The 57,253-nt window shown below is 61.7% G+C and carries 54 protein-coding genes, 1 tRNA gene and 1 pseudogene (2 of these 56 cut by a window edge); 31 read left to right on the top strand and 25 right to left on the bottom strand.

The genetic code is table 11. The features are described from left to right. From ASD83_RS18215 to ASD83_RS18235, 5 genes are all read right to left on the bottom strand, one after another. On the bottom strand, window positions 1-649 hold the 5' portion of the coding sequence (locus ASD83_RS18215) for a LysR family transcriptional regulator (protein ID WP_162249191.1). The gene continues 329 nt to the left of window position 1, outside the view; 649 of the gene's 978 nt are visible here — the first part of the coding sequence; it begins with the start codon at window positions 647-649; its stop codon lies off the left edge, out of view. A 213-nt stretch (window positions 650-862) separates the two neighbouring features. Then, window positions 863-2,362, bottom strand: a complete 1,500-nt coding sequence (locus ASD83_RS18220) for a tripartite tricarboxylate transporter permease (protein WP_056313632.1) — start codon at window positions 2,360-2,362, stop codon at window positions 863-865. Window positions 2,363-2,374: 12 nt separating this feature from the next. Continuing rightward, the gene (locus ASD83_RS18225; RefSeq protein WP_056313634.1) at window positions 2,375-2,848 is read right to left on the bottom strand and encodes a tripartite tricarboxylate transporter TctB family protein; all 474 of its coding nucleotides are present in this window, start codon (window positions 2,846-2,848) and stop codon (window positions 2,375-2,377) included. 50 nt (window positions 2,849-2,898) lie between these two features. Then, window positions 2,899-3,870: a Bug family tripartite tricarboxylate transporter substrate binding protein gene (locus tag ASD83_RS18230; RefSeq protein WP_056313636.1), complete on the bottom strand. Its 972-nt coding sequence runs from the start codon at window positions 3,868-3,870 to the stop codon at window positions 2,899-2,901. Between the two features lie 8 nt (window positions 3,871-3,878). Further along, the gene (locus tag ASD83_RS18235; RefSeq protein ID WP_056313638.1) at window positions 3,879-4,919 is read right to left on the bottom strand and encodes a glutamate cyclase domain-containing protein; all 1,041 of its coding nucleotides are present in this window, start codon (window positions 4,917-4,919) and stop codon (window positions 3,879-3,881) included. A gap of 122 nt (window positions 4,920-5,041) precedes the next feature. Between ASD83_RS18235 and ASD83_RS18240 the strand changes: the two genes are divergently transcribed. After that, complete coding sequence (locus ASD83_RS18240) at window positions 5,042-5,980, top strand: LysR substrate-binding domain-containing protein (RefSeq protein ID WP_056313639.1); 939 nt, start codon at window positions 5,042-5,044, stop codon at window positions 5,978-5,980. Window positions 5,981-6,246: 266 nt separating this feature from the next. Here the strand turns inward: ASD83_RS18240 and ASD83_RS18245 are convergent, their stop codons facing one another. After that, window positions 6,247-6,834 (bottom strand): nucleoside hydrolase, encoded by a 588-nt coding sequence (locus ASD83_RS18245; RefSeq protein WP_056313641.1) that lies wholly within the window; start codon window positions 6,832-6,834, stop codon window positions 6,247-6,249. 419 nt (window positions 6,835-7,253) lie between these two features. Then, window positions 7,254-8,069, bottom strand: a complete 816-nt coding sequence (locus ASD83_RS18250; protein WP_162249192.1) for a hypothetical protein — start codon at window positions 8,067-8,069, stop codon at window positions 7,254-7,256. Window positions 8,070-8,228: 159 nt separating this feature from the next. On the opposite strand from ASD83_RS18250, the gene ASD83_RS18255 reads away from it, so the two are divergent. Further along, a complete protein-coding gene (locus tag ASD83_RS18255) occupies window positions 8,229-11,288 on the top strand; it encodes a putative Ig domain-containing protein (protein WP_162249193.1) in 3,060 nt (1,019 codons plus the stop codon). Window positions 11,289-11,494: 206 nt separating this feature from the next. Next, the gene (locus tag ASD83_RS18260; protein ID WP_056313648.1) at window positions 11,495-12,169 is read left to right on the top strand and encodes an AprI/Inh family metalloprotease inhibitor; all 675 of its coding nucleotides are present in this window, start codon (window positions 11,495-11,497) and stop codon (window positions 12,167-12,169) included. Window positions 12,170-12,407: 238 nt separating this feature from the next. Here the strand turns inward: ASD83_RS18260 and ASD83_RS18265 are convergent, their stop codons facing one another. Further along, window positions 12,408-13,379, bottom strand: a complete 972-nt coding sequence (locus tag ASD83_RS18265) for an aldo/keto reductase (protein WP_056313650.1) — start codon at window positions 13,377-13,379, stop codon at window positions 12,408-12,410. Window positions 13,380-13,512: 133 nt separating this feature from the next. Here ASD83_RS18265 and ASD83_RS18270 point away from each other — a divergent pair, with 133 nt between their 5' ends. Next, the gene (locus ASD83_RS18270) at window positions 13,513-14,394 is read left to right on the top strand and encodes an AraC family transcriptional regulator (protein WP_056313652.1); all 882 of its coding nucleotides are present in this window, start codon (window positions 13,513-13,515) and stop codon (window positions 14,392-14,394) included. A gap of 58 nt (window positions 14,395-14,452) precedes the next feature. Then, a pseudogene (locus tag ASD83_RS21060) lies at window positions 14,453-14,973 on the top strand (ABC transporter permease); the annotation flags it as partial. Between the two features lie 792 nt (window positions 14,974-15,765). Here ASD83_RS21060 and ASD83_RS18285 read toward each other — a convergent pair. After that, window positions 15,766-15,855: transfer RNA gene (locus ASD83_RS18285), tRNA-Ser, on the bottom strand. 220 nt (window positions 15,856-16,075) lie between these two features. Here ASD83_RS18285 and ASD83_RS18290 point away from each other — a divergent pair. The 17 genes from ASD83_RS18290 to ASD83_RS18370 all read left to right on the top strand — a co-directional run bounded on the left by ASD83_RS18290 (window position 16,076) and on the right by ASD83_RS18370 (window position 30,402). Continuing rightward, entirely contained in the window at window positions 16,076-16,849 is a 774-nt protein-coding gene (locus tag ASD83_RS18290) for an MBL fold metallo-hydrolase (RefSeq protein ID WP_056313658.1), read from the top strand. 245 nt (window positions 16,850-17,094) lie between these two features. Next, a complete protein-coding gene (gene rplU / locus ASD83_RS18295; RefSeq protein WP_056313659.1) occupies window positions 17,095-17,628 on the top strand; it encodes a 50S ribosomal protein L21 in 534 nt (177 codons plus the stop codon). A 14-nt stretch (window positions 17,629-17,642) separates the two neighbouring features. After that, window positions 17,643-17,909: a 50S ribosomal protein L27 gene (gene rpmA / locus ASD83_RS18300; protein ID WP_056313661.1), complete on the top strand. Its 267-nt coding sequence runs from the start codon at window positions 17,643-17,645 to the stop codon at window positions 17,907-17,909. A gap of 119 nt (window positions 17,910-18,028) precedes the next feature. After that, the gene (locus ASD83_RS18305; protein ID WP_162249194.1) at window positions 18,029-18,562 is read left to right on the top strand and encodes a GNAT family N-acetyltransferase; all 534 of its coding nucleotides are present in this window, start codon (window positions 18,029-18,031) and stop codon (window positions 18,560-18,562) included. Then, the gene (locus ASD83_RS18310; RefSeq protein WP_056313665.1) at window positions 18,559-19,086 is read left to right on the top strand and encodes a GNAT family N-acetyltransferase; all 528 of its coding nucleotides are present in this window, start codon (window positions 18,559-18,561) and stop codon (window positions 19,084-19,086) included. Before ASD83_RS18305 ends, ASD83_RS18310 begins: the two co-directional genes overlap by 4 nt. Further along, complete coding sequence (locus ASD83_RS18315; RefSeq protein WP_210168352.1) at window positions 19,079-19,642, top strand: GNAT family N-acetyltransferase; 564 nt, start codon at window positions 19,079-19,081, stop codon at window positions 19,640-19,642. Before ASD83_RS18310 ends, ASD83_RS18315 begins: the two co-directional genes overlap by 8 nt. Then, window positions 19,639-20,682, top strand: a complete 1,044-nt coding sequence (obgE, locus tag ASD83_RS18320) for a GTPase ObgE (protein WP_056313669.1) — start codon at window positions 19,639-19,641, stop codon at window positions 20,680-20,682. Before ASD83_RS18315 ends, obgE begins: the two co-directional genes overlap by 4 nt. After that, window positions 20,682-21,821 (top strand): glutamate 5-kinase, encoded by a 1,140-nt coding sequence (gene proB, locus ASD83_RS18325; RefSeq protein WP_056313671.1) that lies wholly within the window; start codon window positions 20,682-20,684, stop codon window positions 21,819-21,821. Before obgE ends, proB begins: the two co-directional genes overlap by 1 nt. After that, window positions 21,818-23,101 carry a glutamate-5-semialdehyde dehydrogenase gene (locus ASD83_RS18330; RefSeq protein ID WP_056313673.1) on the top strand — a complete coding sequence of 428 codons (1,284 nt, stop codon included), beginning with the start codon at window positions 21,818-21,820 and terminating at the stop codon, window positions 23,099-23,101. Before proB ends, ASD83_RS18330 begins: the two co-directional genes overlap by 4 nt. Before the next feature lie 61 nt (window positions 23,102-23,162). After that, on the top strand, window positions 23,163-23,798 hold the full coding sequence (locus ASD83_RS18335) for a nicotinate-nucleotide adenylyltransferase (RefSeq protein ID WP_274532589.1): 636 nt from the start codon (window positions 23,163-23,165) through the stop codon (window positions 23,796-23,798). Between the two features lie 183 nt (window positions 23,799-23,981). Then, window positions 23,982-24,371, top strand: a complete 390-nt coding sequence (gene rsfS / locus ASD83_RS18340; RefSeq protein WP_056313675.1) for a ribosome silencing factor — start codon at window positions 23,982-23,984, stop codon at window positions 24,369-24,371. A 60-nt stretch (window positions 24,372-24,431) separates the two neighbouring features. Continuing rightward, window positions 24,432-24,914 carry a 23S rRNA (pseudouridine(1915)-N(3))-methyltransferase RlmH gene (gene rlmH, locus ASD83_RS18345; protein ID WP_056314060.1) on the top strand — a complete coding sequence of 161 codons (483 nt, stop codon included), beginning with the start codon at window positions 24,432-24,434 and terminating at the stop codon, window positions 24,912-24,914. 201 nt (window positions 24,915-25,115) lie between these two features. Next, window positions 25,116-26,501 carry a murein hydrolase activator EnvC family protein gene (locus ASD83_RS18350; protein WP_056313678.1) on the top strand — a complete coding sequence of 462 codons (1,386 nt, stop codon included), beginning with the start codon at window positions 25,116-25,118 and terminating at the stop codon, window positions 26,499-26,501. Window positions 26,502-26,507: 6 nt separating this feature from the next. After that, a complete protein-coding gene (locus ASD83_RS18355; protein ID WP_056313680.1) occupies window positions 26,508-27,899 on the top strand; it encodes a S41 family peptidase in 1,392 nt (463 codons plus the stop codon). Window positions 27,900-27,988: 89 nt separating this feature from the next. Next, entirely contained in the window at window positions 27,989-29,113 is a 1,125-nt protein-coding gene (locus ASD83_RS18360) for a divergent polysaccharide deacetylase family protein (protein ID WP_056313681.1), read from the top strand. A gap of 60 nt (window positions 29,114-29,173) precedes the next feature. Further along, on the top strand, window positions 29,174-29,710 hold the full coding sequence (locus tag ASD83_RS18365) for an RNA pyrophosphohydrolase (RefSeq protein WP_056313683.1): 537 nt from the start codon (window positions 29,174-29,176) through the stop codon (window positions 29,708-29,710). A 5-nt stretch (window positions 29,711-29,715) separates the two neighbouring features. Further along, complete coding sequence (locus ASD83_RS18370; RefSeq protein WP_056313684.1) at window positions 29,716-30,402, top strand: aspartate/glutamate racemase family protein; 687 nt, start codon at window positions 29,716-29,718, stop codon at window positions 30,400-30,402. Between the two features lies 1 nt (window position 30,403). Here ASD83_RS18370 and ASD83_RS18375 read toward each other — a convergent pair whose 3' ends face one another. The 7 genes from ASD83_RS18375 to ASD83_RS18405 form a co-directional block, all read right to left on the bottom strand. After that, the gene (locus ASD83_RS18375) at window positions 30,404-32,557 is read right to left on the bottom strand and encodes a methyl-accepting chemotaxis protein (RefSeq protein WP_056313686.1); all 2,154 of its coding nucleotides are present in this window, start codon (window positions 32,555-32,557) and stop codon (window positions 30,404-30,406) included. A gap of 204 nt (window positions 32,558-32,761) precedes the next feature. Then, on the bottom strand, window positions 32,762-33,184 hold the full coding sequence (locus ASD83_RS18380; protein ID WP_056313688.1) for a F0F1 ATP synthase subunit epsilon: 423 nt from the start codon (window positions 33,182-33,184) through the stop codon (window positions 32,762-32,764). Window positions 33,185-33,272: 88 nt separating this feature from the next. After that, window positions 33,273-34,712: a F0F1 ATP synthase subunit beta gene (gene atpD, locus ASD83_RS18385; protein WP_056313690.1), complete on the bottom strand. Its 1,440-nt coding sequence runs from the start codon at window positions 34,710-34,712 to the stop codon at window positions 33,273-33,275. A 21-nt stretch (window positions 34,713-34,733) separates the two neighbouring features. Next, the gene (locus ASD83_RS18390) at window positions 34,734-35,621 is read right to left on the bottom strand and encodes a F0F1 ATP synthase subunit gamma (protein ID WP_056313693.1); all 888 of its coding nucleotides are present in this window, start codon (window positions 35,619-35,621) and stop codon (window positions 34,734-34,736) included. Between the two features lie 22 nt (window positions 35,622-35,643). Then, complete coding sequence (gene atpA, locus ASD83_RS18395; RefSeq protein WP_056313695.1) at window positions 35,644-37,179, bottom strand: F0F1 ATP synthase subunit alpha; 1,536 nt, start codon at window positions 37,177-37,179, stop codon at window positions 35,644-35,646. After that, the gene (locus tag ASD83_RS18400; RefSeq protein ID WP_056313697.1) at window positions 37,179-37,739 is read right to left on the bottom strand and encodes a F0F1 ATP synthase subunit delta; all 561 of its coding nucleotides are present in this window, start codon (window positions 37,737-37,739) and stop codon (window positions 37,179-37,181) included. Before ASD83_RS18400 ends, atpA begins: the two co-directional genes overlap by 1 nt. A 237-nt stretch (window positions 37,740-37,976) precedes the next feature. Further along, window positions 37,977-40,145 carry a primosomal protein N' gene (locus ASD83_RS18405; RefSeq protein ID WP_056313698.1) on the bottom strand — a complete coding sequence of 723 codons (2,169 nt, stop codon included), beginning with the start codon at window positions 40,143-40,145 and terminating at the stop codon, window positions 37,977-37,979. 124 nt (window positions 40,146-40,269) lie between these two features. Here ASD83_RS18405 and ASD83_RS18410 point away from each other — a divergent pair, with 124 nt between their 5' ends. The 4 genes from ASD83_RS18410 to ASD83_RS18425 all read left to right on the top strand — a co-directional run bounded on the left by ASD83_RS18410 (window position 40,270) and on the right by ASD83_RS18425 (window position 44,028). After that, the gene (locus ASD83_RS18410; protein ID WP_156386043.1) at window positions 40,270-40,452 is read left to right on the top strand and encodes a hypothetical protein; all 183 of its coding nucleotides are present in this window, start codon (window positions 40,270-40,272) and stop codon (window positions 40,450-40,452) included. 93 nt (window positions 40,453-40,545) lie between these two features. After that, complete coding sequence (locus ASD83_RS18415) at window positions 40,546-41,475, top strand: tyrosine recombinase XerC (RefSeq protein ID WP_056313702.1); 930 nt, start codon at window positions 40,546-40,548, stop codon at window positions 41,473-41,475. 222 nt (window positions 41,476-41,697) lie between these two features. Further along, complete coding sequence (locus ASD83_RS18420) at window positions 41,698-42,660, top strand: DMT family transporter (protein WP_082561339.1); 963 nt, start codon at window positions 41,698-41,700, stop codon at window positions 42,658-42,660. Between the two features lie 84 nt (window positions 42,661-42,744). After that, the gene (locus ASD83_RS18425; protein ID WP_156386044.1) at window positions 42,745-44,028 is read left to right on the top strand and encodes a hypothetical protein; all 1,284 of its coding nucleotides are present in this window, start codon (window positions 42,745-42,747) and stop codon (window positions 44,026-44,028) included. 257 nt (window positions 44,029-44,285) lie between these two features. On the opposite strand, the gene ASD83_RS18430 is transcribed toward ASD83_RS18425, so the two are convergent. The 9 genes from ASD83_RS18430 to ASD83_RS18465 form a co-directional block, all read right to left on the bottom strand. Then, window positions 44,286-45,068 carry a succinate dehydrogenase iron-sulfur subunit gene (locus ASD83_RS18430; RefSeq protein WP_056313708.1) on the bottom strand — a complete coding sequence of 261 codons (783 nt, stop codon included), beginning with the start codon at window positions 45,066-45,068 and terminating at the stop codon, window positions 44,286-44,288. 63 nt (window positions 45,069-45,131) lie between these two features. Next, window positions 45,132-45,419, bottom strand: coding sequence for a hypothetical protein (locus ASD83_RS18435; protein WP_056313710.1), 288 nt, complete (start codon window positions 45,417-45,419; stop codon window positions 45,132-45,134). Then, complete coding sequence (locus ASD83_RS18440; RefSeq protein WP_056313712.1) at window positions 45,416-45,847, bottom strand: DUF3052 family protein; 432 nt, start codon at window positions 45,845-45,847, stop codon at window positions 45,416-45,418. Before ASD83_RS18440 ends, ASD83_RS18435 begins: the two co-directional genes overlap by 4 nt. A 3-nt stretch (window positions 45,848-45,850) precedes the next feature. Then, window positions 45,851-46,393 carry an AprI/Inh family metalloprotease inhibitor gene (locus tag ASD83_RS18445; RefSeq protein ID WP_082561340.1) on the bottom strand — a complete coding sequence of 181 codons (543 nt, stop codon included), beginning with the start codon at window positions 46,391-46,393 and terminating at the stop codon, window positions 45,851-45,853. Window positions 46,394-46,534: 141 nt separating this feature from the next. After that, on the bottom strand, window positions 46,535-46,705 hold the full coding sequence (locus tag ASD83_RS21070; RefSeq protein WP_156386045.1) for a hypothetical protein: 171 nt from the start codon (window positions 46,703-46,705) through the stop codon (window positions 46,535-46,537). Window positions 46,706-46,716: 11 nt separating this feature from the next. Continuing rightward, window positions 46,717-48,528, bottom strand: coding sequence for a succinate dehydrogenase flavoprotein subunit (sdhA, locus tag ASD83_RS18450; protein WP_056314061.1), 1,812 nt, complete (start codon window positions 48,526-48,528; stop codon window positions 46,717-46,719). A 5-nt stretch (window positions 48,529-48,533) separates the two neighbouring features. Then, a complete protein-coding gene (gene sdhD / locus ASD83_RS18455) occupies window positions 48,534-48,926 on the bottom strand; it encodes a succinate dehydrogenase, hydrophobic membrane anchor protein (RefSeq protein WP_056313717.1) in 393 nt (130 codons plus the stop codon). Window positions 48,927-48,928: 2 nt separating this feature from the next. Further along, complete coding sequence (gene sdhC / locus ASD83_RS18460) at window positions 48,929-49,315, bottom strand: succinate dehydrogenase, cytochrome b556 subunit (RefSeq protein ID WP_056313718.1); 387 nt, start codon at window positions 49,313-49,315, stop codon at window positions 48,929-48,931. 919 nt (window positions 49,316-50,234) lie between these two features. Continuing rightward, window positions 50,235-50,447, bottom strand: a complete 213-nt coding sequence (locus ASD83_RS18465; protein WP_056313720.1) for a DUF1674 domain-containing protein — start codon at window positions 50,445-50,447, stop codon at window positions 50,235-50,237. Between the two features lie 92 nt (window positions 50,448-50,539). Between ASD83_RS18465 and htpX the strand changes: the two genes are divergently transcribed. From htpX to ASD83_RS18490, 5 genes are all read left to right on the top strand, one after another. Continuing rightward, window positions 50,540-51,523, top strand: coding sequence for a zinc metalloprotease HtpX (gene htpX, locus ASD83_RS18470; protein WP_056313722.1), 984 nt, complete (start codon window positions 50,540-50,542; stop codon window positions 51,521-51,523). Between the two features lie 49 nt (window positions 51,524-51,572). Beyond that, window positions 51,573-52,874, top strand: coding sequence for an RsmB/NOP family class I SAM-dependent RNA methyltransferase (locus tag ASD83_RS18475; protein WP_056313723.1), 1,302 nt, complete (start codon window positions 51,573-51,575; stop codon window positions 52,872-52,874). 225 nt (window positions 52,875-53,099) lie between these two features. Then, a complete protein-coding gene (locus ASD83_RS18480; protein WP_156386046.1) occupies window positions 53,100-54,725 on the top strand; it encodes a heparinase II/III family protein in 1,626 nt (541 codons plus the stop codon). Window positions 54,726-54,792: 67 nt separating this feature from the next. After that, entirely contained in the window at window positions 54,793-56,376 is a 1,584-nt protein-coding gene (purH, locus tag ASD83_RS18485; RefSeq protein WP_056313727.1) for a bifunctional phosphoribosylaminoimidazolecarboxamide formyltransferase/IMP cyclohydrolase, read from the top strand. 109 nt (window positions 56,377-56,485) lie between these two features. Continuing rightward, window positions 56,486-57,253, top strand: the 5' portion of a protein-coding gene (locus ASD83_RS18490; RefSeq protein ID WP_082561341.1) for a lipopolysaccharide biosynthesis protein. 588 nt of this gene lie beyond the right edge of the window; only the first 768 of its 1,356 coding nucleotides appear in the window; it begins with the start codon at window positions 56,486-56,488; its stop codon lies beyond the right edge, outside the window.

The raw sequence follows: 57,253 nt of genomic DNA on the forward strand, positions 1-57,253 counted from the left end.
GACTGATGGAGAGATCTTGTGGCGGCGATGGCGAGATATGACTGAGGCGCACATAGTCGTCGAGCGAAAGGCGGGTGCCGGCGGGCAAGGGATGAGACGCGGACACCAGGCAGGCCAGTTCGGAAGTAGCGAGCGGCATGTGCTTGAGATGGGACGGTGGTACCGGCCAGTTGCCGACAATGGCGTCGAGACCACCGGTTTCACGCTCGGTATCGAGCCCACTCTGCAGGGTTGGCACGAACAGCTCGAGCCTACAACGCGGTGCCTGCCGATGCAGCTCGGCCACCAGGTGCGGTACAAGAAAGAATTCAAAGGAGGTGGCCGCCGCGATACGAATGGTGCGCTCAGAAGTCGAGGGATCAAAATCCTCGTCGGATTCGAGCAACTCGACAACGCCATCGAGTAGCGCGTCGACCTGGGTGGAAATGGCCATACCCTTGTCGGTCAGCACCATGCGCTGGCCGGACCGGACAAGGAGTGGGTCCTGAAATATGTCGCGCAACCGACGCAACGTGGCGCTGATGGAGGGCTGGCTCTGGTTTAACTGAGTAGCAACGCCGGAAACGCTTCGTTCGGCGAGCAAACGACGCAGGATATCGAGATCCCGAATGCTTAGCCCAAAAAAATTGGCGCGATGGGTTGAACTCACTCCATATCCAGCAGATTTGCTGCCTAATTTCTCTACACTATACGCTACCGCATAACTTTTAGGCGTACATTTTACCCTATGCAATACCAAACCTGCCCGGCGCTGCGCCAATCGGCTCTAGTTAAGATGACGATGAAGCGCCCCATTCCAGCCGTAGCCAGCTGGCTGCGAGCTCCCAAAAGCGGTCATGTGGTAATCATTTGCTTGAGCTGTCTATTCAGTAAAAACTTTCTGGCGTTGATTGCGGACGGCAGGAAGGATCATCAGGATCAACGCAATTGCGGCGACGGCAAGCAGGCCGGCGCTCAGGGGACTGGCGAAGAAAGTCGCGGGATTGCCGCGCGAGAACATCATGGCGCGGCGCAGATTTTCTTCCAGCAATGGGCCGAGAATGAAGCCCATCAGGAAGGGCGCCGGTTCGCAATCGAGCTTGATCAGCACATAGCCGAGCAGGCCGAACATCGCGACGAGGCCCAAGTCCAGTCCATTCATGTTGGTCGAGAAAATCCCGATCGCGCTGAAGAGGATGATAGCGGGGAACATGAAGTTGTAGGGGGTCGACAGCAGCTTCACCCAGATGCCGACCAATGGCAAATTGAGCAGCAGCAGCATGACATTGCCGATCCACATCGAGGCGATAAGCCCCCAAAACAGCGCGGGATTGGTGGTCATGACGCTCGGCCCGGGCTGGATGCCCTGGATCATCAGCGCGCCGATCATGATGGCCATGACGCCGTTGCCGGGGATGCCAAGGGTCAGCATGGGAATGAATGAGGTCTGGGCGCCGGCATTGTTAGCCGATTCAGGCCCCGCCACGCCTTCGATCGCGCCCTCGCCAAACTCTTCTGGATGCTTTGAGAGCTTCTTTTCCAAGGTGTAGGCGGCAAAGGACGACAGTGTCGCGCCACCACCGGGCAAGACTCCCATCACCGAACCGAGACCGGTGCCACGCAGTATCGGTCCGATGGAACGCTTCATTTCCGGCCACGTCGGCAGGAGGCCCTTAGGCTTGCTGACTTTGCTCTTGCGGCTCGGGTCCTGTTCGAGATTGGAGAGGATTTCGGAAATACCGTAGAGGCCCGTAGCAAAGGCGACGAAGTTGATGCCATCCATCAGCGAGGGTTCGCCGAAGGTGAAGCGTGGGATGCCGGTATAGATATCGGCGCCGACGAGACCGAAAAGCAGCCCCAGGATGATCATGGCCAGCGCCTTGAGCACGGAACCATTGGCCAGCGTGACCGACAAGATCAGGCCCAGGACGATCAGCGAAAAGTATTCCGGTGGACCAAAGCGCAGTGCCAGTTCGCTCAGCGGCGGCGAGAACACAACCACGACGACGGTCGCAATCGTGCCGGCAATGAACGAACCGATGGCCGCGATCGCAAGGGCCGAGCCGGCCTTGCCCTTCTGGGCCATTTTGTAGCCGTCGATCGCCGTCACCGCCGAGGAGGCCTCGCCAGGCAGATTGACGAGGATAGCCGTGGTCGAGCCACCATATTGGGCGCCGTAATAGATGCCCGCGAGCATGATCAGCGATGTCGATGGATCGAGCCCGAAGGTGATGGGTAGGAGGAGCGCGATAGTCGTGGTCGGGCCGACACCGGGCAATACGCCAATCAGCGTACCGAGCAGGCAGCCGACGAGACAATAGAAGAGGTTCTGCAGCGTCATGGCCGTTTCCAGGCCAAGCAGGACGTTGTCGAGCAATTCCATGATGCGTCCCTCCTAAAAGCGCAGCATTGAGCCGAGCAGCGGCAGGGGAATGCCGAGAGCCCAGATAAAAATGGCGGTGCAGCCAAGCGCCAGTCCGAGAGCGGTGAGGATGCGGGCGATCCAGCTCATCCTCGGCGCGGCAACGGTCGCAAGCAGTGATGTGAGAATCACCGCGGCAACAAAGCCCAGGGGCCGCAGTGTCAAGGCGAACAGCAAGGGCGCCGCGAGGACGCACAAGAGGGCCACTGGCCGCACGACGACCATCTGTGCAGCCGGCTTGCGCCAGCCGGCAAAGGCGATGAATAGCCCCAGAAGACCCAGCACGCCGGACAGCAGCAGCGGGTAATAGCCCGGTCCCATCTGGGCGGCACTGCCCATGGGGTAGGCCGTCGAAACAAGGCCGAAGCCGATGGCAAAGGCGAGAAAGATGGCGCCGGCGACGACGTCCTTGTTGACCGGGATGGTCAGAGGGTTCTGCGTATCCATGGGCTCCGCCGGTAAAGCGGCCGCGCTCGGAAGCGCGGCCCGTTTCGAAGTTACTGCGCGAGGCCGAGACGCTCGATCAGATCGGTATAGCGTTGAACCTCGGTTTCCACCGTGGCCTTCGCCTCTGCAGGCGAGCTGGCAACAACCGTGGCACCGAGCGAAGCGAGCCGCTCCTTCACATCGTCACGCGAAAGGATGGCGACGACCTCCTTATTGAGGCGATCGACGATGGCCTCCGGCGTGCCGGCGGGTGCAAGAAGCATGGTCCAGGACGATGCGTCATAGTCGGGATAACCACTTTCGGCTATCGTCGGCACGTCCAGGAATTCCGGATGCCGTTCGGCACCCGCAACCGCCAGAAGTTTTAGGCGTCCGTCGGCAACAAGCCCCTGCACCGACGCCAGCGTATCGAACGCCATGGTGGCGACGCCGCTGATAAGATCGGGATGCGCCGCGGCGCTACCGGCATAGGGCACGTGGATCATGTCGAGATCGGCGGTGTCGAGGAACCACTCTGTAAAGACATGAGCGTTGCTGCCATGGCCGGCCGAGGCGAAGGCAAGCTCGCCGGGGTGCGCTTTAATATAGGCCACTAACTCTTCGAGCGTGTTGACCGGCAGGCTGGCGGGCACGACGACGCCGAGCTGAGTGCGAGACATCAGCGAGATTGGCTCGAAGTCGCCGACCGGATCATAGGTCAGGCTCGGCATCAGGGCCTTGCCCAGAACGTGGGACTGGACGACGACCTCCAACGTGTAGCCATCGGGCGCGGCCTTGGCGACGAAATCGCTGCCGATCGAGCCATTGGCGCCGGGGCGGTTTTCGACGACGACGGGCTGGCCGAGGGCGGGGCTAAGATGCTCGACGATCAGGCGGGCGGTGATGTCGCCCGAGCCGCCCGGTGCATAGGGCACGATCAGCTGGATCGTGCTCGTGGGATAATCCTGCGCCATTGCCGGGATGCCGGCAACAAGGACGACACCAGCCAGGGCAAGGCCGGAAAGAAGGGATTTCAGGTTCATTTGCGTTCTCACTTCTGCTTCATCTTGCCATGCGACAAGCCACGGTCGGACTCCGCGATATTCACGCGCACCATGTCCCGGAGCAGCTGGACTATCGCCATGCCGCTCTCGCCTTCCGCGCCATCGACGATGAAACGATTGGTGCAGTAGCGCATTTCCCAGCCGCCAGCATCCAGGCAGGCAGTCACAATGCGTTTCTCGAGTTCCGGGGTCTGAACCAACTCCTTGTCCTTGAGCAGGAAGGCCAGCATCGCCGCGATGCCATAGGCACCCCAATTCGAAATCGAAGCTGGCAGGAAAATATCGGTCGGCGTCACGGTAATAGCGCCACCCGGCTTGTCCGTCTGGGTCTCGCGGCCATAGGGGTGGAAATCTTGCATGAAGCTATGGATACGGCCGAAGCCGATTTCATTGCCATTGTCACCGACGCCGATCGAGAGCACGCCGCGTTTGGCCGCTTGATCGAAGAGCGGGGCGACATTGATGCAGCCCTTGGGTGCAACACCCGTCGAATAGTGCACGATGCCGCTCTCGTTGGGGCCCAGGCGCTCGATCGAAATGATCGCCTTGGGCTGCATCTGGTCGAGCAAGGCGTTGGCCCAACTCTCCACGTCATCCTGAACCTCAGGCGCCGTCACGAGCGCCGCGCCCATGCGGCGATTCTTGGCCAGATCGAAATCGCGGATCATCAGATGCGCCGCCTCGCTCGACGCCTTCATCGGCGGCGCGTGGCAAACCTCGGTCACAAAGACCGGCACAGCCTTGAGACCCCAGTAAAGCGCGCGCGCCAGGGCGGCAGCGCCCGGAGGACCATCGCTCTCGCCCCATGGCGCTTCGGGGGCATAGCCTGCGCCGGTTACGATCAGCACGACATCGCCCGGGCCAACCTTCTCAACCAGCGCTTCAGCAGCACGGGCGGTGATCGGGCGGCCACCGCCCTCACGACGGGCTTCAGTGTAAATCGGCGCGATAATGTTGTGGTTCATCCCCCGGTTGCGCATTTCGACGGTAACCAGGCGATCGATATATTCGCCGATGATATCAGGCATGTTCAACTGACCTCGCAAAGATGAAGGCTAAATTGCGGCGGTTGGCGCATGCCACGCCAATCGAATCTTGTCATGATCCATAACGGTTTGTTATGGACAGATGTCATTCGTCTGGAGTGGGCATGAATCCCGATCATCCCTCGTCGATCAATCCAAGGCAGCTCGCCGCATTCCGTGCCGTCATCGTCACCGGCAGCGTCACCGGCGCAGGAAAGATCCTTCATGTCACCCAGCCGGCCGTCACCCGTCTCGTCAAAGATCTGGAACTGCAGCTCGGCCTGACGCTCTTTGCGAGACGCGCGGGACGCATGACCCCGACCAGCCATGCGCAAAGTTTATATCGCGATGTAGAGCGCTATTTTTTCGGCCTGGAGCGGGTTTTGGAGGCGGCACGGACCCTGCGCAACAATCGCGGCGGGCAGTTGCGCATCGCCGCCATGCCGACCCTGTCTTCTCGCACCCTGCCCAAGGCGATTGGTCGTTTCCGTCAGCGCTATCCCGACATCGACATCGCCATCGAGTCCGAAGTGTCCATCCGCATTCTGGATGCCGTCATGAACGACGAGGTGGACCTGGGCATAGGGCGTGTACCGAAAGAGCGCGATGAGCTGGCGCGGCTCGACATGCCTAGTTCCGAGGCAATCTGCATTCTGCCTAAGCATCACCGCCTAACAGAAAAAGCGGAGATTCTTGCCAGCGACCTCAATGGCGAGGCGATGGTGACACTCGGAGCAAGCAGTCTGCTCCGTCTCCAGGTCGATTCCGCGCTGCGACTGGCCGGCGTCGTGCCGGGCAGCACCATCCAGACGCTCTTCTCCAACACGGCCAGCACATATGTCTCGAACGGCCTGGGGGTTGCCGTCGTTGACCTGTTCTCCGTTCTCGGCGCCGATCTGAGCCAGATTGAGATACGCCGTTTTAACCCCCGCATTACTTTCGACTTTGCCGCTATCTACCCGGCCGGCGATAGATCGCCCCTGGCTATCGCCTTTGCACGCGAACTCCGAGATGTGGTTTCCGACGAGATCGCGGACATGAATATCCGGTTGTCGGCTGAGTAGTACATGGCGTCGATGCGTCCCATCTCAGCCGGTCGGTCTACCGTAACAAACTCTCACAAGAGGCAGCTCTGCTCATGGAACCTTAGGAGCGAGTCGACAGCCACCGGACGCGCGTCGTTGATTGCGGGGGACTTTCTGTCCTGACGATGAAACAAATGGTTGCGATCTCCGTTCATGGATACTGCAGCTCCTGCAGACTTGGAGCCGCATACGAGGATGCCGACCTTGGAGTGAGCGTGATTCATCCTCGCCTGCGCTTAGGTCAACTACTCTGCCGCCTGCACGGCCTCGAGGAACATCGCCCGGAACCGCTCGGCATCGAGTTCAAGCGCGATCTCGACCTTGCCCGATCCAATTCCGGGTTCGACGCCATCCTTGAACGCCAGCATCTGCCCATAAGAGCGACCAAAATTGGTGTCGACCGCCGCGGTGATGCTCGCGCTGCGTTTTATGAGGCTAGGATCGATGGCCACGGCAGCAATCACCTCATCCCACAGCGGCAAGTCCAGCCAGGCATTGTCGACCAGGTAGGCGCTGAGTTCGGAATCCTCTTTCGTCATTGCTTCGACCAGCGCGCTATCAACCGCCACGGTGGTATTGATGAGGCCCGTCACGACAATAGAGTCAAAGCCCGCCGTCAGCACAATCTGCGCCGCTTCCGGGTCAAAGACGGTGTTGAAGGCATCGACCGATTTCACGTCGCCGGTCGCGGCATCAAAGTCAGATTTTGGTCCGTTGGAAATAACGACGCTTTTGACAAGACCGGCAAATTCCGGGTCCTGACGTACCGCAAGGGCAATATTGGTCAGGGGACCACCGGCCACGATCGTCACTTCGCCGGGATATTTGTGCACCTTCCTGGTAGCTGAGCTCCTGGTCAGAAAGTTTCATAAACTGCGGCAGTCAGTTTGATGGGAGCCACCTTCCTGACTTCTGACTTGCGGCGCGTACCATTAGGCCGCAACGCGCTCCACTCCGGCCGTTAATCGCACGATGGTGCCGACTGCAAAACAGACATGGGACCGAACCAGACGCGCTTGCGTATCAGCCTGATTTTGGTCGGCAGGTTGCGCGTGCGCAATTCGTGACTAACCCCGCTGTAAAGGCAGAAGGTCGGTTTTTAATCATACGCTCGATCAGTGGCGCGGTGAAAAGGCCGGTTCCGTCCCGTCAAGCTAAGCCCCGTGCTGATGTTTTGGCCGAAAGGATCGATGAGCGAAACGGAGAATCAAAACTCCATCAGGCCCGCCGGCAAAATGCTTGGCGGATTGTATCACGCAAGCGGAGCCCGCTGCGGCAAGCAAACGCGGGCCAGATCGGCATAGTGCGCCATCTCCGCGGCACACCAGCGCTCAAACTCGTCAACAAGGTCTTCTACGACAATTCCATCCTCGGGTCCGCGCCGTGGCACCAGGGCGCCAGCCTGGCGCAAGTGGCCAAGCACATTTCCGATATGCGACTCCGAAACCTGGAAGCGTTCCGCCAGGGCACCGTGGGTCAGCGCAAACATCACTTTGCCTGACCGGCGTCGGTAATGCGCCAGGATCAGGGTCACCAGCATGGGATATCCGCAGTCGTAGCCCGACAGCGCCAGGACCCTCGGATACAGGGCGATCACGGTTCCAGACCCGCGCACGCGTGTCGCCGAGAAGTGGATCATCTCACCCAATAGACCCGCATCTCGCTCGATCGGCGGCGCCAAAGCGCTTCCGGCAATGACGTCGTAGGCCTCAACGAATGCGGCGCACGACCGGCCCACCTCACGGATCAGGCTATCCGCGGGCCGGAGGACTTTCTGCCGCCTGTCGCTCGCCAGAGTGTCGCTGAAGACAAGATTGCGTGCCTCCAGCGTTGCACAAAAGCTGGCGGTCTGCCGTGGGCTTTGCCCGGATATAGCCTGCAGCCGTGAGAGGTTCGGCACTGAAGCGCCATGGTTGCGCCAACCATAGTACTGCCCGATCAGCATATAAGCCGAGTAGTATCGCTCCAGCTGATTGAGCAGCTTTCGCACGGGCCAACCTGCGGGTGCAGGCTCGACCATCTTCTCGCAATAGTCGACCACGACCTGCCGAAAGCGATTATCGGCCATAAGCGCCGGAGCGTCCATGCCATCCGCGGTACCGCTTACGGGCATAATCTCATCGATAAAACAGGCAAAGTTTGGGGTGGCTGCACTTTAGCCTTCCGGCCAGAACAATCAACCAGGGAGAGACAAGCCCTCATCGCCGTTACCAGATCAGGCAAGCGATTGACGACCTCAGCAAACCACAGGGCCCAAGCCGAGGCATCGGGCCATCGGAAATCGGGCGAGCGGGCAGCGCCTTCCGGATTTTCGCGGTTGGCCGGCGGCAAATATGCCCTCGCGCGAGGCGTCCTTGTCCGTCTCGCCAACCTATTCTTTGCCGCATTGCTCCTGGTCGCTCCCGCCTGGGCACAGATCACGCTGGCGCCCGTTAGCCTCCCCGATGCGACTGTTGGCGCCCCCTATTCTCAGTCATTTTTCATCCTGGGCGGAACCGCGCCCTATCACGTCTCTCTTGCCGGCCGCCTCCCAGCAGGAATGACCTTTGCCAACGAGATGATCGCCGGGACGCCCACCGAAAGCGGTACCTTCAGTTTCAGCGTATTTGCCGACGACTCGGTGGGCGCCTCGGACACGCGAGGCTACACGCTGAGCGTTAGGCCACCCACCATTTCCGTTTCCCCTGGCAGCCTTCCGGGTGGCACCGTGGCCTCGGCCTATTCGCAGAGCCTTTCGGCCTTCGGTGGCACCGCGCCCTACAGCTTTTCAGTTTCCGGCACCTTACCGCCCGGCATCACCATGGGGCCGACCGGATTGCTGTCGGGAACACCTTCGTCCCCTGGGTCCTACACGTTCTCGGCAATCGTCGCGGATTCGACGACCGGTGATGGTCCCTACTTGGCGTCATTCCCCTATACACTGGTGATCGCCCCGCCCAGCCTGAGCCTCTCGCCATCCTTGCCGAATGCAACGGTCGGGCAAGCCTACGCAGAAACGATATCGGCGACCGGCGGTTCTGCCCCCTACACATTCAGCCTTGCCTCCGGCGCGCTACCCGCCGGACTCTCACTTGGGGCAGATGGATCGATCTCGGGAACGGCGCAGGAGGACGGCACTTTCAACTTCACCGTTTCTGCCCAGGATTCCAGCCCGGGCGCTCCCATCACCGGCTCCCAGGCCTATAGCTTTTCCGTCGCCCCGCCTATAATTACGCTGTCACCGGCAAACCTGCCGAATGGGCGGGCCGGCGCCCCCTATTCCGCGTCCATCACCGCCAGCGGCGGAACCGCCCCCTATACCTATGCCCTCACAGGCTCGCTCCCGGCCGGCATGATGCTTTCCTCCTCCGGCCTCCTCTCCGGCGCGCCAACCGAAACCGGCTCATTTTCCTTTAGTGTCACGGCCACGGATGCAAGCGGCGGAACGGGTCCTCACGCGGGTGCGCAGACCCATAGCCTCGACATCTACAGCCCCAATTTTACCTTGCAGCCCGCCAGTCTGCCCCATGCCACAGCGGGCCAGCCTTATTCACAAACAGTGGTCGCCGGCGGCGGCACGGCGCCCTATGCCTATTCCGTCATTGCAGGGGCGCTGCCGCCCGGTCTGACCTTTTCCGGCGGAACGATTTCCGGTACTCCGACGGCGTCGGGGTCATTCTTCGTAACCATCCTTGCGCGAGATTCGACAACCGGGTCAGGATCGCCGTTCGCAGTGGCAGGGTATTTTCCCCTGACGGTGGTCGAACCCACCATCGTCATCGCACCCGCGACCCTGCCGACGGCCAATTCCGGGACATTGTATTCCCAGACCCTAACTGCCAGCGGCGGAGCGGCGCCTTATGCCTTCGTTATCTCCGCCGGTAGTCTTCCTCCGGGATTGAGCCTGTCCTCATCCGGAATCCTGTCCGGAACGCCGACTGCGTCCGGGGTCTTCAATTTTTCGGTCATGGCTACGGATAGCTCGGTTGGCGTCGGTCCCTTTTCCGCCACCCAGGCCTACAGCGTGACCGTGGGTGCCGTCGGCAGGCTCATCGTCGCAGTGCGCTCCAATGTGGATGGCACTTTCGGTTTCGCGTCATCCGAGCCGCTGCTGAATGCCCTTACGGTCGGAACCTCGGGCGGTATCGGCCACAGCGCCTCGATAGAATTGCCCGCCGGTGCCTTCCGGATTACCGCCGATGATCTCAGCGGCGCCGGCACAGCGCTCACGGGCATCGATTGTGACGACAATGACAGCGGTGGGGATATCGCCACGCGCGCCGCGGACATCGTGATCGACTCCAGCGAAAGCTTAACCTGCGTCTTTACCTTCGTCAGCTCACGCGAAGAAACCACGGCGCTCATCAAAGACTTCCTCGAGACGCGGGCATCGATGATCCTAGCCAACCAGCCTCGCACGCAGCGTCGCATCGACCGGCTGAATGGCATTGTCCCAGGGGGAGATATCGGTTCGACACTCATGAACTACCTGCCAGCGATTGCCGGCGGAAATGCGCTCCGGTCCTCCATCAGCCTCAATGCGATTGAGGGTGCGACCGGCAATAAGAATCCCAATCCGCTCGACATATGGATGGAAGGGACATTCATGCGCATAGATGCCTCAAGGGATCGCCAGCTCATGCTGGGCAGCGTCGGAGCGGATTACTTGGTCACACCTGACCTGCTGATCGGCGGCTTTGTCCAACTGGATCACATGATGCAAGGGGAACCCGGACTGCCCGGCGTCGCCGTCGGGTCGGGCTGGATTGCCGGACCTTATGCGACCATGCGGTTGCATGAACACCTCTATCTCGATTTGCTCGCCGGTTTTGGGCGCTCCAGCAATCGCATCAATCCCCTCGGAACCTACGAAGACAGCTTTGGAGCGACGCGCTGGCTGTTGAGTGCCGCGCTCGAGGGGCAATGGACCTCGGGGCCCTGGACGTTCTCGCCGCGGGCTAGCCTGGGATATTTTAGCGAGACAAGCGATGCCTATCTTGACGCGTTGGGCATTGCCATACCCTCGATTGAGACGGGCATCGGTCAAATCGCGATCGGCCCCGCCGTCTCCTATCGCTTCGTGGCGCCGGGCGAAATTGTCGTCGACCTGGGGCTTGGGCTCGAAGGGATCGCCGAATTCGGCTCGAACCTCCAGTTTGAAAATGGTGGGGCTCGTGTCAAAGCCAGCATTGATGCCGGCATGCCGAGCGGCGCTGACATTGGGCTAACCATCGGCCTCAGCGGCGTCGGCAATGCCGACACAAGCGCCATCAGCATCTCTGGGAGTCTCGCCGTGCCAATGAAATAGCATCCTCGCTCATGGGCCACAGACGACAGTTAACAATGCGTCCGAATGAAGTGCCAGAGCCTACATGATGGGATTATGCGCCCGCTCGTCAGACCACATAACGTGAGCTTCGAGTAGGCTTCAGAACATCAACACTGCCGGACGTCACCATCTTCCCCGAACCACCGCAATCCGCATAATCGAGACAGCTTTCTAGTAAGGAAACCATGCGTGCGCTTCTCTTAGCATTGGCCATCACGACAACATTTTCGGGCGCAACGACGGCGCAAAACGGCGCCGCCAACTTCGTCGGATCCTGGCAGGCGAATGGCGGCGGTGCGGGCACTTGCACCATAGAACTGGGCAACTCAAATGGCTTGTTTGGGCTCACTGCATCCAGCCGACTGTGCCTTGGCCGATTGGGGTTTCTGAATGGCTGGAAAGTAGAAACGAACGGGGTTTCGTTGCTCGGCCTCAACGGAGAGGTGATCGGTTCGTTCGCGGTCAATGGCGGCGAGCTACACGGGCATATGGATGACGGGACGGCCATCTCCCTGGCGCCAGCAAGCGGCCAAAATCTGGTATCCACTAGATCGGGTGACTGCATCCATAATCCGGATCACGGTTATTGTGCGGATCCCGGTGAAGTCGCGCTCCCAACTACTTTTCCCATTACAGCGAAAGCGCTGCACCCCCTCGCAATACGGCAACGCCCCACGGCGCAAAGCACAAGCTTGGGGACAATCCCGGACGGCCAGTGCTTCATTATCGAAGGCTGCACAGACACAAGTGAAGGCGCGAAGTGCCATATCCCTGAGGGCACCGGCATACCCTCGGGCTGGGTATCCAAACATTTCACCCAAGACGGCACATGGTTCGTGGGCTTTCAGAACTTCTGCTAGCTCCTGGCCTAGGCGCGCGTTCCAAACCGCATAGTATGCCAACCAGCGGTGACTGCCTGCGCCCCATTCCGGCCATCAGGACGCACTTTTCCGTTTCCCGAAAGCTGCCGTTCGGCGCTCCTAGAAATCGTGGCAACCGATCTTGTGGGTTTACTTTCCGAGCTCGTAGCAACCAGCAATTTTGTTGTCCGGCTCACTCGATAGAAGGCGGCGGCGCATGGGCCCCACCGCCGAGGCGTCAGATCCAGGTCGGAACCATGTTGCCGGCGTAGCGCGCACCAAAGGCGCCCTCGGGCAGCACCCCGTTGATCTGTGCAAGGTCGTCGTTCGACAGCACGAGATCTGCGGCGCCGATATTTTCCTCCAACCGCTCGACGCGACGCGTGCCCGGGATGGGGACGATGTCGTCGCCTTGTGCGAGCAGCCAGGCCAGCGCCAGCTGGGAGACGGTCGCATCCTTGCTTTTGGCGAGGTCCTCGAGCTGGCGGACGGCATCGCGGTTCTTCTCGAAATTGCCCGGCTGCCAGCGCGGGTCGACGCGACGCATGTCGGTCTCTTCGTATTCGGCGGCGGGCTTGACGACGCCAGTCAGGAAGCCACGTCCCAGCGGCGAATAGGGCACGAAGCCGATGCCCAGCTCCCGCGTGGTTGGAAGCAGGGCCTCAACATCGCGCTCGAAGACAGAATATTCCGTCTGCAGCACTGTCACCGGCTGCACCGCGTGCGCCTGGCGGATGGTTTTAGGGCCGGCCTCGCTGAGGCCGAAGTACTTCACCTTGCCTTCGGCAATGAGGTCCCTGACCGTTCCGGCCACGTCCTCGATCGGCACGTTGGGATCGACGCGGTGCTGATAGAGGATGTCGATCTGGTCGACGCCGAGGTAGCGCAGGCTGTTCTCGGTGACCTCGCGGATATGGCTCGGCTGGCTGTTGGCGCCGTAATTGCCGTTTTCGAAGGTGAAGCCGAACTTGGTGGCGATGACGATGTCATCACGGAAGGCCTTGACGGCTTGGCCGATGAACTTCTCGTTCTCGCCCCAGCCATAAAGCTCGGCCGTGTCGAAGAAGGTCACGCCCAGGTCATAGGCGCGCCTGATGAGGTCCAGCCCCGCCTGGGCGTCAGCCGCGCCATAGGCGAGGTGAAAACCCATGGCGCCGTAGCCGATCGCCGATACCTCCGGGCCGTTTCGCCCCAGTCTGCGTTTTTGCATGACGTCATCCTTTGTGCTCGTGCTGGCTGAAGATAGGTTTGGAGACCGCGATCCGAGTGCCTGATGGTCCTGAATGATTGCCTGATCCTGCTGATTGCTTGACCTTTTGAGGCAAGCACTGTCGGATAGCAGGATGAATGACCTTGATGAGATCCGCGCCATTGCCCTGCGCCATGCCGGCCGGCCCAACCCGGCCCTGCCGCGGGTGCTGGTCTATCGGATCGACGACCCGACGGCGGCGGCCGGTCTGATCTACGAGCCTGTTGTTTGTCTTGTCCTCCAGGGACGCAAGCGCACTTTCATCGGTGACACGGTGCTGGAGTACGGCGCCGGCGAATACATCGTCGTGGCAGCCGAGCTGACCGCCATGGGCCAGGTCTGCCGGGCCACCTCGGACGAGCCCTACCTCGCGCTGAACCTGTTGCTCGACCCGGCGGTCATATCGACATTGCTGCTCGACATGGTGAGGCAGCCCGAGCCCACCGTGCAATCCGGATTTGGTGTGACCACGGCCAGCGCGGCATTACTTGAAACTTGGCGTCGCTTCGCCGGACTTTTGGACCAGCCTGAGGAGGCGCGTGTGATCGCGCCTCATCTCGAGCATGAGCTTATCTTCAGACTGCTGATGGGACCACAGGGTGGACTACTCCGCCAGATTGCGAATGCGGACTCCCGACTGACCCACGTTCGACGTGCCATGGCTTGGATCAAGGCCCACTATGCCGACCACATGAGCGTGGATGCCATGGCAGAAGTGGCGGGCATGAGCGTTTCGGTGTTCCACCGACGCTTCAAGGCAGTCACTGGTGTGAGCCCGCTACAGTATCAAAAGCATATCCGGCTGCATGAGGCGCGCCGTCGGCTGATTACCGAACGTGCCGAGGCTGCGTCCGTAGCCTATGCAGTGGGCTACGAAAGTGCGTCGCAGTTTTCGCGCGAATACAAGCGCTTCTTTGGAGCACCGCCGCGACGCGATGCAGATGGGATGCAGGTTCTGGTAGAGCCCGGACCGTAGTCGGCTGAGCGCCCCATTTCAGCCGTTCCGCCACACGCTGGCAACGATTCAGGCTGCCACATTCGGCTTTGCCTCTTCGCTCACGGCCGCCTTTCTGTTCTCGATCCTCATCGACTTTTTCCGCCCCTGCGTCGGGCTTTGTTCTCAGTCTTCATCATCACCCAGACCCTGCCGCTTGTCGCCATCGCGCCGCTGATCGTTCTGTGGTTCGGCTTCGGCCTCACACCCAAAATCGCGCTGGTCGCGCTCGTCACCTTCTTCCCCATGCCGGTCGCCCTCGCCCAGGGTTATGAAGCTACCGACCGTAATATCTCGGCTCTTTTGGCCTCCATGGGCGCCTCGCGCTGGCGTATCTTCGCCATGGCCCGCCTGCCCTTTGCTCTGCCCTACTTCTTTGCGGGCCTGCGCATTTCCATCACCTATGCCGTGGTCGGCGCCATCTTTGCCGAATATGCCGGCGCGGCTCGGGGCCTTGGCATCTACATCCTCAATGCCAAGAACAATTTCCGTCCCGATCTCGTCCTCGCGGCGGTCTTTGTCAGCGCCACGCTCACGCTCCTGCTCTTCGGCGCCACCTTGGCGCCCTTGATGTGCTGCACCCAATTTGGAAACGGCTTGGAGTGTCCGCGACGCAGTTGGTGCTCGAGAAAATCCACCAAGCCAACGTCTATTAGCTGTTGGTGGATAGGAACCCGACGAAGCGCATTTGGCGTTTTGTATCCGATGCCGCCTGCGCGATCTTCATCCTTTATCTCGAGCACGAAAGAGGGCTCGCCGTACCAAACCAGTATTGCAGCTGGTCGAGTTCGAGCATTCCGATCTCGCCCACGCGCAGTCCTGTGTGCGCAGAGATTAGCGGAGCCCAGTAGATGTGATCATCGAGTTTGCGGACTTTGCCAGGTGAGGTGCGCCTCGCCACGTACCGTTGCGTGGTTGAAATGGACGAACTCCTCGCGCAACGGACCGGAAATGCCGTCGACCACTTTGACGTCGCCCACACGACGGATCAGCTTGGCGCCGATGACCTGCAGAGCGCGACGCCGAATAATATTCTCGCGCGTCATGTCTTAGGGATCGAGGTCCAGCTCCTGGATAGTGTGCTCCATGAGGTGAATGAGACCATCCGCGGCAGCGACATGCGCAATACTCCATCCCCGAATTCCTGCGACCAGGCACGGGGGATTCGCTTGCGACATAATATATGGAACCAACCTTTTCGACATAGCTGGCCTTGGCCGCCCATGCTCTTCTCCTGACACGCGTGGAGGCGACGGAGGGGTCAGCGAGGACGACACATGTACGATGCATGTGTATGAGTCCCGAAGATTCTCCGGGATTCTAAATCATTGAAAACACTGGCTTGGAGGAAACTGGCGGAGAGAGAGGGATTCGAACCCCCGATAGAGTTGCCCCTATGCCGCATTTCGAGTGCGGTGCATTCAACCGCTCTGCCATCTCTCCGCGAGATCGAAAAGGGAGCGTTTAAACTCCCGGCCGGTCGATACGGGGCGGCTTATGGCATAGCGCCGCGCAGCCTGCAACACCCCTTCTGCGCGACAGGCACAGAAACAATGGAAAGATGTTTCGCGGTGGAGGCCGTCACAAATCCGTGTCGACCGATCTCCTGCCATCCCCGCGCGTTGTAGTTGCGTCAAAGACCAATCTTTTCCAGGAGAGACCGATGGTTACACGTCGCACCGTTGTCGCTGGCATGGCCGGCTTGCCATTTGTGGGGCTGGCCGCCAATCTTGTGGGCCAAGCACAAGCGCAGGAACTGGCCATGGCCGATACGATCACCACCAGCGAGGGCGACCTCGTCATTCGTCCGGTCGATCATGCGAGCCTCGTGCTCGAATGGGGCGGCAAGGTCATCTATGTCGATCCCGTAGGCGGCGCAGCGCGCTATGAAGGCCTGCCGGCTCCGACCGCCATTCTCATCACCCATGGTCACGGCGACCATTTTGACGTGCCGACATTGGAAGCCATTGCCGGCTCGGTGCCGCTTGTCGCCAATGAAGATGTGCTTGGAAAATTGCCGGGTGCCTTGCAGGCCAACGCGACGGCGCTGGTGAATGGCGATAGCGGCGAGATCGATGGCGTGCCGCTGAAGGCCATCGCGGCGCATAACACCACCGCCGACCGCATGAACTATCACCCGGTTGGTGTGGGTAATGGCTATATCCTCACCTTCGGCGACAAGCAGGTCTATGTTGCAGGCGACACCGAGCCGACCGAGGACATGTTGGGCCTGACCGATATCGCTGTCGCGTTCCTCCCCATGAACCTGCCCTATACGATGACGCCGGACCAGGCCGTCGAAGCGATCAATGTCTTCAAACCGGGGATCGTCTATCCCTATCACTATGGCGACAGCGATCTTTCGGTACTTGAGGCCGGGGTCGGCGAGCATACCGAAGTGCGCCTGCGGGACTGGTATCCCAACGGCCAGGGGTAAAGCCTGCAAGCGCCGCCGAAAACCGCGACGGCGCTTGACTCTTTGCCCCTTTTTCCCGATAAGCCCCCGATCCCACGCGCACTGGTCCCACCTGTGCGCTGGTTTTGTTTGAAAACGCTGCTCGAGGCTGCCGGTCAGAACCCTGACCTTCAACCGTAAAAACCGCGAAAAGCTGGCATGAAAGCCGCGGTGCCGCAGGGCGCGACAGAAAAGGGACCGGGCGTTAGAAGCGTTCGGTTGTGCATATGACTTTTGCAGTCATCAAGACGGGCGGCAAGCAGTACAAGGTTGCCGCCAACGACGTCATCAAGATCGAAAAGCTCGACGCCGAAGCCGGCGACATCGTCACCTTTGACGAAGTCCTCATGGTTGGCGACATCATTGGCGCTCCGCTGGTGGAAGGCGCACTTGTTGCTGCCGAGCTCATTGAGACCAAGAAGCAGAAGACAGTCATCATCTTCAAGAAGCGCCGTCGCCACAATTCGCGTCGTCGCAACGGTCACCGCCAGCAGCTCACCACCGTGCGCATCACGGAAATCCTGACCGGCGGCGCCAAGCCGACGATCCAGGCTGCTGCCAAGGCCGACGCGACCGAATCCGTGACCGAAAAGGCCCCGGCCAAGAAGGCTGCCGCTCCCAAGGCTGAAGCCACCGAAGCCAAGGCTGCTGCGCCCAAGAAGGCTCCGGCCAAGAAGGCCGCTGCTGAAGGCGAAGCCGCTGAAAAGCCGGCAAAGAAGGCCCCGGCCAAGAAGGCCGAGCCCAAGGCCGACCAGGAATAAGAGGAAGCTAGACTATGGCACATAAGAAAGCAGGCGGTTCATCCCGCAACGGTCGTGATACCGCTGGCCGTCGTCTCGGCGTGAAGAAGTTCGGTGGCGAAGCTGTCGTCGCCGGCAACATCATCATCCGTCAACGCGGCACCAAGTGGGCTGTGGGCACCGGCGTCGGTCTGGGCAAGGATCACACGATCTATGCTCTCGTCGACGGTAGCGTTGCCTTCCGAACCCGCGCCAACAACAAAGTACACGTGTCTGTCGTCCCGGCAGAGGCCGCCGAATAACCCGGCAGGCCCCAGTGACCCGCCGGTGACCAGTTCCCCGGCGGCGTTTTTGGCGACAAACCAGAATTGCGAAGGGGGACCGGTCAACCGGTTCCCCTTTTTGCTTCTGGAGAAACATGATGACTGCCGCCCTCAAGGACCGCCTGCCCGCAACGCTGACCACTGCCCGTCTGGTATTGGCCACCCCGGCTTTGGCGCATGTTCCCCAAATGGCGGTACTCGCGAACAATAAACGCATCCACGAAGTGCTTTCGCGCCTGCCCCACCCCTATGCGGAAAAGCATGGTGAGGAGTTTGTCTCCGAGATTGCGCGTGGCGAAACCGAGTTCGCCTGGTCGATCCTCAAGGACGGCACCTACATTGGTGGCATGGGCCTGCATCTTCTCCCCGACCAACTGCCCGAACTTGGCTATTGGCTGGGCGAGCCCCATTGGGGCCAGGGTTTTGCGACCGAAGCCGGGCGAGCCGTGGTCGATGCCGCGCGAGCGGCCGGGGCGGCGGCCCTCCGATCGCGCGCCCTGCTCTCCAATTCCGGCTCGCGAAACGTCCTGAAAAAGCTCGGTTTTGTCGAGATCGGCGAAAGCACAGATAAAGAAGGCACGCTCAAGGGCCAGAGCATGATGCTCATGCGGTTGGAGTTTGGCGAGAGATGACCGAGCTTGTCACCGAAAGACTGATCCTGCGGGCACCAAGACCCGAGGACGCGCCCTGCTACGCTTTGGGCGTCAGCGAATTTGCCGTGGCCAAATGGCTGACCCCGGTGCCCTGGCCCTATACCCTCTCCATGGCGCAGGACTTTTTGCGCTCTATCCCCGATCCAACGCCCGAAAAAGCCTTTTTCGTCATCGAGCATCCCAAGAAGGGGCTGATCGGTTGTGTAACGCTTGTTACCGAACTGGGCTTCTGGATATCGCGCCCGCATTGGCACAGGGGTTATGGCATGGAAGCGGCATCGGCCTTGATCGATTGGCATTTTGACGGCACGGGCGCCCAAACCATTCACTCGAGCGCCCACCATAACAATGTTGCTTCGCTCAGGCTCAAGGCCAAGCTCGGCTTTGTCGCGACCGGCAAGGAAATGCGCTTCTCCCAGGCGCTGCAGCATAATGTCGAGCATGTCACGACCGCGCTCAGCCGGGCCGACTGGCGCGCGAGAAGGAACGACCTATGTGCGTAATGAAAGGGCGGCGCCGATGATGCTCCCGATCATCGAGACGGAAAGGCTGATCCTGCGCGCCCCGCGCCCGCAGGATGCCGAAGCCATTGCGCTTTATCTCAATGACTTCGCCGTCTCGGGCAATCTTGCGCGGGTGCCATTTCCTTACCATCTTTCCGATGCCAAGGCCTGGCTGCGCACGCGCCACCCCGATACCGAACCGGACGATGCTAATTTCACCATCGAAGCCAAGGGCGAGGGCTATGTGGGCCATATCGGCTTTCATCCGGGCCCCGACGGACCGGTGATCGGCTATTGGCTGGGAAAGCCCTTTTGGGGGCGCGGGATCATGACCGAGGCGACAATCGCCTGCCTTGACTGGTTCTTTGCCGAGACCAGGGCGCCGGTCGTCTATTCCGGGGTTTTTCACTTCAATATTGCTTCGCTGGCGATCCAGCAGAAGCTTGGCTTTACCCAATCGGGCCGAAGCTGGTTGCTCTGCCTTGCGCGCGACGCCGAGGTGGAGCATATCGACACACAATTGACGCTTGGCGTCTGGAAGGCACGACGCACATGAAATTTCTTGATCAGGCCAAGATCTATATCAAGTCCGGAGATGGCGGCGCGGGCGCCGTCAGCTTCAAGCGCGAAAAATTCGTCGAATTCGGCGGTCCCGATGGCGGCAACGGCGGTCGCGGCGCCGACGTCGTGGCGGTATGCACCGAGGGGCTGAATACGCTGATCGACTTCCGCTACGCCCAGCACTTTCGCGCCCCGACGGGCGTCCATGGCATGGGCAAGGACCGGGCCGGCGCCAATGGCGAGGACATCATACTGCGGGTACCCAAGGGCACGCAGATTTTCGAGGAAGATCAGGAAACTCTGATCGCCGATTTCACCGAGATCGGCCAGCGCGTCGTGCTGCTCAAGGGCGGCAATGGCGGCTTTGGCAATGCCTATTTCAAGACCAGTTCCAACCAGGCGCCGCGCCACGCCAATCCCGGCCAACCGGGCATGGAAAAAGGCATCTGGCTGCGGCTAAAACTGATCGCGGACGCGGGTCTCGTCGGTCAGCCCAATGCCGGCAAGTCGACGTTCCTCGCGGCGGTTTCGGCGGCAAAGCCCAAGATCGCCGATTATCCATTTACAACGCTCCACCCCAATCTGGGCGTGGTGCGAGCCGGTGAGCGCGAATTCGTCCTGGCCGATATTCCCGGCCTCATCGAAGGGGCGAGCGAAGGCATTGGTATCGGCGACCGTTTCCTCGGCCATATCGAGCGTTGCGGCGTCCTTATTCACTTGATCGACGGCACCAATGAAGACGTGGCCCATGTCTATAAAGCCGTGCGCTATGAACTCGGCGCCTATGCCGATGTGCTGGCCGAAAAGCCCGAGATCGTCGTCCTCAACAAGGTCGATGCGCTGACCCCGGACGAGCTCAAGGCAAAGATGAAAGCGCTGAAAAAGGCCAGCAAGGCCGACGTTCGCGCGATTTCTGGCGCGACCGGCCAGGGCGTCGAGCAGATCCTCTACGATGTGCTCGCCATTATCGACGAGACGCGCGCCGAAGAAGCCAAGGCCGAGGTCAAGCAGGCGGAAGTGAAGTGGACCCCCTGATGTCGGCCAATGCGCTGGCGCCCTATCGGCGCATTACCATCAAGATTGGTTCGGCGCTGCTGGTCGACAAGGCTGGTAAACTGCGCAAGGCATGGCTCGACGATCTTGCCGAGGATATTTCCGCATTAAAGGCGGAGGGACGCGATATCGTCGTGGTTTCCTCGGGCGCCATTGCATTGGGGCGCGGGCTTTTGGGGCTTTCCGCTTTGACGCTGACATTGGAACAATCGCAGGCGGCGGCGAGCGCAGGGCAGATTGCCCTGTCGCAGGCCTGGGCCGAAGCGCTGGCGCGGCACAATATCGTCACGGGGCAGATTCTCATCACCCCCAACATCACCGAAGAGCGCCGCTATTATCTTAATGCGCGCACCACGGTGACGACGCTGCTCGGCCTCGGGGCCATTCCGATTTTCAATGAGAATGACAGCGTGGCGACGGCGGAAATCCGCTATGGCGACAATGATCGCCTCTCGGCGCGCGTCGCGACCATGATCGAGGCCGATTGCCTCGTGCTGCTGTCCGATATTGACGGACTTTATACCGCGCCCCCGGCCAAGGATCCGAACGCCCAGCATATTCCGGTGGTCGAAGCCATCACGCCGGCCATCGAAGCCATGGCGGGGGGCGCGGCGAGCCATCTGTCGCGCGGCGGCATGACGACGAAAGTCGAGGCCGGAAAAATTGCGACACTGGCCGGCACCGCCATGGTCATCGCCAAGGGCACGGAAACCCACCCGCTCAAAGTGCTGACCGAGGGCGGTCGGCATACCCTCTTCCACCCTGCCCGCTCGCGGGCGCAGGCGCGAAAACGCTGGATCATGGGCACGCTGACCGTCGCCGGTACGCTGCAGGTCGATGCTGGAGCGGCCAGTGCGCTGAAGCAGGGTCGCTCGCTACTGCCGATCGGGGTGACCAAGGTGACGGGCGAATTCGAACGCGGCGATACCGTTGCCATTGTCGATCCGGATGGGCGCGAAATCGCTCGTGGCCTTGTGGGGCTCGACAGCGAAGATGCGCGCCTTGCCATGGGGAAACGCAGCAGTACCGTGGTCGAACTCCTGGGGATCGGCAGCCGCTCGGAACTGATCCATCGCGACAATATGGTTCTCACGGCGGCGCTGGAGGAATTGCATCAATGAGTCTTGCCGAAGTGGCCGCCAACGATATCCCGACGCTGATGCTAGAACTCGGCCGCAAGGCGCGTATTGCAGCGAGCAAGCTCGCGACCTCTAGCGCCGAACGCAAATATGCGGCGCTGATCGGCGCGGCCGAAGCGGTGCGCAACCGCAAGGCCGATATTCTCGAGGCCAATGCGATCGACATGGAGAATGCTCGGGCCAAGGGCATGACTGCAGCGTTCCAGGACCGGCTGCTGCTGACCGAGGCGCGGCTCGACGGCATTGTCGATGCACTGCGCACCATTGCCGAACTGCCCGATCCGGTGGGATCGATCATCGCCGAATGGGACCGGCCCAATGGCCTCCATATCGAGCGCGTGCGCACCCCGCTCGGGGTCATCGGCGTCATCTATGAAAGCCGCCCCAATGTGACGGCTGATGCCGGCGCGCTGTGCCTCAAATCGGGCAATGCGGTTATCCTGCGCGGCGGCAGCGATAGCGTGCACTCATCGCGGGCGCTGGTTGATTGCCTGCGGCTGGGCCTCAAACTCGCCGGCCTGCCCGAAGATGGCGTGCAACTGGTGCCGACGACCGATCGCTCCGCCGTGGGCGAACTGCTCGGGGGGCTCGGCGGCAATATCGACGTGATTGTGCCGCGCGGCGGCAAGTCGCTGGTGGCGCGCGTGCAGGCTGACGCAAGGGTGCCGGTCTTTGCGCACCTTGAGGGTCTCGTACATGTCTATATCGACCGCTCGGCCGATCTCGACAAAGCCGTCGCCATTACGCTCAACGCAAAAATGCGCCGCACCGGCGTTTGCGGCGCTGCGGAAACCCTCCTCGTCCATAAGGATGTGGTCTCAACCCATCTCAAGCCGATCGTGGACGCGCTTGTCGCCAAAGGCTGCGAAATCCGCGGCGATGCGGCTGTTCAGTCGCTGATATCAGAAGCCAAGCCCGCGACCGAGGAAGACTGGAAAACCGAATACGAGGATGCGATCATCTCCGTAAAGGTGGTCGACAGTGTCGAGGCGGCCATTGCGCACGTGGAAAAATATTCGAGCCACCACACCGAGGCGATCATTGCCGAAGACCCGGTGGCAGTCGAAAAGTTCTTCAACGAAATCGATAGCGCCATTCTCGTCCACAATGCGTCCACTCAATTTGCCGATGGCGGCGAATTCGGCTTTGGCGGCGAGATCGGCATTGCGACGGGCAAAATGCATGCGCGCGGTCCGGTGGGTGTCGAGCAATTGACCAGCTTTAAATACCGCGTCCGCGGCAATGGGCAGCTGCGCCCTTGATGCCGATCGACTGTAAGCCTGCTGCGCTTCGGCTCCTGCACCCTCAAAGGGAGAGGTGAGGGTGCCCCTTCGTTCGTCCATCCGCATCTCCGGCATAACCGATCTGCCGCCCTCCGGCAGCGGCATGCGCATTGGCCTATTCGGGGGCAGTTTCAATCCCATCCATGCCGGCCACGTGCTGGTGATGGAAGAAACCCTGCGCCGGCTGGAGCTGGACGCACTCTGGGTGTTGGTGACCCCCGGCAATCCGCTCAAAAATCACAATGAATTGGCGCCCCTGACCAACCGGGTCGACGCTGCTCGCGCATTGATCACCAATCCGCGCATTCGCGTCACCGGCTTCGAGGCGCAAAAAGGCTTTCGCTATACCTGGCAGACCGTGCAGTTCCTGACCCAGGCCCTGGCCGACCGGCGCTTTGTCTGGATCATGGGCGCAGATAGCCTCGCCGATTTCCATCGCTGGGAGCGCTGGCATTATATTGCGGCCACCTTGCCCATCGCCGTCTATGCCCGGCCCGGCTCTTCCAACCGGGCACTGGCCTCGCGCGCGGCGCTCACCTTGGCCCATGGGCAGATCGATCAGGAGGATGCGCCGGTGCTCGCAAGCCTCGCGCCGCCCGCCTGGGTCTATCTCCACGGCCGGCAATCGAGCCTGTCCTCAAGTGCAATTCGGGCCGCAAATCGCCGGATTTCCTAAGATTAAACCCTTCATCTTGCGGAAATGACTGAAAACGGGCATATTCAGGGAAATGATCGCTGTTTTCGGAACAGGAACTGACGGCTTGCCGTTTGCCAAGACGCCGCAATATTCCGATCAACAACCAAGGATGCTGACTAAACGCATGACCCATGCTCGCGCATGGGCGGAAGGCCGTTTCTGATGGCCGCACTGCCCACCAACACCGTTCCCACGCCCATCACCCCCACGCCCTCCGTTCAGTCGGCCGTCGAGCTCATCCTCAACGTGCTCGATGACGCCAAGGCCGAAGAGACCGTGTCGGTCGATATCACCGGCAAGTCCTCGCTCGCCGACCACATGATCGTGACCTCGGGCCGTTCCCAGCGCCACGTCGGCGCCGTGGCCGACCAGATCATCCGCGCGCTGCGCGAAAAGGGTTTCGGCAAGCCACGCGTGGAAGGCCTGCCCCATTGCGATTGGGTGCTGGTCGATACCGGTGATGTGATCGTTCACATCTTCCGCCCCGAAGTGCGTGAATTCTACAATATCGAGAAGATGTGGCAGGCCGATTTCGCCGCTGACGCTCACTAACCGCGTCGGCCCGAAAAGTGGCTGCCGGTTTTCGGGCCAGCCGACGCGCAAGGAATGCCCATGCGCATAGCCATTGCGGCCGTGGGCCGGATGAAATCCGGCCCCGAGCGCGAGCTTGTCTCGCGCTATCTCGACCGGGCCGGTGCCAGCGGCAAGCCGCTGGCCTTGACCGGGTTCGATATCACCGAACTCAATGAATCCCGCGCCGGCTCCGCTGCTTCGAGAAAAATCGAAGAAGCCAAGGGGCTGCGCGCCGCCCTGCCCGACGGCATTCTGGTGACCCTCGACGAACGCGGCAAATCCATTGGCTCCGAAGCATTTTCCAGCCTTCTAGGTCGGTGGCGCGATGAGGGGCGGCCGGCCGTTTCCTTCGTCATTGGCGGGGCTGATGGCATCGATCCCGACCTGGTGCGGAGCGCCGACCTGTCGCTGAGTTTTTCGCCCATGGTCTGGCCGCACCAATTGGTGCGCATCATGCTGGCCGAACAGCTCTATCGCGCCACGACCATTCTTTCTGGCCATCCCTATCATCGCGGCGACTAAAGGCATGTTTCCCGAAAGGGGGTACCGGTTTCGGGCAAAGACAAGCGCCACAATTCCGGCGCGTCCGAACTCTAGGGAGCGCACAAGGGCGCGGCAATTTATGGTTAAGCATCGTTAACCTGCGGTTTCCCCACCCTTTGCTAATCTCGCCCAGAGTGATTCGGTGCGCCGTGCGGCAAACCGCAGGGCCCAGGAGTTTTCATGCCGGTTTGGCCGGACAGCATCGTCAGAGCAACGCTCGGCGGCATTCTGCTTGCCGGGGGCTTCGCATTGCCTTTGCTGGCGCAGACCGAGACGCCTCCGGCCGCAACGACATCGCCTGCGCCAACTCCGACCGCACCCGTGACGACGCCAACCACGCCCGCTGAAGCGGTCCCGCTCGCCGAAGGGGAAGAAACCGCCCGGAGCAATGCGGCGGACCTCGAGGAAGTGGAAGCCTCCCTGCAACTGAGCCGCGAGCGCATCGATGCACTCAAGGCCGAAATTGCCGAGATGGAGGGCGACCGTACCCGCCAGAACGCCGCCCTGATCGCCGCCGGACAACGGGTGAAACTGGCCGAAATCGAAGTCGCCGATGTCGAGGAACGCCTCTCCAATCTGATCGTCGAAGAATTGGAAGTGCGCGGCCGGCTCGACGGCGCCGATGCCGAAATCGCCAATGTGCTGGCGGCGCTCGAACGCATTTCGCTCAATCCCCCGCCTGCTTTGATCGTTGACCCCAGCGATGCCCTCGGCTCGGCCCGCGGCGCCATGCTGATCGCCGCCATCGTGCCGCAATTGCGCAACCGCGCCGACACGGTCAGCGCCGATCTCAAGGCCCTGATGGGCATCAAGGAACAGGCGCTCGCCGAAGAGCAGACGCTGAAAGCCAATTATGCCGTGCTCGAAGAAGAGCAATTGCGCATTGCGACCCTGATCGCGGCGCGCAAACACGGCATTGAACAGGTTGGCACCCAGCTCAGCGCCGAAGAACTAGCCGCCGTCGATCTCGCCGAACGCGCCAGTACCCTGCGCGAACTGATCGACGCCCTGTCCGCCCGCGCCAATCAGACCCAGACCGGGACCCGGGCGCAGCCGGACTTGCCGCAGCTGTCGCCCGAGGCGATCCATCTGGCCTTTGCCAATGCGGCGCGCACCGAACCGGCCGTGCCCTTCCCCCTCGCCAAGGGCTATCTCGCCCAGCCGTCCAACGGCGTCACCGTGGTGCAATTTGGCGCCGGGGATGGCTTTGGCGGCATTTCGCAGGGCCAGTCCATCGTCACCCGCGCCGAGGCGCAGGTGGTGGCGCCGGCCGATGGCTGGGTGCTCTATAAGGGCCCCTACCTCAATTATGGCCAGATCATCATTCTCAATACCGGTCAGGGTTACACGACCCTGCTGGCCGGGCTTGAAACCATTTCCGTCGGTATCGGGCAGTTCGTGCTTCTGGGCGAACCGCTGGGACAGATGGGATCACGCACAATTGGGCGGACGGTGACGACCAATGCTGGCAACGCCCAACCGACGCTTTATATAGAATTGCGACAGAACAACGAGCCCATCGACCCGGAAAGCTGGTGGGCCCAGAACGAACAACAGACGGGATAGTAATCCATGCGCCTGACCACCCTTCGCGCCGCCGCCCTTGGTGTGGCGCTGCTCATCCCGACTGCGGGACTGCTGGCGCAGGACGCGCCGCCGGCCCCCGAAACGCCGGTGGAAGAACCCAATCCCAGTGGCGAACAGCCCGCGCCCACGCCCGAAGAGCTCAAGAAAGAGCCGCGCGATCCGCTCGAGATCTATGCCGATCTCAACCTTTTCGGCGAAATCTTTGACCGCATCCGCGCCGAATATGTCGATCCCCCGGACGAGCAGGAGCTGATCCGCGCCGCCATTCAGGGCATGCTCACCTCGCTCGACCCCCATTCGGGCTATTTGCCGCCCCAGGATGCCGATGAATTCCGCCAGGACACATCAGGCGAATTCGGCGGCCTTGGCATCGAAGTCACCATGGAAGAAGGGACCATCAAGGTCATCTCGCCCATCGACGAGACCCCGGCCGCCCGTGCCGGCATTCTGGCCAATGACTTCATCGTCGAACTCGACGGCGTATCCATCCAGGGCCTCTCGCTCGACCAGGCGGTCGAAAAGATGCGTGGGCCGATCGGCACCGACATCACCGTGACCATCGCCCGCGAAGGCGTCGACAAGCCGCTCGAGTTCAAACTGACCCGCGCCACCATTGCCATGCGCGCCGTGCGCTGGAGCATGGAAGGCGATGTCGCCGTGCTGCGCCTCGCCCGCTTCTCAGCTCAGGCCTATATCGGCATCGAAAATGCCATCAAGGATATCTATGCCCAACGCGACGGCGTGGCGCCCAAGGGTATTGTTCTTGACCTCCGCAACAATCCCGGTGGCCTTGTCGATCAGGCCGTCTATGTCGCCGACGCCTTCCTCAAGCAGGGCGCCGTCGTTCTGACCCGTGGCCGCACCGAGCAGGAAAGCGCCCGCTATGACGCCGAGCCCGATCCGCTCGACGCACAGCTTGCCGACGTGCCGCTGGTCGTCCTGATCAATGGCGGCTCGGCTTCGGCCTCCGAAATCGTCGCCGGTGCGCTCCAGGACCACAAGCGCGCGACGCTGGTTGGTACGCGCTCCTTCGGCAAGGGTTCGGTGCAGTCGATCATCTCGCTCGGCCCCGATGGCGCCATGCGCCTGACCACGGCCCGCTACTACACCCCGGACAACCGCTCCATCCAGGCGCTCGGCATCACGCCCGATATCGAAATCCGCCAGGTGGTCCCGGCCGAATTCCAGGGTCGCGACGAAATCGTCGGTGAGGCCGGGCTTGCCGGTCACATCAAGATCGAGGGCCAGGAAGAGAGCACCGTCGGCTCCTCGGTCTATGTGCCGCAGGAAGCTGCCGACGACGCGCAGCTTCAATATGCGATCAAGCTGATCAATGGCGAAGAGACCAATGAGGCCTACCCGCCAAAGGCGGAGTAACGGCTGAGCCGTGCTAGACTGGGGGCGCAACGGCGTGATTCGCCGCTGCGCCCCCATTACTTTTTCTCTCGGGTAGGGCCGGACTGCCGATGGCCAATGATTTGAGTACGCCGCTGACCGGCCGCCGACAGCGCCTCAAGAATGCCTTGGGCCGTCCGCACCTGCCCATTGCGCGCATCCTGTTCGGCTTGATCGGCGTCATCGTCATCGGCACGGTGGCCCGGCTGGTTCTGGTCGATGACCCGGCCGGCGGGCGGCCAAGCCAGGAAACCGGCATCGTCAATACCCAGGCCGGCAATAGCGTCGCCGATACGGTCGCCTCGGCCCCCGCCACCATTACGGCCGACCCCCAGCAATATCCGGTCGATGGCTCGATCGTCGCGGTGCCCGGCCCGGCCGCCGACGCGCATTCGACGCCCAATGCTCTCGGCATCGTGCCGGAACTGAGCGAAGAGACGGCCAATGGCGCCATTCCCCGTATTTCCGGCACCGGCCAGACGCCCTTTGCCGCCTATCACCATCCGTTCGAAGCGGCGAGCGCCGGCACCGGCCCCCGCATTGCGCTGATCGTCACCGGCCTTGGCATCAATGAGCAAGGCTCGCTCGACGCTATCGCCCAACTTCCCGATCTTGTGACGCTGGCCTTTGCCCCCTATGGCAAGGCGCTCGAAAAAACCGTCACGGTCGCCCGCGGCGGCGGCCATGAAGTCATGCTCGAAGTGCCATTGGAACCGTTCGATTTCCCGCAGAACGACCCCGGTCCCCATACGCTACTGACCGGCCAACCGCCGCGCGAGAACCTTGAAAAGCTCTTTTGGCTGATGGCGCGTTTCGGCGGCTATTTTGGCATCATCAACAATATGGGCGCGCGCTTCACCGCCTCGGCCGGCGATTTCGGCCCGATGATGGAAGAGCTTGGCGCACGCGGCGTCGGCTATATCGACGATGGCTCGTCCAACCGCTCGGTATCGGCCCAGCTTGCCAGCGCCAACAAAGTGCCCTATGCGCGGGCCAGCATGCTGATCGACGCCAATCCGGCGCGCTCATCCATTCTCTCAGCGCTGGCCAGCCTTGAGGCCGAAGCCATGGAACATGGCAGCGCAATAGGTATTGTGAGTGCATTGCCCATTTCCATCCAGGCCGTTTCCGAATGGTCGGCCGGCCTTGATGGCAAGGGTATTGCGCTGGTTCCGGCCAGCGCCCTCATGCAATAGCCCCTGCGGAGAGGTTTGGTCTCTCCGGTCCAGGGACACCAACAGAACAGACGCAACGCCATGTCAGCTTCCCCGAGCCGTGAATCCCTGCCCTATCGCGACTGCGTCGGCATTGCGGTGTTCAATGCCGCGGGCAATGTTTTCCTCGGACACCGCAAGTCCGAAGACGATCCCGACCAGTCGGCCAAGAAGGGCTTTGCCTGGCAAATGCCGCAGGGCGGCATAGACGAGGGCGAAGACCCCTTGCGCGCAGCCCTCCGCGAGTTGCACGAGGAAACCAATATGACGTCGGTGAGCCTTCTCGCCGAGGCGCCGGAATGGATCTATTACGATCTACCCGACGATCTGCTGGGCATAGGCTTCAAGGGCAAATATCGCGGCCAACGCCAGCGCTGGTTTGCCTTCGCGTTTACCGGCGACGAGAAGGAGATCGACGTCGAGACCCCTGGCGGTGGCAAGTTCAAGGCCGAGTTCAACGCCTGGCGCTGGGAGCGCCTGTCGCGCACGCCCTCGCTCATTGTACCATTCAAGCGCGACGCCTATGAGAAGGTCGTGGACGCTTTCATCGACATCCCGCAACGCTTTACCCATACGTAAGAACCATGAAGACCATCGGCCTTATCGGCGGCATGAGCTGGGAATCGACCGCTCACTATTATCGCATTCTCAACCAGGAGACCGCGGCGCGGCTGGGGGGCCTCCATTCAGCCCCCGTTCTGATCGATTCGCTCGATTTCGCGCCCGTCGCGGCGCTGCAATCGGCGGGTAAATGGGACGAAGCCGGCACACTGCTCAATCGCTCTGCCAAGCGGCTCGGCGCGGCGGGAGCGGACGTGATCGGGCTTGCCACCAATACCATGCACCTTGTTGCCGAAGCGATGATGGGCGGCGTCGATGCCGAATTCGTCCACATTGCCGACCCGACTGCCGATGCGCTTCTGGCTGACGGCTACCAGACCGTGGGCCTCCTCGGCACGCGCTTCACCATGGAAATGGGCTTTTATCGCGAGCGGCTGGAGGCTCGGGGCCTCGTCGCGCTCATTCCCGAGGTCGATCGCACCAATCTCAACGGCATCATCTATGACGAGCTTTGCTTGGGCATTGTCCGCGAAGAGTCGCGAAAAATCTATGTCGATGCGATCACCCGCCTTGCCGCCCGCGGCGCCGAGGCCGTCATTCTGGGCTGCACCGAAATCGGCATGCTGATCGACGACGCCGTCAGCCCGCTCCCGGTCTTTGATACGACGGATCTTCATGCCCGTGCGCTGGTGAGCGCGGCCCTGGCTTAACTCAAGCCGCGCGCCGGCCGCGCAACGGCTCTTTCCCCTCCAGTTGAAAAACATCGACAATGCGATCAAGCGCCTGGGTCTGGGCCTCGGTCTGTTCGATGGCGGCATGGGTTTCCTGCACCAGCGCCGCATTGTGCTGAGTCACTTCATCGAGCGTATGGATGGAGGTGGTCACCTCGCCAATTGCGGCGGCCTGCTCGCGACTGGCCTTGGCGATGGCGCTGACCAGTTCGGTATTTTGCGCCATGACATCGAGCATCTGCATCAGTTTATTGCCGGCAGCGGCCACCAGTTCCTCGCCGCTTTTGACTTCACTGCCACTCTTTTCGACCAATTGCTTGACCTCGAAGGAGGCCTGCGCGGTCGATTGCGCCAGCCGCCGCACTTCGACGGCGACGACCGCGAAACCCTTGCCCGCCTCGCCCGCTCGCGCCGCTTCCACGGAAGCGTTGAGCGCCAGGAGATTGGTCTGAAAGGCGATATCGTCGATCAGCCCGATAATATTGGCAATCTGTCCCGACGAGCGGGTGATCCGCTGCATGGCTTCTGTGGCTGCCCCCATCACCGTGCCGCTCTCATGCGCAACACTGGCAACCGAGGCGGTCTGATGCGCGGCCTCTTCGGCGCGACCGGCATTTTCGGCCACCGTGCCCGCCAGCGCTTCCATTGCCGCCGATGTCTGCTCGATGGTGGCGGCCTGCCGCGTCGTGCGATCCGAAAGATCATTGGCCCCGCTCAGCAATTCGCCGCCGGCGACGCGCAGCGACCGCGCGGTCGTCTGCAACTGATGCATGACATCGGCAAAGCGCTCCACCGTGCCATTGAGGGCAAGACGCAGATCTTCGAACTCGGCTGGGAATGGCGTCGCGATGCCCCCCGTCAGGTCGCCATCGGCGAGACGTTTCAACCCGGCCCCGAGCGCGGCCACCGACTGCTTTCGCGCGGTGACGTCGGTGGCGAACTGCACGATCTTGTAGGCACGGCCCTCGGTGTCGCAAATCGGGGTAAACGTGCTCTGGATCCAGATTTCGCTATTGTCGCAGGCTCGGCGCCGATACTCGCCGCTCTTGAATTCACCGCCCGCCAGATCCGCCCAAAACTGCTTGTAACTCTGGCTCGCGGGATCGACATCGGGCAAAAACAGCGCATTGGGCCTGCCGACAATCTCTTCGAGGCGATAGCCGAGGAGATCGAGAAAATTTTGGTTGGCCGTTGCGATCGTGCCGTCGAGATTGAATTCGGCCACCATCTGCGCGCGCGAAATGGCCTGTAATTGCCCGGTATGGTCAGCGGCTTCCGCCAGATGCTGCCGCGCCTGCGCATCGAGAACGGCCTTTTGCTCGGCATTGCTGCGAAACACCTCGACCGTGCGCGCCATCAGGCCCAGTTCGTTGCGGTTCTCCAGATAGGGAATGGCATGGCCGAGATCGCCTTCGGCAATGGCCGCCATGGCTTGCGAAAGCCGCGGGATCGGCTTGGTAATGACGCGGGAAACGAGAAACGCAGCCAGACCCAGCACCAGCACGGCCAGCGCCACGATGCCCGAGAGCACGAGCATGGAGCGATTGAGTACCGCCTCGATCGGCGCACGGGCGACCGCGACCATAAGCGCACCAATCACCGTGCCGTCTTGCCTAGCGATCGGCTGATAACGAAGGAAATAGCCCTCGCCCGCGATCTCGCCGCTTTCGGTCGTTTCCCCATTGGCATGAAGCGCGGCATGAAGCGGCGTGCCGGCAATGATGGGCTGGTCAAGAAGGCGCTCCCCGGCCCCGTCAACAAGGCTGGTCGTGCCGACCAGAAAATCCGGCGACTGCTCGGGGTCAAAGACATAGATGGCGACGTCCTGTCCGGCGACGCCCGCAATGGCGTCGATCATGTCATTGGTCCGGAAGCGCGGCATGCTGCGGCCGGTCAACGTTTCGACATCCCCGGTCGCATCCACGACAACTTCGAGATTGGGCAGATTGACCTGGAAGATCTGCGCGGCAATGCGCGTTGACGAGCGGATGGCATCGTCCGCATCGCTGCTGACGGTCCCGGACAGCGTGACGAAGAGCGCCCCGAGAATGGTGATGCCGGCAAGAAGAATGCCGATGATCGACATGGCCGCAATGACCACGGTCAGTCGGAGATGGCTGAGGATGGAAAGCATATTGGCCCCGCAAGCATCGGCGTCCCAACGCCGCGTCGCGGAAAGATTGCGGCAGAAACGTTAATCGAAGCTTGTCAACGACGTAAAAACACGCAGTGGCAATAGCTTGCCCAAATTCTAGGCAATCCTATGACAATCAAACAAAAAAGGTCGCCCCCTTGCCGGAGGCGACCTTTTTAGAAATCTTTGGGCCATGCCCGAGGCTTAATGAATATGGCCTTCGTTAAGCTGCTGCGCTTCGAGCGCCAGATTAAGAAGGGCGCTGACGAACTGCTGGGCATAGGACTTGTCCTCGGGCGTTTCCGCCCGGGCCAGCTCTTCCTCGGCAGCCCGGATCTGCGCCTGCAGGTCCGAGTGGTCGAATTCGGTGAAGGGCACCGATTCTTCGGCGAGGATGGTCAGGCCCGTCGGCGACACATCGGCAAAGCCGCCGCGCACGAAAAAGACTTCGGAGGCATTGTCCCCGGTCACGGTGATGAAGCCGGGACGCAGCGTCGTCATGAAGGGCGCATGGTCGGCCATGACCGTGAAATAGCCCTCGGTGCCCGGCACGCTAACCGATTGCACGGTCTGCGAAACCAGCAGACGCTCGGGCGACACGATCTCGATCTTGAGGCCTTCAGCCATTTTTTTGGTCCCTTAAGCAGAGAAAACCCGACGCTTCGGGCTTGGACGCTGGGCCCGCCGCAACCGGCGAGCCCAAGTAGCAAAAAGATCAAGCAGCCTGGGCTGCGAGCTTCTGGGCCTTCTTGACGGCATCTTCGATGGTGCCGACCATGTAGAAGGCAGCTTCCGGCAGGTGATCGTATTCACCCTTAACCAGACCCTTGAAGCCCTTGATGGTGTCTTCGAGCTGCACGAACACGCCCGGCGAACCGGTGAACACTTCGGCCACGTCGAAGGGCTGGGACATGAAGCGCTCGATCTTGCGGGCGCGGGCCACGGTCAGCTTGTCTTCTTCGGAAAGCTCGTCCATGCCGAGGATGGCGATGATGTCCTGCAGAGCCTTGTACTTCTGCAGGATCGCCTGAACCTCGCGGGCGACTTCGTAGTGGTCCTGACCGACAACGTTCGCGTCAAGAATACGCGAGTTGGATGCCAGCGGATCAACGGCCGGGTAGATGCCCTTTTCCGAGATGGCGCGGTTGAGAACGGTCACGGCGTCGAAGTGGGCGAACGAGGTCGCCGGCGCCGGGTCGGTGAGATCGTCGGCCGGCACGTACACGGCCTGCACCGAAGTGATCGAACCCTTGTTCGTGGTGGTGATGCGTTCCTGCATCGCGCCCATGTCGGTCGCCAGCGTCGGCTGGTAACCCACGGCGGAGGGGATGCGGCCCAGAAGTGCCGACATTTCAGCACCGGCCTGGGTGAAACGGAAGATGTTGTCCACGAAGAACAGCACGTCCTGGCCTTGGTCGCGGAAGTTTTCCGCAACGGTGAGACCGGTCAGTGCGACGCGAGCGCGGGCACCCGGGGGCTCGTTCATCTGGCCGAACACGAGGGCACACTTGGAACCAGCGGCCGAGCCACCGTTCTCATGCGGGTCCTTGTTCACGCCCGATTCGATCATTTCGTGGTAGAGATCGTTGCCTTCGCGGGTGCGTTCACCAACGCCAGCGAACACCGAGTAACCACCGTGCGCCTTGGCGACGTTGTTGATCAGTTCCTGAATGAGAACGGTCTTGCCCACGCCGGCGCCGCCCATGAGGCCGATCTTGCCGCCGCGCGCATAAGGAGCGATCAGGTCGACGACCTTGATGCCGGTGACGAGAACCTGAGATTCAGGGTTCTGCTCGGCAAAGCTTGGCGCGTCCTGGTGGATTTCGCGCGTCGTTTCGGAAACGATCGGGCCAGCTTCGTCGATCGGCTCGCCGATGACGTTCATGATGCGGCCAAGCGTGACATCGCCCACGGGCACGCGGATAGCGGTGCCGAGATCGGTCACTTCAGCGCCGCGAACCAGACCTTCGGTCGTGTCCATGGCGATGGTGCGCACGGCGTTTTCGCCCAGATGCTGGGCAACTTCCAGCACCAGGCGCTGGCCGTTATTGGTGGTTTCAAGCGCGTTCAGGATGGCGGGCAGGTGATCGTCAAACACCACGTCAACGACGGCGCCAATGACCTGCGAAACGCGACCGGCCTTCTTATCTGCCATTTGTTCGTCCTCGCTGATGGGTTAGAGCGCTTCCGCGCCCGAAATGATTTCGATGAGTTCTTTGGTGATCTGGGCCTGACGCTGGCGATTGTAGCTCAGCTGCAGCTTTCCGATCATTTCGCCGGCATTGCGGGTCGCATTGTCCATGGCGGACATCTGCGCACCGTAGAACGAGGCGCTGTTTTCAAGCATGGCGCGGAAGATCTGCACCGAGATATTGCGCGGCAGCAGGTCTTCGACGATGGCTTCTTCGCTCGGCTCGTATTCGTAGATGACGGCTGAACTGGCAACCTCACCCTGACCTTCGACGCGTTCGATCTTGGCCGGAATGATCTGCTTTGCCGTTGGCTCCTGGCTGATCACCGAGTTGAACTTGGCGTAGAACAGGGTTGCTACGTCGAACTCGCCGGCAGCAAAGAGGGCCTGGACCTTCTGGCTGATTTCGCTCGCCTGCGCAAAGCCGATAGTCTTGACTTCGCGATAGCTGACGGTCTCGATGATCTTGTCAGCGAACTGGCGCTTGAGGATATCGTGACCCTTGCGGCCGACCGTCAGGAACTTGACGGTTTTGCCCGCAGCAATGAGCTTGGTGGCGTGATCGCGCGCCAGACGCGCAATCGAGGAATTGAAGCCACCGGCAAGGCCACGCTCACCGGTCGCGACGACCAGCAGGTGCACCTGATCCCGACCATTGCCACCCAAAAGGACGGGCGCGTCGGACTGGCCATCATAGACGGCAGCCAGGCTCGCCAGCACCGACCCCATGCGCTCGGCATAGGGGCGGGCTGCTTCTGCAGATTCCTGGGCGCGACGGAGCTTTGCCGCCGCGACCATCTGCATGGCCTTGGTGATCTTCTGCGTCGACTTGACCGAGTCGATCCGGTTCTTAAGATCCTTTAGCGACGGCATTGCCTGTCGTCTCCTTCAGGGCTCAGGCCGCGTAGGTCTTCTTGATATCGTCAAGAGCCGATTTCAGCTTGGCGCGCGTATCATCGCTCAGCTGCTTTTCGACGGCGATGGTCTTGAGGAGATCAGCATGCTTGGAACGCAGGTTCGAAAGAACGTGCTTTTCAAAATCCTGAACCTTGTTGACCGGAACGGTATCGAGATAGCCTTGGCCACCGGCAAAGATCACCGCAACCTGTTCTTCCGTCTTGAGCGGCGAGAACTGGGGCTGCTTGAGCAGTTCGGTGAGACGCGCACCACGGTTGAGGAGGCGCTGGGTCGCGGCGTCGAGATCGGAACCGAACTGAGCAAAGGCGGCCATTTCGCGATACTGCGACAGTTCGCCCTTGAGCGAGCCCGCAACCTGCTTCATCGCCTTGACCTGAGCCGAACCGCCCACGCGGGAAACCGACAGACCAACGTTCACCGCCGGACGGATACCCTGGAAGAAGAGGTTGGTTTCAAGGAAGATCTGGCCATCGGTGATCGAGATCACGTTGGTCGGAATATAGGCCGACACGTCGTTTGCCTGGGTTTCGATAACCGGCAGCGCGGTCAGCGAACCAAGACCGTGGTCTTCGTTCATCTTGGCAGCGCGCTCGAGCAGACGGGAGTGCAGGTAGAAAACGTCGCCCGGGTAAGCTTCGCGGCCCGGCGGACGGCGCAGCAGCAGCGACATCTGACGGTAGGCAACGGCCTGCTTGGTCAAATCGTCATAGGCGATAACGGCATGCTTGCCATTGTCACGGAACCACTCGCCGATGGCGCAGCCGGTGAACGGCGCGATGTACTGGAGCGGCGCCGGATCGGACGCGGTTGCAGCGATCACGATCGAATACTGCAGCGCGCCTGACTCTTCGAGCTGACGCACGAACTGGGCAACGGTCGAACGCTTCTGGCCGACCGCGACATAGATGCAGAACAGCTTCTCGGTGTCCGAAGCGTCGGCATCGTGAGCCGGCTTCTGGTTGAGGAAGGTGTCGAGAATGATCGCGGTCTTGCCGGTCTGGCGATCGCCGATGACGAGCTCGCGTTGGCCACGGCCGATCGGGATCAGCGCGTCGATGGCCTTGAGGCCGGTCGACATCGGTTCGTGAACCGACTTGCGCGGCAGAATGCCGGGAGCCTTGACGTCGACGCGGCGACGCTCGGTGTGCACGATCGGGCCCTTGCCATCGATCGGGTTGCCGAGGCCGTCGACCACGCGACCGAGAAGGCCGGGACCAACGGGGGTATCAACGATGGCGCCGGTACGCTTGACGACGTCGCCTTCCTTGATGGAACGGTCATTGCCGAAGATCACGACGCCGACATTGTCGGTTTCGAGGTTCAGCGCCATGCCCTTGATGCCGCCCGGGAACTCGACGAGCTCACCAGCCTGCACCTTGTCGAGGCCGTAGACGCGGGCAATACCGTCACCGACGGAAAGCACCTGACCGACTTCCGAAACCTGGGCTTCCTGGCCGAAATTCTTGATCTGGTCCTTGAGGATCGCAGAAATTTCCGCGGCTTTGATGTCCATTATCCGACCTCTTTCATGGCGATCTTCATCGCAGCGAGTTTTGTCTTGATTGAAGAATCGATCATCTGGCTGCCGACCTTCACCTGAAGGCCGCCGATCAGCGAGGGATCGACAAACTGATTGAGCGTGACGGTCTTGCCCAATTTGGTCTTGAGCGTTTCGCTCAAGGCCGAAGCCTGTTCCGCGCTCAGCGGGGTTGCCGAGGTCACTTCTGCAGTGGTTTCGCCACGAGCAGCCGCTGCCAAGTCGCGAAAGCCGGCAATGATATTGTCGAGCGCGAAGAGGCGGCCATTCCGCGCCACGAGGCGCAGGAAATTGGCAACCAGCGGGTTGACCTTGGCCTTACCGAGAATAGCGTCGAGCGCAGCAGCCTTCACATCGCCCGAAATAACCGGAGAGTGCAGGTAGCGCGAGAAGTCGTCGCTTTCACCAATGAGGCGGGAAATATCGGAAAGGCCGGTTTCGACCGATGCCAGTTGATTCTCGCTCTGGGCGAGATCGAACAGCGCCGACGCATATGGCCGCGCGATCTGGGTAAGCACTGAATTCTGCGCTGCCAATGTCGCTTCACCCTCTTATGTTGCCAGCCTCGGCTCAACGCCGGGACGGCTTGTTCATCACTTGGAACGTGTCCGGAAATGCGGTCCCAGTCGGACTACCCCCCGCAGGACCCCTTCAAGTCGGGCTCGCTCTAACACAAGCCAAGCGGCCCATGCAAGGCTGGGTGGCATGATTCGATTGCGGCGAAAATGTCGCAGGCTCGGCATGGTGATAATGCGGCGTTTCCGGCCGCAAGCTCACATGAAACTCATCGGGTCGATATCGACCTGGATTTTGAGGTCCCCCTTGGGCTTTTCGGCGCTCTGAAGCCAGAAACGCACATAGCCCGAAAGGTCGAAATCCCTCCCCGACTGCGCCAGAAGCCGGACCCGGTGCCGGCCCCGGATCATGGCAACCGGCGCATCGGCGGGACCGAAGAGTTTTACGCCATCCGCCATGGGGGCAGCGGAGAGGAGAAGACGGGCAAACTTGGTGGCATTGTCGTGCTCATTGGCCGAGACGATCAGCGCCGCGAGACGCCCGAAGGGCGGCATGCCGCCGGCTTCGCGGGCCAGTATTTCCTGCGCGTAAAACGCCTCGCGGTCGCCCGAGACCATGGCCTTCATCACCGGATGATCGGGATGATAGGTCTGCAAGAACGCCTTGCCGTGGCGGGAGGCCCGGCCGGCGCGACCTGCAACCTGGGTGAGAATCTGAAAGGTTTTCTCCGCCGCCCGCGGATCGCCATGGGCAAGGCCGAGATCGGCATCGAGCACGCCGACGACCGAAAGCTTTTCGAAGTGATGGCCTTTCGAGACCAGCTGCGTGCCGATGATGAGATCATATTCCCCCCGCTCGACCTCGCCAAATCGCTCGCGCAATTGCGCGTGGCTCCCCATGTCGGTCGAGAGCAGCACGCGGCGCGCATCGGGAAAGCGGGCGGCCGCTTCTTCGGCGACCCGCTCGATGCCCGGCCCCACCGGCACGAGACTATCCACCTGCCCGCATTCGCCGCAGTGTTTGGGCGTGCGCACCTCATGGCCGCAATGATGGCACATGAGCACGCCGCGGAACCGGTGCTCGACCATCCAGGCCGAGCAATCCGGGCATTTATATTGGTGGCCACAGGCATTGCAGAGCGTCAGCGGGGCATAGCCGCGGCGGTTGAGAAACAGCAGCGCCTGCTCGCCCCGATCGAGCGCAGCAAAAATTTCGCGGGCCAGAGACGGCGCGATCCACGAGCCCTTTTCCGGCCCATCGATCCGCATGTCGATGGCGGTAATATCGGGCATGGCCGCTTCGGCAAAACGGCTTTCGAGCCGCACATGTGAATAGCGCCCCTGATTGGCATTATTTCGCGATTCGACCGAGGGCGTGGCCGAGGAGAGGACGACGCGCGCCTGCGAAAACTGCGCACGCACCACCGCCATATCGCGCGCATGATAGGTAAAACCCTCGGACTGTTTATAGGCGCCGTCATGCTCTTCATCGAGCACCAGCAGCCCCAGCGCGCGAAATGGCAAAAAGAGCGCCGAGCGCGCCCCGACGACGGCCCTGACGGTGCCATCGAGCACCCCGCGCCAGACCTTTGAACGCTGCACCGGCGTCATATCCGAATGCCACTCGGCCGGGCGCGTGCCGAACCGGCGGGTAAAGCGGTCGATAAATGTGTTGGTGAGCGCGATTTCCGGCAAGAGAATAAGAGCCTGCCGCCCGGCGCGCAGCGTATCGGCCACCGCCTCGAAAAACACTTCGGTCTTGCCGCCCCCGGTGACGCCATCAAGGAGCGCCACGCCGAACTGATGGGGATCAAGCGCCAGAATATCATCGAGCGCCGCCTGCTGCTCGGGATTGAGTTTTGACGGCGCCGCCTCGGGATCGGGCGGCAGCACCACCGGAGCAGCCGGAATTTCAAGCTTCTCCAAAGCCCCCGCCCGTTCGAGCCCATCGATGACCGAAGAGGAAACGCCGGAGGCTCCAACCAGAGCCGCCTTGGGCCAGGCCATGTCGTCCATCAGCGCATCGAGCACGCGCAGCCGGGCCGGCGTCAGCTTTTCCGGCTCAAGCCCGGTGCGGCGATAGGCGATAACCGGCTTTGGCGCATCGAGCGCTTCGGGCGAACGCAGCACACCGCGCAACACCTGGCCGGGCGCCGCCAGCGTATAGCGCGCCACCCATTCGACGAGCTTGAGCAACTCCTCGGAAAGCAGCGGCACATCAAAAACCTGGGCCACATCACGCAGGCGATTGTGGGCGATATTGTCCTTGGGCACGCCCCAGACGACGCCGAGAGTGAGACGCGGCCCAAGCGGCACGGCGACGATGGAGCCGCGCTCGACCACCATGTGTTCGGGCACGCGATAGCTATAGGGGCCCTCGACGGCCACCCCCACCATTACCGCAACAATGTCCATCCGCGTCTGCATCTCTAGCGTTCGGTTCGCATCGGGCCATGGGAATTGCAAGCGATTCGGTCCGTCCTGCCATACTGACAGAGCCTGTCACTACGTTCACTTAATGTTCCTGGGAGGAAAAGAACAGGAGGATGTCATGATTGGAAGTGAAAATCGGCGTGAGCCCGGCGATCTCGTCGCCATCGCCCGCAATGCCAGCCTTTATGACTGGCTGATCAATGTGGCCCGGCCCCGGCGCTTGCCCCAGCCGGTGCCGTCGCGTCTGCGGGCCGATCTCGGCCTGCCGCCGGAGACCGAAGACGCGCGCTGGCGGTACTAGAATACGCACGCCTTTGCCCCCAAACCGGTACCACTTTCGGGAGGCACGCTTGCGGCTAGAGATCGGTAACCCGCTCGGTGTAGAATCGGGCTCATGACCGACAGCGCCTTTGCCACCGATGCCTTTATCCAATCCCGGATCGCGCACTGGATGCGCGAGCTGGGCTCGATAAAGCGCCTCGCGCCCAATACGCTCGAAGCCTATGGCCGCGATATCAGCCAGTTCATGAGCTTTCTCGCCGGCCATATGGGTGGGCCGATTTCCCTGCAATCGCTGAAAGAGCTGCGCGCCGCCGATATCCGCGCCTTCATGGCGCAGCGGCGCGAGGAAAGCCTTGGTTCGCGCTCGCTGGCGCGGGTGCTTTCGGCGCTGAAGAGCTTTTTTGCCTTTCTCGAGCGCGAAGGCATTTTCGCGACCGAAGCGCTCAATGCCATTCGCACCCCGAAAATTCCGCGCTCCCTGCCCAAGGCGCTGACTGTCCTCGAAGCCAAAAATACCATTACGGTAACCGACGAAATGGAAGACCGGCCATGGGTCGCCGCACGCGATATGGCCGTCATCTCGCTCTGCTATGGCGCGGGCCTGCGTATTTCCGAAGCGCTGGCGCTGACCAAGGGCGATCTCGAAAGCGATGTGCTGCGGGTGACCGGCAAGGGCGGAAAAATCCGCATGGTGCCGCTGATCGCCCCGGTGCGGCAGTGGATCGAAGAATATCTCAAACTGAGCCCGTTCAAACTCTGGGAAGAAGACCCGCTATTTCGCGGCGTGCGTGGCGGCGTTTTGTCCCCCCGATTGATCCAAAAGCGGATGGAACTCGTGCGCTCCGCCCTTCAACTTCCGCCATCGGCAACGCCACACGCACTGCGCCACTCCTTTGCGACGCATCTTCTCGGCAAAGGCGGCGACCTCCGCGCCATTCAGGAACTGCTGGGCCATGCGAGCCTTTCGACCACGCAAATCTACACCGCCGTCGACACCGAACGGCTGATGGAAAGCTATACCAAGGCGCATCCGCGTGGCTAAACGCTGCCGCTGGACGGATTTGCCAAACTCCGGCTTTCCAGCCGTACCCGCCGGTACTATAAAAACGCCATGTCTTCGTGCCCGCAGATTCTCCTTCCGATGATCTCGCTTATCCGTCCCAGCTGGGCCCGGACCGAAGGCTGATATCCAGCATTTGGCAACCCGGCCCGCGCCTCGCGGTGTCCGGCAGGAACCACGGGCGGGCCAGAAAGAGCAACGCCCATGAGTGCCCAAGAAAGTTCCTTGCCCTCGCCGGCGCAAACCCAGCCGAAAATCGACATGCTCGGCTATGGCCTCGCCTTTGCCGGCGCCGCGCTGTTTTCGACCAAGGGCGTTTTCATCAAGCTCGCTTTCGCTCAGGGCGTCAGCGTCGAGGCAACGCTTGCTTTGCGCATGATGATGGCACTGCCGATCTATCTCGTCATTCTCGCCCTGCTCCTGCTGCGCAACGCAAAGCTGCGCGGCATGATGACGCCGGGACGGCTGATGGGCGCCATGAGCGTCGGAGCCTTGGGCTACTATCTTTCGAGCTATCTCGATTTTGCCGGCCTCGCTTTCGTCTCGGCGCAATATGAACGGCTGGTGCTGTTCACCTATCCCTTTTTCGTGCTGCTGTTCGGGGTCTGGTTCTTCGGCGACCGGATGAACTGGAAGCTCGTGCCGGCCATGCTGGTGAGCTATTCGGGCCTGATGGTGATCTTTGCCTGGAACCTGAGCGTCCAGCCCGATGGTCTGGTGATCGGCACGCTGCTGGTCCTTGGTTCGGCGCTGACCTTTGCCTTTTATCAGCACCTCGCCAAACGGCAGATGCTGGTGCTGGGCACCATGCTCTTTACCTGCGTCGGCATGTCGACCGCCGCCATCCTCGCCATCGGCCAGAGTTTTATCGTCGATGGCCCCTCAACCTATGCCGGCTTCGCCCCCAATATCTGGGGCATCGGCCTGATGCTGGGCATCTTTGGCACCGTGCTGCCCTCCTTCCTCCTCAATGGCGGCATTGCGCGGATCGGGGCGCGGGCGACGTCTTCCACAGCTTCCTTCGGACCCATCATCACCATTGTTCTCGCCGTCGCGGTCCTCGGCGAGGCTTTCACCTGGGTGCACGCGCTCGGCACGGCCCTGGTTCTGCTCGGTTCCTGGCTCTTTGCCCGGACAGACAGGCAAAGTCGCTCCCGCTCGACATAAATCGACAGCATTTACGCTTTGGGCTGCCGCAAAGCCGCTGTAATCTCAACGCAGAACGAGGGTGCAAAACCGGAGGGACAACCGATGCGCGCGATTAATCACGTCATGGCGGGAAGCTTGCTTGGGCTCGCCTTGATGGCCGGCATGACCATGCCGAGCCTGGCCCAGAAAAACTCTACCAATACCGCTTCGACAGTGGATTTCGGCGATGATTCGTCCGATTGGGCCAAGGACGGTGAGTGCGACGACCCGCGCTTTACCGGCACGGGCGCCGCTTCCGAACTGGTCGATGCCGACCTGATGAAGGACGCCACCGACTGCAAGGCGGCCTTCGAAGCGGGCACTGTCACCCTTAAGGATAGCGGCACCAGCCCCGCCGACATCGCCATCGCCACCCCGGTCAACGCCATCGACTTCGGCGATGATTCCTCTGAATGGGCCAAGGACGGGGAATGCGATGATCCGCGCTTTGAAGGCACGGGCGTCGCCGACGAACTCGTGGATGCCGACCGCCTGAAGGACGCCACCGACTGCAAGGCCGCCTATGAGGCCGGCACCGTCACCCTCAAGGAGAGTGCTTCGACCCCGGCTGTCGCTGCCACCACCACCGAGATCGACTTCGGCGACGATTCCTCCGAATGGGCCAATGACGGCGAGTGCGATGATCCGCGCTTTACCGGCACCGGCACGGCCGATGAACTGGTCAATGCCGACCGCATGAAGGACGCCACCGATTGCCGCGCCGCCTTCGAGGCCGGCACCGTCACCCTCAAGCATGGCGGCGCAACCCCGGTCGCCGGCATCGACTATGGCAATGATTCCTCGGAATGGGCCAATGATGGCGAATGCGACGACCCCCGCTTTTCGGGCAAGGGCGTTGCCAGCACGACGCTGGCTGAAGACATCAAGCGGGACGCGACCGACTGCCGCGCGGCCGTCGAAGCGGGCCGCGCCACCTATAATGGCGAACAGCAAGCCGCAGCCTTCGACTTCGGCTCCGACTTTTCCCGCTGGGCCAATGACGGCGAATGCGACGATCTGCGCTTCCAGGGCGCCGGCGTCGACAAGAAGCTCTTGTCGGAAGACCTGATGGGCGACGCCACCGATTGCCGCACGCTGCTCGAAGAAGGCAAGATTTCGATCCGCAAGGTCTATACGCCCGAATATGCCGCCGGCGCACCCTATGACGGCTCGGACATCGATTTTGGCGACAATTCCTCGTCCTATGCCAATGACGACGAATGCGACGATCCGCGCTTTGAAGGCCCGGGCGCGGCCACGACCCTCCTCGACAGCGACCGCCTCGCCGACGCCGACGACTGCAAGGCCGCCTACGAAGCCGGCACGATCGCCCTGATCGAAGACTGAGGTTTTGGGTTTTTAAGATTGAACGGCGGGGCCAAGGCTCCGCCGTTTTTTGTTGGGTGCGCTCTCCCCCTCACCGACTCGGCTTCGCCGAGCCACCTCTCCCCGATGGGGAGAGGAATAAGAGGGAGCCACTGGCCCATTCTTCTCCCCATCGGGGAGAAGGTGGCCCGAAGGGCCGGATGAGGGGGGCCTCTCCAAACAAAAAGCCCGCAGCAAATGCCGCGGGCCCAAATTTCAAAAAACCAAAAACCCAAAAACTAAGCCGCCTTGCGCTCGACCATCATCTTCTTGATCTGGGCAATGGCCTTGGCGGGGTTGAGGCCCTTGGGGCAGACTTTTGCGCAGTTCATGATGGTGTGGCAGCGATAGAGCTTGAAGGGGTCTTCAAGATTGTCGAGGCGCTCGGCTGTGGTTTCGTCGCGGCTGTCGATCAGCCAGCGATAGGCCTGCAAAAGCGCAGCGGGCCCGAGGTATTTTTCGCCATTCCACCAATAGGACGGGCACGAGGTCGAGCAGCAGGCGCATAGAATGCACTCATAGAGCCCGTCGAGCTTGGCGCGGTTTTCGACCGACTGCGTCCATTCTTTTTCCGGCGTCGGCGACGTAGTTTTCAGCCACGGCTCGATGGCGCGGTGCTGGGCGTAGAAATTGGTCAGGTCGGGAACGAGGTCCTTCACCACCGGCATATGCGGCAGCGGGTAGATTTTGACCGGGCCCGAGGAGTCGTCCATGCCCTTGGTACAGGCCAGGGTGTTGAGCCCGTTGATATTCATCGAGCACGAGCCGCAAATGCCTTCGCGGCAGGAGCGACGCAGTGTCAGGGTCGGATCGACTTTGTTCTTGATGTAGAGGAGCGCATCGAGAATCATCGGGCCGCAATCGTTGAGATCAACGAAATAGGTATCGATGCGCGGGTTCTCGTTCTTGTCCGGATCGTAGCGATAGATGTGGAACTCGCGAAGGCGCGTCGCGCCCTCCGGCTTAGCCCAGATCTTGCCCTTTTGCGGCTGGTCGGCCTTGCGCAAAGTCAGTTCGGCCATTTTCTCAACTCTTCCTTCGTAAGCGCCGCTCAACCCGGCGCAAATTCATGTGTCGCCGCGAACTCAATAGTTCGGCTTGCAGACCTGGTTCGATTTGGCGACGTAGGTATTGTAGGCGTCATATTCCCCGGCAGCGGGCGAACCGCCCTTCATCGAGGCAATAACGACGCCCATGAAGCGTTCGTCGATCAGCGTAAGCGCCGCATCGGCCTTGCACCCGCAAAGCGCCGCGTCCTGGGCAATGCCCATGCAGACGGCATAGAACTCTTCTTTCTGCGCAGCCGTAGGGGGAGCCGCAAAGGCAGGCACTACGGCAAGACCCAGCATGGCCAGCGGAGCAAGCAGCTTCATCTTAATTCCTTCCGGATCACCAGCTTCAAGCCGGACCAGGTTTCATCCACCGCGCAGACCTTCACATCCACCAGCCCGAGCGGCAGCGCGATCTCGCGAATAGTATCTTCGGTAATATCACTCGCCACCTTGCTGGCCTTTTTCGGCCAGCTGACCCAGATCATGCCATCGCGAGCAATTAGCCCCATCAGCGGCTGCGCCAATTTTTCAAGCACGGCGCGGCTGGCGGTGAAGAGGTGGATGAAATCGTAGCCCCGCTGCGCGTCGCCGAATTTTTCTGCCGTGAACCGGGTGGATTCGGTAAAGGCGCGGGATGTAGCCAGATCGGCAAGCGAGACCGGCAGGTCGATGAAGAGCGCACGAAACCCGTCCTTCAAACCCAGCTTTTGCGCCAGGGGTGTGCCCGAATATCCTGCCAAACCGCTCATGGCCTAAACCCCGCCCCGGCTAAGCTTGACCGTCGTCGGCCCGAACATGGTGTTGACGGTCCCCAGATACGCCCCGGCATTGTCGGCGACGAGTTGACCACGCAGCTGCCCCGAGGCATCGGTGAGGACGACGCCATTGCCGGCGACCATCCAGCCGGCGAGGGCCGAAAATTCATTGGAACAGAAGCCACTGGGCGTGGCCTGCAACGCGCCCGATGCGCCGGCGAGCGGTGTAACACTGAAGGACAGCGTGCAATTGCGCGCATAACTGTCCGAAAGCGTCCAATTGCCGATCATGGCATTGGTCATGGCCGGCGAGGCCGGCGCCGTACCCACGGAAAAGCTGCCGCCGGTGACGACGCGCTGGCCGGTATTGGGATCGATCTGGCTATTGGTGGTCGCCATGCCATTGCTGCCAAACGCCGTCTGCTGGCTCTGGCCGAAATTTCCGGGAGCCGCTGGCGCATTGGACGCCATCGAGAACGAACCTGTCGAACAGCCGGAAAGCGCGAGAACAGCGCCGAGAGCGAAAAGCGTACGGATCATTTGGCCACCCCCGGTGCCGGTGGCACCCGCTCGGGCGCCGCGGCCTTTGCGGCAGGCTTGGCCTTGCCGTCGGGCGCCTCCTGCGGCGCCGCGTGGCGAAACCCGTCATAACTGCGCTCTTCGCAGAGGTGGCACATGATTTTAGCGCGCTGCTTTCTTTGCTTCTGCCACCTGAGCAGCCTTGTGGTTCAGCAATGCGTGCGTTTGCGGCACGGGCTTGGGCGACGCTGTCTTGCCCTGGCGCAGCACAAAGGCTGCGGCCAAAGCCTCGATATCGTCGTCCTCGTCAAAACCCTCACACTGCTGGCACATACTTTTTGTCCTCAGTAAACGCGTGCCTTGGGGGCGATCTTCTTGAGATCGATGCCGCCCTCTGCATAGGGGGTCAGCGGATCGGTGATCACCGGGCGATAGCTGAGTTCGACCTTGCCGGTGTCGATATCGACCAGCGCCAGCGTGTGCTTGCGCCATTCGACATCGTCGCGGCTCGGGAAATCTTCGTGGGCATGCGCGCCGCGCGATTCGTGGCGCGCTTCGGCCGAAACCACCGTCGCCATGGCGCAGGCCATGAGGTTTTCGAGTTCGAGGGTTTCAACGAGATCGGAATTCCAGATCAGCGAGCGATCCGTCACCTTCACATCATGAAGCCGCGAATAGATTTCGGTCATGGCGGCAACGCCGCTCTTGAGCGACGCGTCGGTGCGGAACACGGCCGCATCAGCCTGCATGGTGCGCTGCATCTCGTCGCGCAGTTTTGCCGTCGGCTGGGAGCCATTGGCACTGCGCAGCCGGTCGAAGCGCGCGAGGATTTTTGCGTCCTCGGCGGCATTGATGCCCGGAACAGGCGTCGACTTGTCCATGACCTTGCCGGCGCGCAGGGCCGCCGCGCGGCCAAAGACCACGAGGTCGGTCAGCGAGTTCGAACCGAGGCGATTGGCCCCGTGCACCGAGGCGCAGGCGGCTTCGCCCACGGCCATCAGGCCCGGCACGATGCGGTTGGGATCGTCAGCGGTCGGGTGCAGAACTTCGCCGTGATAATTCGCGGGAATGCCGCCCATATTGTAGTGCACCGTCGGCAGCACCGGGATCGGCTCGCGGGTAAGATCGACACCGGCGAAAATCTTGGCCGATTCGGTAATCCCCGGCAGGCGCTCGTGCAGCACCTTTGGATCGAGGTGATCGAGGTGCAGATAGATATGGTCCTTGTTGGGACCAACCCCGCGCCCTTCGCGGATTTCCAGCGTCATGCAGCGCGAAACGACATCGCGCGAGGCGAGGTCCTTGGCGTTGGGTGCATAGCGCTCCATGAAACGCTCGCCCTCCGAATTGGTGAGATAGCCGCCCTCGCCACGCGCGCCCTCGGTGATGAGAACGCCCGCGCCATAAATGCCGGTGGGGTGGAACTGCACGAATTCCATATCCTGCAGCGGCAGCCCGGCGCGCGCCACCATGCCATTGCCGTCGCCGGTGCAGGTATGGGCCGAGGTTGCCGAGAAGTACGAACGGCCATAGCCGCCCGTCGCCAGCACCACCATTTTCGCGCGGAACCGGTGCAGCGTGCCATCGTCGAGCTTCCAGGCGATAACGCCCTGGCACTCGCCGTTTTCACCCATGATCAGGTCGAGCGCAAAATACTCGATGAAGAACTGCGCGTCGTTCTTGATCGACTGGCCATAGAGCGTGTGGAGAATGGCGTGGCCGGTGCGATCGGCAGCGGCGCAGGTGCGCTGCACCGGTGGGCCATCGCCAAACTCGGTCATGTGGCCGCCGAACGGCCGCTGGTAGATTTTTCCATCCTGAGTACGGCTGAACGGCACGCCATAATGCTCAAGCTCATAAATGGCGGCCGGCGCTTCGCGCGCCAGATATTCCATCGCGTCATTGTCGCCCAGCCAGTCCGACCCTTTTACGGTGTCGTACATGTGCCACTGCCAGCTATCCGGGCCCATGTTCTGCAGCGAAGCCGCAATGCCGCCCTGCGCCGCGACAGTATGCGAGCGGGTGGGGAAAACCTTGGTGATGCAGGCAGTATTAAAACCCTGCTCAGCCATGCCGAGAGTTGCGCGGAGACCCGCACCACCGGCGCCGACCACCACCACGTCGAATTCGTGGTCGATCAGTTCGTAATTGGCCATTTTGATCAACCCCAGAAGACGATTTTGAGCACGGCACCCGCCCCGGCAAGGCCGACGATCAGGCAGAAAAGCGTGTTGAGCAGCATGGCGAGATTGTAGACGCGACCATGGAGGTAATCCTCCAGCGTATCGCGCATGCCATTGCGCATGTGGATCGCCGCGATGGCGATAAGAAGGGCCAGCGGAACCCCGACAAAACCGTTGCCGATCACCGAAACCATGTCGGCGCGATCCTGCCCCGCAAGACGCACGACGATGAACAGCAAAAGGCCAAGGAAAACGACGTTGACGAGGCCTGTCACCCGCTGGGTGATGAAATGGCGCGTCGAGGCTTTCGCGTCGCCATAATGGGCCTTGGGATTGGCGATGGTCTCGGGGGTGAGGACAGTTTCACGCATGTTCAAGCCATCCACACAAAGACGGTCCAGATAAGAAGGGTGATGACCACGGACGCCGCGAGCGTCGCCCAGGCCAGAGCCTCGCGCTGGCCCGGCTCCATCATCGCGGCAAAATCCCAGACCCAGTGGCGCAGGCCCCCAAGCATGTGATGCACGAGGCTCCAGGTGAAGCCAAAGAGCACGATCTGGCCGAACCAGCTGCCGTAGACGAGGTTGACGAGATTGAGCGCTTCCTGATCGGCCGCGGCGGCGACCAGCCAGATCGCCAAGAGCGCCATGCCAGCATAATTGGCAATGCCGGTGGCGCGATGGACGATCGACATGGCCATGGTGATGGTCCAGCGATAGATCTGCAGGTGCGGAGATGTGGGGCGGGCTCTGACCGACATGGGACTTTCCGGGGCCTTGTGTGGACGCCGGGGGCAACGTCCAGTTTGGAATAGTTCGAACTTACTAGCGGCCAATTGTTACGAAATCAAAGACGTTTCCAGACGCCACGCCGCATTTGTGGCGAATACCGCACTTTGTTCGCACATCGCCCAAGATGTTCGCGGGACGCGCGGGAAGGGCATGCGGGTGGGGAGTAGGGACACGGCAAGGCTCGGTAGCATTAGCGCTCACCGGCCCTCCCCTCGCCCCTTGAGGGAGAGGGATAGGATTTTCGCGTCCAGCAAAAATCCAGGGTGAGGGGTTTCGAACCGGCCCAAAGGGCAAATTCGCTCCAGTGGAGCGAATTTAGGTGAGAAAGCCATTTGAGCTATGCTCAAATGGCGGGGCCTCCGCAGAGGAGGGAGTGACAGAATCGCTGACCCCTCATCCCAACCGAATTCGCAAACGCGAATTCGGTGACCCTTCGGGCACCTTCTCCCTCAAGGGGAGAAGTAAGCCGGCGTTTGAGGCCGCGTCGGAATCTATCCATTATCCCCCTCCCCAAACTATGCCCTCATGGCACCCCCAACCAACCCCGCACGGGATCGCCCTGTGCGCGCCCAGCCACCGCACGTCATCCTCGGGCTTAACCCGAGGACACTTAACTCGGCCATAGCACGGTAAGTACAGAGCCCTCGGGTCAGGCCCGAGGGGTGATGGCCGCAGAATATCTTGGTGATCGCGGAGACGGACCCAGCCGCCGCTTGGTGACGACGTTGTGAGTGGGTAGCGCAATTACTTGCCCATCGTCATTCCCAGGCTTGTCCCGACAATCCACGCCGCCGCCGTATGGACCAATGGGACAAGCCCGGTGGTGACGATTGACGGAGGAAAGCGGCGAGAGAAAATTGCCGCGGAACCTATGACACCATAAAACCCCTAGAAATCGCTGGTGAGCCCCTTGATCTCCCAGTCGCCATAGCGGCCGGGCTCCAACCCACCGCGACCGCCCTTTTCCTTGGGCGCCATGGCGCTGGCGGCGTCGATTTCAGTGCGGCGCGCTTCGGCTTCGGCAAGCGCGCGTTGCGCGGCAGGGGTGAGCACTTTGAGCTCTGGTGCCGGAAGGTCTTCCGGTTCGGTGCTATCGGTCATGATGGGTTCGCATTACAATATGGTCATGCGCTTGCAGGGAACGCTTCGCCACACAACATAATTGCATTGAGATACCAACCCAAGGGGTTTTGATGTTCAACGCCTTCCGCACCTTTGTTCTTATCGCGGCCATGACCGCCCTGTTCATGGTGGTGGGCTATTTCATCGGCGGCACCGGCGGCATGATGATCGCCCTCCTGTTCGCCGCCGGCACCAATCTCTTTGCCTATTGGAATTCGGACAAAGTCGTCCTCCGCATGCAAAACGCGGTGCCCGTGGCCCAGAGCCAGGCGCCCGAACTCTATGACATGGTCGAGACGCTCTCCCGGCGCGCCGGCATCCCGACGCCAGCCGTCTACGTCATCCAGTCCGACCAGCCCAATGCCTTTGCAACCGGCCGCGACCCCAATAATGCCGCTGTCGCCGTCTCGACGGGCCTCCTCCGCCAGCTCGAAACGCGCGAAGTGGCCGGCGTCGTCGCCCACGAACTGGCCCATATCCGCTCGCGCGATACTTTGACCATGACCATCACGGCGACCTTGGCCGGCGCGGTCTCGGCGCTTGCCCAGTTCGGGCTCTTTTTCGGCGGCGGCAACAATCGCGACAATCCGCTCGGCGGCATCGGCGCCTTGCTGATGGTTTTCCTCGCCCCCGTCGCCGCCATGATGGTGCAGATGGCCGTCAGCCGCACCCGCGAATATGAAGCCGACAAGGATGGTGCGGAAATTTCCGGCGATCCGCTGGCTTTGGCTTCGGCGCTCAACAAGATCGCCACCCTCGCCGGCCGCCAGGTCAATGTCGCGGCCGAGCGCAACCCGGCCATGGCGCATATGTATATCATCAACCCGCTCTCGGGCGCCCGGATGGACAATCTCTTTTCCACCCACCCCGATACCGGCAATCGCATCGCCGCCTTGCAGAGGCTTGCAGGCGAGATGCGCGTGGACGATAAGGGCCGCAGACCCGCGCCCCGTCCGCAAACCGCTTCGAGCGGCCGCGATACCGGCGGCGGCTGGCGGGTGCCGAGTGCAGGCCGTGGCGAAGACGACAGCGGCGTGCGCGGTCCTTGGGGATAGCGGGCATGGCGTGCCGGTGTCCCGATCTGCGATGCGAACAGGGTGACACGTGACGAAAAAACCAGATCCGGCGGGCCTAAAACTTCGTCTCATTGCCGCCCAGAGGCTGCGCGCCGTTCTGGGCGGTGAGCATTTTGCGCCCGTTTCCGCCGCAGAGCTGGCCGATGGCCGCGACCGCTCCCTCGCCAATCGCCTGATCAACACGGCGCTCCGCCGTCATGGCCAGATCGACGCCATGCTCCCCGAATTGCTCGAAAAGGGCATGCCGGCCAAATCAGGTACCTTTGAAGCCGTGCTGCGCCTGTCGCTGGCCCAACTGGTCTTCCTGCCCGATATCGGCGCCCATAGTGCGCTATTCCTCGCGGTAGAAGCCACCAAGCGCGACCCCAAGGCGCGGCATCTCTCGGGCCTGATGAACGCGGTCCTGCGCCGCGCCCAGGCCAATTCCGCCCGCTATGGTCTCCTCGACGATAGCCTGCTCCTCCCCGCTGCCCTCAGCGCAAAATGGGAAACGGCCTATGGCGCGGACGCCGTTGCGCGCTTTGTCGATGGCCTCATCGATGGCGCCCCGCTCGACCTGACGCTTAGGGAAGAGGATGCCGAACTGATCGAGGCCCTCGGTGGCGACAAGCTGATCGCCGATTCCATCCGCGTCGAAACCCGCGATCGTCCGGTCGACGCCCTACCCTTTTATGACGAAGGCCGCTGGTGGGTGCAGGACGTATCCTCCGCTCTGCCCGCCCGTCTCCTTGCCGCGAAATCAGGCGGGACCGTCCTCGACCTCTGCGCCGCCCCTGGCGGCAAGACTGCCCAATTGAGTAAAGCCGGCTACGCCGTTACCGCCCTCGACAGCGACGCCACGCGCCTCGAACGCCTCAAGGCCAATATGGGGCGCCTTGGCTACAAGCCGAACGTTGTTGAGGCCGACGCCACAAATTACATCGCCGCCGAACCATTCGACGGCATTTTGGTCGATGCACCCTGCTCAGCCACCGGCACATTCCGCCGCCACCCCGAAGTTTTGTGGCATCGCAGCGCCGCCGACATCGCGGGTCGCGTAAAACTGCAGCAGGGAATTTTTGCCCGCGCCGTGAAGAACCTCGCGCCCGGCGGCAGCCTCATTTATTGCGTCTGCTCGCTTGAGCCCGATGAGGGAGAAGCCGTGGCCGATTGGGCGGTAAAAACCTTCCAAAACATCGAACTGCATCCCGTCAATGCAAAGGAACTGCCGGGCCTTGAGAGCGCTGTCACACCAGCCGGCCTCGTCCGCACCCTGCCCTCAATGGCCCCGAACGGGGTCGAAGGCGGTATGGATGGTTTCTTTGTGGCGCGGTTTCGTTGCAAGCAGTAGCTTGTCGCCAGCGCAAGCCCTAGCTTGTCGCCGGCGCGCAGGCTAAATCTGTAGGCGACATAGTTTTCCAGCAAGAAATCTATCCCCGGCTGGGCAAATCACGACAAATTCACTAGACGCTTCAATATCGAGCGGCCGGTGCCGCGTCTTAAAAGGTTCTTGTTCAGTGGGTTTTGAGGGCAGCGACCGACCTGCCCGCGTTGGTTTTTCGCGCGGAGGCAAAAGGTGAGCGGGCGTTTCGGTGCGAGCCCCCGGCGCTTCGGATTGCGCCTCGCCGACGCCATCGTGACCTCGCGGTTCACCCGCTGGACCTGGCAGGGCCTGGCCGAGCAGGGTTATAAGGGCGAGCTCCCCGAATTTCGCCCGACCGATCGCGACGCCGTCCGCGAAATGATGTCGGGGCGCTATCTCCTCGCCTCAAAGCTGATCGAAACCGGCGGCACCTCGCCCTTTTCCGTCGATGTCGATTTCCCCGAATGGTGGAACAATCTCCAGAGTTTTTCCTGGCTCCGCCATTTCCGCGATGTGCGCGATCCCGGCGAAAAGCTCTTTGCCCGCACGCTGGTGCTCGATTGGATAGGCCGCGAAGGAAAATTCGATCCTGAAAGCTGGTCCCTGCCGCTGACCGGCCAGCGCGTCCTCAACTGGCTGCGCCACTTGCCGCTGCTCCTCGATGGCGCAACCCCCGATCAGGCCAAAACCATGCAGCGCAGCCTCGGCACACAGGTGCAAAGCCTGCGCGTTCGCGGCAAACTCGCGACCGATCCGGTGGACCGGCTCTTCGCCGCCCTCGGCATTCTCGGCGCCGAACTCTGCGAGCCCGAAGACTCAGCCGATGTCGAAGCGCGCCTGATGCAGCTCGACGCCGCCCTTGGCGAACAGCTCGACGAAGAGGGCCTGCACAAGAGCCGCAACCCCCGCATCCAGCTCAATCTGCTGGTCGAACTGTCAAGCCTGCGCCAGGCCGCCAACCGCCATGGCAGCCCCACCTTCGCCTCGCTCTCCAATCGCATCGACCGTATGCACGAAGCGCTCGACGCCGTCACCCTATCGAGCGGCGAGCCGGCCTATTTCAATGGCTGCGGACAGGTGCCGCACGACGTGCTCGTGGCCGTGCAGGCCAATGGCCCGACCCCGACGCGCCGTTCGCGCATTCTCGGTGGCTATGGCATTTTGCGCAGCGGCCGCGCCGTCGTCGTCGCCGATTCAGGCCTCCGCCCGGAACCGGGCTTTGATGCCGAAGCCCATGCCGGCGCCCTGGCATTCGAATTTTCCCATGGCAGCGAACTGATCCTCGGCTCCTGCGGGCCCGCCCCGTCCGACATGCCGGAAACGCGCGATCTCTTCCGCCAGGCCATCGCCCATTCCTCGCCCACCATCGAGGATGAAGACGCCTTTGTGCCGCCCAAGGGTTTCAGGGCCAGGCCACCAGCCGTGCCCGATATGGAACTGGTGCCGGCCGAGCACCTGCTTGCCGTCTCCTCCATCGGTTACGCCACCCGCTTTGGCGCCGAGATCGAACGTCGCCTGACCCTTCTGGGTGATGGCACGACGCTCGTGGGGCAGGATCGCGTTATTGCCGAAGGCACGCCCAGTGGCCACCTTTCCATTCGCTTCCACCTTGCCCCCGGCATTTCGGTCCATGCCCCGGTCGGCGAAGGCATGCGCCGGCTGACCCTCCCCAATGGCGAGGTCTGGAGCTTTCTCTGGGAAGGCGCCACCCTGCGGCAGGACGACAGTGTCCGCCAATCGGCCTATCTCGGTTTCAACCGCACCATCCAGCTCGTGCTCGAAGCCGAACTCGCCCCAGGCGTCGAAGTCGGCTGGATCCTGACGCGCGAACACGGTTGAGCTTGGACTCTGCCGCCTGTTCGTGCTAGCGGAGCCCCGAAATCTCCTCCAATGCGGGCATAATCTCATGGGCAAGACGGTCACGGTCGGGCGGGCGCTGCTTTCGGTATTCGACAAATCGGGCATGGCGGATTTTGCCCGCGCGCTTTCCGAGGCCGGCGTGGAGCTGGTTTCCACTGGCGGCACCCACAAATTGATCGCTGAAACCGGCCTGCCGGTGCGCGAAATTTCGGACCTGACCGGTTTCCCCGAAATGATGGACGGCCGCGTCAAGACGCTGCATCCCAAAGTGCATGGCGGTCTCCTCGCGGTTCGTGACAATCCCGCGCACAAGGCAAGCATGGACGAACACGAAATCGGACCCATCGATCTCGTCGCCGTCAATCTCTACCCCTTCGAAAAGACCGTCGCTTCCGGCGCGTCCTATAACGAGATCATCGAGAACATCGATATCGGCGGCCCCGCAATGGTGCGCTCGGCAGCCAAGAACCACGCCTATGTCACCGTCGTCGTCGATCCCGCCGACTATCCCGCGATCGTCGAAGCCATCCGCAATGGCGGCATTCCCTATGAACTGCGCCAGAAACTGGCCGCAAAGGCCTATGCCCGCACCGCCGCCTATGACAGCGCCATTTCTGCCTGGTTCGCCAAAGAAATCGACTTTGCCGACGTAAACTATCGCAGCTTTGCCGGCACGCTACGCGAGGTCATGCGCTATGGCGAAAACCCCCATCAATGGGCGGCCTTTTACGGCACCGGCGAGAACCGCCCGGGCGTGGCCACAGCGAGCCAGGTGCAAGGCAAGACCCTCTCCTACAACAATATCAACGACACCGACGCAGCCTTCGAACTGGTCTCCGAATTCGACCCCGCCGAGATCGCTGCCGTCGCCATCATCAAGCACGCCAATCCGTGCGGCGTTGCCATGGCCTCCAATTTGACCGAGGCCTATAAAAAGGCCCTGCGCACCGATCCGGTCTCGGCCTTTGGCGGCATCGTCGCCACCAATCGCGAGATCGACGCTGAAACCGCGACCGAAATCGTCAAGGTTTTCACCGAGGTGATCGTCGCCCCTTCCGCGACGCCCGAAGCCCAGGCCATCATCGCCGCCAAGAAAAACCTGCGCCTGTTGCTGACCGGTGGCCTCGCCGATCCCAAGGCCGAAGGCCTGCAGGTGAAATCCGTGGCCGGTGGTCTGCTCGTGCAAAGCCGCGACAATCGCAATGTCGATGATTGCGAATTGAAGGTCGTCACCAAGCGCGCCCCGACCGAAGCCGAACTGGCTGATTTGAAGCTGGCGGCAAAAGTGGCAAAACACGTCAAGTCCAACGCCATCATCTATGTGAAGGATGGCGCCACCGCCGGCATCGGCGCTGGCCAGATGTCCAGGGTCGACTCCGCTCGCGTTGCCCATCGCAAGTCGATCGACGCCGCGGAAGCCGCCGGCATTGAAGGCGCACTGACGGTGGGTTCGGTCGTCGCTTCCGACGCGTTCTTTCCGTTTGCCGATGGTCTTGAGGCCCTCGTCGCGGCTGGCGCCACCGCCGTCATCCAGCCGGGCGGCTCCATGCGGGACGACGAGGTGATCGCTGCCGCCGACGCTGCCGGCATCGCCATGGTTCTCACCGGCATGCGCCACTTCCGCCACTAGGCGAACACGGTGCCGTGAGCGTCAAAACCCCTCACGGTAAGACCTTCTTGACGGGGTTCTGGCACAACGGTGTCAGCGCCGGTCTCTTGCCAAGGCGCGAGGGATTTTCATGCGGGTGGCCATACCGTCAGATCTCAGTGCCTTGCTGTCCTCCGGGCTGTTGCGCTCGGTGGGTTCGCTTGGCATCAAGGTCGCGACCGCGGGCCTCACCTACATCACCTATGTCGTCCTCTCGCGCACCATGACCGAGAGCGAATATGGCCATTTCGCCTTTGGCCTCGCGCTGGCAACCGTTCTCGCCATTATGGCAGGCATGGGCCAATCGACGGCGGTCCTGCGGCTTTGGCCGCAATTGCGCAGCAAGGGCGAAAACAGCGAGGCGGACGCCGTGGTCGCGGCCGGTTCGGCCATCACCATTGGCGCCAGCCTGATTCTCGCTGGCCTTCTCTGCGTCTTGGCCGTCGCCAGCATTCCCTTCCTGCCGCCCCGCGAAACCATCAACCATTTCATCGGCGCGGCCTTTCTTATCCTCCCCATGGCGCTGGCCGAATATAATTCCTCGGTGCTTCGGGCTCAGGGGTCTTTATGGACGGCGCTTCTTCCACGCGACATCTTTTGGCGCCTGCTCCTGCCGGCGGCCGTCGTCGGGCTCTTTTCAGTTGGAATCGTACTCAGCGGACCCGACGCGCTGACCCTTTCAGCCGCGTTGCTGATCGGCGCCCTGATCATGCAGATGAGCGTCGCGCTGCGGCGCCATTACGCCATCCTGCCACGGATCGCGCCAATGCGTGGCCATTGGCAGCGCTGGGGAAGTCTGAGCAAATGGCTGTTGCTCGGCGCCCTCATCGAAACCTTCACCCTCAATGCCGACGTCATC

It is taken from the genome of Devosia sp. Root685, from assembly GCF_001427875.1.
GTDB lineage: Bacteria > Pseudomonadota > Alphaproteobacteria > Rhizobiales > Devosiaceae > Devosia.

Coding starts and splice junctions, on each gene's coding strand:
- ASD83_RS18430 (WP_056313708.1), bottom strand. CDS start 45,068: ATGGCCGAACTGACTTTGCGCAAGGCCGACCAGCCGCAAAAGGGCAAG.
- ASD83_RS18230 (WP_056313636.1), bottom strand. CDS start 3,870: ATGAACCTGAAATCCCTTCTTTCCGGCCTTGCCCTGGCTGGTGTCGTC.
- sdhC (WP_056313718.1), bottom strand. CDS start 49,315: ATGTCGGTCAGAGCCCGCCCCACATCTCCGCACCTGCAGATCTATCGC.
- ASD83_RS18365 (WP_056313683.1), top strand. CDS start 29,174: ATGTCAGCTTCCCCGAGCCGTGAATCCCTGCCCTATCGCGACTGCGTC.
- ASD83_RS18445 (WP_082561340.1), bottom strand. CDS start 46,393: ATGATCCGTACGCTTTTCGCTCTCGGCGCTGTTCTCGCGCTTTCCGGC.
- ASD83_RS18355 (WP_056313680.1), top strand. CDS start 26,508: ATGCGCCTGACCACCCTTCGCGCCGCCGCCCTTGGTGTGGCGCTGCTC.
- ASD83_RS18360 (WP_056313681.1), top strand. CDS start 27,989: ATGGCCAATGATTTGAGTACGCCGCTGACCGGCCGCCGACAGCGCCTC.
- ASD83_RS18260 (WP_056313648.1), top strand. CDS start 11,495: ATGCGTGCGCTTCTCTTAGCATTGGCCATCACGACAACATTTTCGGGC.
- ASD83_RS18235 (WP_056313638.1), bottom strand. CDS start 4,919: ATGCCTGATATCATCGGCGAATATATCGATCGCCTGGTTACCGTCGAA.
- ASD83_RS18420 (WP_082561339.1), top strand. CDS start 41,698: ATGAGTGCCCAAGAAAGTTCCTTGCCCTCGCCGGCGCAAACCCAGCCG.
- ASD83_RS18405 (WP_056313698.1), bottom strand. CDS start 40,145: ATGCAGACGCGGATGGACATTGTTGCGGTAATGGTGGGGGTGGCCGTC.
- ASD83_RS18290 (WP_056313658.1), top strand. CDS start 16,076: ATGGTTACACGTCGCACCGTTGTCGCTGGCATGGCCGGCTTGCCATTT.
- ASD83_RS18240 (WP_056313639.1), top strand. CDS start 5,042: ATGAATCCCGATCATCCCTCGTCGATCAATCCAAGGCAGCTCGCCGCA.
- purH (WP_056313727.1), top strand. CDS start 54,793: ATGGGCAAGACGGTCACGGTCGGGCGGGCGCTGCTTTCGGTATTCGAC.
- ASD83_RS18465 (WP_056313720.1), bottom strand. CDS start 50,447: ATGACCGATAGCACCGAACCGGAAGACCTTCCGGCACCAGAGCTCAAA.
- sdhA (WP_056314061.1), bottom strand. CDS start 48,528: ATGGCCAATTACGAACTGATCGACCACGAATTCGACGTGGTGGTGGTC.
- ASD83_RS18375 (WP_056313686.1), bottom strand. CDS start 32,557: ATGCTTTCCATCCTCAGCCATCTCCGACTGACCGTGGTCATTGCGGCC.
- ASD83_RS18435 (WP_056313710.1), bottom strand. CDS start 45,419: ATGAAGCTGCTTGCTCCGCTGGCCATGCTGGGTCTTGCCGTAGTGCCT.
- ASD83_RS18225 (WP_056313634.1), bottom strand. CDS start 2,848: ATGGATACGCAGAACCCTCTGACCATCCCGGTCAACAAGGACGTCGTC.
- htpX (WP_056313722.1), top strand. CDS start 50,540: ATGTTCAACGCCTTCCGCACCTTTGTTCTTATCGCGGCCATGACCGCC.
- ASD83_RS18415 (WP_056313702.1), top strand. CDS start 40,546: ATGACCGACAGCGCCTTTGCCACCGATGCCTTTATCCAATCCCGGATC.
- ASD83_RS18310 (WP_056313665.1), top strand. CDS start 18,559: ATGACCGAGCTTGTCACCGAAAGACTGATCCTGCGGGCACCAAGACCC.
- ASD83_RS18250 (WP_162249192.1), bottom strand. CDS start 8,069: ATGGCCGATAATCGCTTTCGGCAGGTCGTGGTCGACTATTGCGAGAAG.
- atpA (WP_056313695.1), bottom strand. CDS start 37,179: ATGGACATCAAAGCCGCGGAAATTTCTGCGATCCTCAAGGACCAGATC.
- rsfS (WP_056313675.1), top strand. CDS start 23,982: ATGGCCGCACTGCCCACCAACACCGTTCCCACGCCCATCACCCCCACG.
- ASD83_RS18305 (WP_162249194.1), top strand. CDS start 18,029: ATGACTGCCGCCCTCAAGGACCGCCTGCCCGCAACGCTGACCACTGCC.
- ASD83_RS18440 (WP_056313712.1), bottom strand. CDS start 45,847: ATGAGCGGTTTGGCAGGATATTCGGGCACACCCCTGGCGCAAAAGCTG.
- ASD83_RS18350 (WP_056313678.1), top strand. CDS start 25,116: ATGCCGGTTTGGCCGGACAGCATCGTCAGAGCAACGCTCGGCGGCATT.
- atpD (WP_056313690.1), bottom strand. CDS start 34,712: ATGGCAGATAAGAAGGCCGGTCGCGTTTCGCAGGTCATTGGCGCCGTC.
- proB (WP_056313671.1), top strand. CDS start 20,682: ATGTCGGCCAATGCGCTGGCGCCCTATCGGCGCATTACCATCAAGATT.
- ASD83_RS18265 (WP_056313650.1), bottom strand. CDS start 13,379: ATGCAAAAACGCAGACTGGGGCGAAACGGCCCGGAGGTATCGGCGATC.
- rplU (WP_056313659.1), top strand. CDS start 17,095: ATGACTTTTGCAGTCATCAAGACGGGCGGCAAGCAGTACAAGGTTGCC.
- ASD83_RS18220 (WP_056313632.1), bottom strand. CDS start 2,362: ATGGAATTGCTCGACAACGTCCTGCTTGGCCTGGAAACGGCCATGACG.
- ASD83_RS18425 (WP_156386044.1), top strand. CDS start 42,745: ATGCGCGCGATTAATCACGTCATGGCGGGAAGCTTGCTTGGGCTCGCC.
- ASD83_RS21070 (WP_156386045.1), bottom strand. CDS start 46,705: ATGTGCCAGCAGTGTGAGGGTTTTGACGAGGACGACGATATCGAGGCT.
- ASD83_RS18390 (WP_056313693.1), bottom strand. CDS start 35,621: ATGCCGTCGCTAAAGGATCTTAAGAACCGGATCGACTCGGTCAAGTCG.
- ASD83_RS18410 (WP_156386043.1), top strand. CDS start 40,270: ATGATTGGAAGTGAAAATCGGCGTGAGCCCGGCGATCTCGTCGCCATC.
- rlmH (WP_056314060.1), top strand. CDS start 24,432: ATGCGCATAGCCATTGCGGCCGTGGGCCGGATGAAATCCGGCCCCGAG.
- obgE (WP_056313669.1), top strand. CDS start 19,639: ATGAAATTTCTTGATCAGGCCAAGATCTATATCAAGTCCGGAGATGGC.
- ASD83_RS18270 (WP_056313652.1), top strand. CDS start 13,513: ATGAATGACCTTGATGAGATCCGCGCCATTGCCCTGCGCCATGCCGGC.
- ASD83_RS18380 (WP_056313688.1), bottom strand. CDS start 33,184: ATGGCTGAAGGCCTCAAGATCGAGATCGTGTCGCCCGAGCGTCTGCTG.
- rpmA (WP_056313661.1), top strand. CDS start 17,643: ATGGCACATAAGAAAGCAGGCGGTTCATCCCGCAACGGTCGTGATACC.
- ASD83_RS18370 (WP_056313684.1), top strand. CDS start 29,716: ATGAAGACCATCGGCCTTATCGGCGGCATGAGCTGGGAATCGACCGCT.
- ASD83_RS18330 (WP_056313673.1), top strand. CDS start 21,818: ATGAGTCTTGCCGAAGTGGCCGCCAACGATATCCCGACGCTGATGCTA.
- sdhD (WP_056313717.1), bottom strand. CDS start 48,926: ATGCGTGAAACTGTCCTCACCCCCGAGACCATCGCCAATCCCAAGGCC.